This window comes from Mesorhizobium sp. WSM4819 (assembly GCF_055811215.1).
In genome coordinates, this window is sequence record NZ_JBVVQO010000049.1 from 1 (window position 1) to 45,803 (window position 45,803).

A 45,803-nucleotide genomic window follows, 5' to 3' on the forward strand; every position below is an offset into this window, starting at 1 on the left:
GCTGGGCGGGGGCTGGTTGGGCGGGCGCGGTGTCCTGCGCCATCGCTGGCGACAGCGACAGCGCCGTCAGCCCGAATGCCAGGCCAAGGCTGGCGAGCGACGCGCGGCGGAACAATAAGGACATACAATTAACTCCAATGGGGGATAGCTAGGGCGGGATGGCTTCCAGACCAGCCGGATTGTGGCGGAATTTGGCACGGTCGTCAGGGCCAGCGCGCCGTTGACATCGATTGAGCCCCCTCTTATCTGTCCAACGACTTTGCGTCCAGAACCGTTTTCCGGGCGCTTTTTGCGTTTGTCCGCGTTTCACGTGGATTTGATGGGGCCGGCCGGCACCCGTCGCAACGACTTGGAATGCTATCGAAAGGACCATTGAATGGTCAGTTTTGGCGGTCTCGCCCGTAAGGTTTTCGGCTCCTCCAACGATCGCCGGGTCAAGTCGACCCGACCGCGCGTCGAAGCGATCAACGCCATGGAAAACGAGATGCGGGCGCTCTCCGACGCCGAACTGACGGCCCGCACGGAAAAATTCCGCCAGGACGTCGCCAACGGCGCCAGTCTCGACGATCTCCTGGTGCCGGCCTTCGCCACCGTGCGCGAGGCGGCGCGTCGCGTGCTCGGCATGCGCCCGTTCGACGTGCAGCTGATCGGCGGCATGGTGCTGCATAATGGCGGCATCGCCGAGATGCGCACCGGCGAGGGCAAGACGCTGGTCGCCACGCTGCCCGTCTATCTCAACGCGCTCGCCGGCAAAGGCGTCCATGTCGTCACCGTCAACGACTATCTTGCCACACGCGACTCCGAATGGATGGGCCGCGTCTACAAATTCCTCGGCCTTACGGTCGGCGTCATCGTCCATGGCCTGTCCGACGAGGAACGCCACGCCGCCTATGCCGCCGACGTCACCTACGCCACCAACAACGAGCTCGGCTTCGACTATCTGCGCGACAACATGAAATACGAGCGCGCCCAGATGGTGCAGCGCGGCCATAGCTACGCGATAGTCGACGAGGTCGATTCCATCCTGGTCGACGAGGCGCGCACGCCGCTGATCATTTCCGGTCCGCTCGAGGACCGCTCGGAAATGTACAATACCATCGACGCCTTCATGCTGAAGCTCGAGCCGGCCGACTATGAGATCGACGAGAAGCAGAAGACCTCGATCTTCACCGAGGAGGGCACCGAGAAGCTGGAAAACCTTTTGCGCGACGCCGGCCTGCTCAAGGGTGAGTCGCTCTACGACGTCGAGAACGTCGCCATCGTCCACCACGTCAACAATGCGCTCAAAGCGCACCAGCTGTTCCAGAAGGACAAGGACTACATCGTGCGCAACGGCGAGATCGTCATCATCGACGAATTCACCGGCCGCATGATGCCGGGCCGCCGCTATTCGGAAGGCCTGCACCAGGCGCTCGAGGCCAAGGAGCATGTGGCGATCCAGCCGGAGAACCAGACGCTCGCCTCCGTCACCTTCCAGAACTATTTCCGCCTCTACAAGAAGCTCGCCGGCATGACCGGCACGGCGCTGACCGAGGCCGAGGAATTCGCCAACATCTACAATCTCGACGTCACCGAGATCCCGACCAATCTGCCGGTCATCCGTATTGACGAGGACGACGAGGTCTACCGGACCGTCGAGGAGAAGTACAAGGCGATCGTCAGGGAGATCAAGGAAGCCCGCGAAAAAGGCCAGCCTACCTTGGTCGGCACCACCTCGATCGAGAAATCCGAGCTGCTGGCCGCACGCCTGCGCAAGGAAGGTTTTGCCGATTTCGAGGTGCTGAACGCCCGCCACCATGAGCGTGAGGCGGCGATCGTCGCCCAGGCGGGTAAACCCGGCGCCATTACCATTGCCACCAACATGGCCGGCCGCGGCACCGACATCCAGCTCGGCGGCAATGCCGACATGCGCATCGCCGAGGAGCTTGGCGACATGCCGGCCGGCCCCGAGCGCGACGCCAGGGAAAAGGCAATCCGCGACGACGTCGCCCGGCTGAAGGAGAAGGCGCTCGCCGCCGGCGGCCTCTACGTGCTCGCCACCGAACGCCATGAATCGCGCCGCATCGACAACCAGTTGCGCGGCCGCTCAGGCCGCCAGGGCGATCCCGGGCGCTCAAAATTCTTCCTGTCGCTGCAGGACGATCTGATGCGCATCTTCGGCTCCGAGCGCATGGACGGCATGCTGCAGAAGCTTGGCCTCAAGGAAGACGAGGCGATCATCCACCCCTGGATCAACAAGGCGCTGGAAAAGGCGCAGAAGAAGGTCGAGGCGCGCAACTTCGACATCCGCAAGAACCTGCTGAAATATGACGACGTCTCGAACGACCAGCGCAAGGTGGTGTTCGAGCAGCGCCTCGAGCTGATGGACGGTGAAGGCCTGTCCGAGACCATCGCCGAAATGCGCGAGGGCGTCATCGAGGAGGTCGTCGCCAAGGCTATTCCCGAAAACGCCTATGCCGAGCAGTGGAACGTCGCCGGCCTCAAGGCCGAGGTCGCCGAATTCCTCAATCTCGACCTGCCCATCGAGGACTGGGTCAAGGAAGAGGGCATTGCCGAGGACGACATCCGCGAGCGCATCAGCCAGGCCGCCGAGACCGCTGCCAAGGAGCGTGCAGAGCGCTTCGGCCCCGACGTGATGGCCTATGTCGAGCGCTCCGTGGTGCTGCAGACGCTCGACCATCTGTGGCGCGAGCACATCGTCAACCTCGACCACCTGCGCTCGGTCGTCGGCTTCCGCGGCTACGCCCAGCGCGATCCGCTGCAGGAATACAAGGGCGAGGCGTTCGAGCTGTTCCAGGCGATGCTGGGCAATCTGCGCCAGGCCGTCACGGCGCAATTGATGCGCGTCGAGCTGGTCCGCCAAGCGGCCGAAGCGCCGCCGCCCGAAGCGCCTGACATGTTCGGCAGTCATCTCGACGGCACCACCGGCGAGGACGATTTTGATGGCGGCGAGACCGGCCTTCTGGTTCGCCAGGAGACCCACGCCACCGTCGCCCCCGAGAACCGCGACCCGCAAAACCCCGCCACCTGGGGCAAGGTCGGCCGCAACGAGGCCTGCCCGTGCGGGTCAGGGAAAAAGTACAAGCATTGCCACGGGGCGTTCGCGTAAGCACCCACTTCCCTTCTCCCCGTTCACGGGGGTGAGAAGTGGTCCGCGAAGCGGACGGAAAGCCAATTGCTTGGCTTTCCGAACGACGAACGCCCGTAGCGACAGCGAAGGGCCTGGGTGCCCGAAGGGCGGATGAGGGGCGACGCCAACGCCCACGCCCACGATTAGCCAATCTCCCCACCCGTGGGGGGATGGTCGGCTGGCGAGAGGGGGGCGCTGTCCCGCCGACACCGGAAATGGGCCTTCCGCTTATTTCTTTCCATCAGCTGGCCTGTCGTTTCGTCGCGTTCTGCCGCGAACGGTGAACATGGCACAAAGCCGGCGCCGCCCCTCATCCGCCTGCCGGCACATTCTCCCCGTGAACGGGGAGAAGGGAGCACTCCCACCTCCCATCCAACCGTTTCTTAATGTGTTTTGACTACACCGAGACCCGAAAAGAAGCCGAAAACGGAGTGTGATCAGGGTGCGCTTTTCCGCGGCGACGACAGCCGGGCGGTTCCTGCCGCAGCGCCTTGCGCTGCGCGCAAAGCCGCTGCTTGGCCGCATCGATGCCGTGCTGTTCACCGCCGACGAGCGCGGCGAAGCCAGCCGCATGTCGCTGATCGCCTTTTCCATCCGCATCGTCAGCGCCGTCATCGCTTTCGTCAGTCAGGTGCTGATGGCGCGCTGGATGGGCTCGTTCGAGTACGGCATTTTTGTCCTTGTCTGGGTGACGATGGTCATCGTCGGCAATCTCGCCTGCCTCGGCTTCCACACCTCGATCATCCGCTTCATTCCCGAATATCGCGAGCGCAACATGCTGGCCGAACTGCGCGGCATCGTGCTGACCAGCCGCCTGTTCGTGCTGGTCGCCTCGACGGCGATCGCCGGGCTGGGCGCGCTCGGCGTCTGGCTGCTCTCGCCCTTTATCGAGAACTACTATGTCATGCCATTCATTCTCGGCCTCATCTGCATGCCGATGATCGCCATGTCCGACCTGTTGCAGGGGCTGGCGCGGGCCAACTCGTGGGCGCTGTTTGCGCTGGCGCCGACTTATCTGGTGCGGCCGGTGCTGATCCTGGCGCTGATGGTGCTGATGCTTCTGGTCGGCTTTGCGCCCGATGCCAGGACGGCGATTTTCGCATCGATCGCCGCTGCCTATGCCACCACGCTCGGCCAGCTCATCGGCATCACTGCGCGCATCGGCAAAACAATCCCGGCCGGGCCGATGAAGCTGCATTTCGCGCAATGGTTCCTCGTGTCGCTGCCGATCTTCCTGGTCGAAGGCTTCTTCTTCCTGCTCACCAATGCCGACGTGCTGATGGTCGGCGCCTATATGAGCCCCAACGACGTCGCCGTCTATTTCGCCACGGTCAAGACGCTGGCGCTGGTGCATTTCGTCTATTTCGCGGTCAAGGCGGGCGTTGCCCAGCGCTACGCGCAATTCACCCATGGCGAGCCGGAAAAGCTCGCCGCCTTCGCCCGCGAAACGGTGTCGTGGACGTTCTGGCCATCGCTGTTGATGGCGCTGCTGGTGCTGGTGCTGGGTGAGCCGATGCTGAGCTTGTTCGGGCCTGAATTCGTTGCCGGCTATCCCCTGTTGTTCCTGCTGGTCTTCGGCGTCGTCGCCCGCGCCGCCGTCGGCCCCTGCGAAAGCCTGCTCACCATGAGCGGCAACCAGAATATCTGCGCCGTCGTCTACGCCATGACGCTGGCCTTCAACATCGGCCTCAATCTGGTGCTGATCCCGCTTTTCGGCCTGTGGGGCGCGGCGATGGCCACCGCCTTCGCGATGATCTTCGAGGCCGGCGCGCTGTCCTTCACGGTCTGGCGCAGGCTCGGCATCGTCATGGTCATCTTCGTAGCCGCCAAAGGAACCGCGTGATGGCTGCCATCCCGTTGCTCGAGGAAACCAGCGGCGGCCCGGCCGGCACCCTGGTGTCGGGCCTCGCCGGGCTCGCCCGCGAAGCCGATCCCGCCCATATCGAATTGTTGGCCAACGGCCGGCCCCAGCGCAAACTGGCAATTTACGCCGCCTCCGCCGGCTTCGACCTGGTCGAGGAACTCGACTATCTCTGCGCCCGCACGATCGAGCCCAACGTGTTCTTCAACCCGCGCTTCCTGGCACCCGCCATGCCGCGACTGGAAGACCGCGAGGTGCGGCTGGCGGTCATCCGCGACGGCGACGAATACCGCAACCGGCTGCGCTTGCTGGTGCCGTTCTCGGTGGAGCGGCCGGCGACGCCGCTCGGCGTGCGGGTGATGCGCACATGGTCGAGCCCGTTCGGGCCGATCGGCACGCCGCTGGTCGACCGTGACGATCCCGTCGGCGTCATCGAGGATTTCTTCGCGATGCTGTCGCGGCCGCATCTCAAACTGCCAAAAGTCTTCGTGCTGCCCGACATCCGGCTCGACGGTCCGGTGGCCAGCCTGCTGGCCACCGTCGCCGAGACGCGTGGCCTGACGCTGGTCACCACCGGCAAGGCCGAACGCCCGATGCTCGAAAGCGAGATCGACGGCGATGAGTATCTGAAGGCCTCGCTGCGCTCGCACCATTATCGCGAGTTCCGCCGCCTAAAACGCCGCCTCGCCGACCTGGGCAGGCTGGAGCATCAGGTGGCGCGCGGACCGGAAAACATCCGCCATGCCATCGAGCGTTTTTTGACGCTCGAGGCCGCCGGCTGGAAAGGCCGCGAGCGCACCGCCATGGCCATCGACCGCTACCGCGCCGCCTTTGCCCGCGAGGCCGTGCACCGGCTGGCCGAACGGGACCTGTGCCGCATCCATTCACTGACGCTCGATGACCGCACCGTCGCTTGCCTGGTCGTCTTCGTCGAGGCCGGCGTCGCCTACACCTGGAAGACGGCCTATGATGAGACGCTCGCCGCCTATTCGCCGGGCACGCTGCTGATGATCGAGGTGACGAGGCAGCATCTCGACGATCCCAACATCATGATGACCGATTCCTGCGCCGTGCCCGACCATCCGGTGATGAGCCGGCTATGGACGGAGCGCCGGCCGATCGGCACGCTGGTCCTCGGCCTGACGCCGGACGCCGACCGCCTCGCCCGCCAGGCGGCGTCGCAGATCCACCTCTACCGCGAAACCCGCAACATGGCGCGCCTGCTGCGCAACCGGGTGAAGAGCTTGCTGGGACGGCGGTAGGGCATAGTGCGGCTCCCCTTCTCCCCTTGTTGTGGGAGAAAGTGGCCTCGCGAAGCGAGGTCGGATGAGGGAGTGCTCCAGTGGCACCCAACAGCGCTCCGTCCAGTAACCGTCTTGGCGCCGCGCGCCAATCCGCCGCCCGGGGCGAGTCACGGGCCTCGCCCGCCCTTCGGGCCCCACAAGGGGAGAAGGCAGAGAGGGGCAGCGCCGGCTGGTGGTCGCGGCGCATCATCCAGGACCATCGCCTGGTCTACCGCGCCGCCGCGTCGCTTCGCTCCTTGCTCCGGCCTGGGAATGACGAAGGCGCAGGGGCTTACGCTAATCACCAGCGCTGGAAATTGGCAGCTGCAGGCCGGACGGCAGCGACCGTCCACAGTCCCTTTCAGACTCAGTCGAAGAACTGTGTCGAAGGCCTAGGTCATCAGGGTTAATTCTCCCAACCAGCGGAAAGGATTAGCATCGGCGACAATCTCGGCCGCGCAACCAGCATCATTGCCGCCTCGGTCCTGCACGGCCAGAACAAAAATCTGGGAGGAATGCATGGCGAAAACAATTCACTTCAGGCGTCGCAGTATTCTCGCTTTGACTGGCCTCATCGGCGCCTGCCTGACTGCGGCCGCAGGTCAGGCCGCCGAGCCCGGCAAGGTCGAGATCGATGCCCTGAAACAATCGCTTTCGAAGTACGAAGACTACAAGGCCGCCATTCGCGACCTCTACCTGTCGACGGTCGGATGCGTTTATTACAGCGGCGAAAAAGTGGCTGGAGCTATGGATTACCCGAAGGGCGCGATGGGCATTCATTTCGTCAACGTCGCGAGCGTCAGCCCGACACCAGATCCGACGCGCCCCAATGTCCTTATCTATGAGCCGGTCGACGGCGGCTTGCGCCTGGTGGCCGTGGAATGGCTTGTTCCGCTGACGCCCGACACCAAGGAGCCGCCGAAACTGTTTGGACAGACGTTCCAGGGGCCGATGGAGGGGCATTATCCGCTTATTCCGGTGGAGTTCTACCATTACGATCTTCACGTCTGGCTGTTCAAAGACAACCCGCTTGGAATGTTCAGCCCGACGAACCCCGACGTGAAATGCGACAATTACGCGTTTCCGATGCCGGAGCAGCCGACCAAGATGGTGCCGGGACCGATGTAATGGCGACTTAGTCTACGCAATGGCCCGGCCTCAATTGGAGTTATCCCAGGTGCGCCTGGGATAACCTCCCACCGAGCTTTCAAGGAGTCTCGGGTAGAAAATGGTGCCCCTAGCCGGGATCGAACCAGCACTCCTTGCGGAACTCGATTTTGAGTCGAGCGCGTCTACCAATTCCGCCATAGGGGCTCAGGCCGGGCGGCCTGGATGGGCGCGGACTATACGGTTGGAGGCCTGTTCGTCAACTGGCCAATTCCAGGTGGCCAATTCCGGGCATGTGGCCTTCGCTCGGCCGCGGCCTTTTGATTTCGTGAAGCTCCGGCCATTGTGCGGCGCGAAAAATCTTTATAGACAGGCAGCGCATTGAAGCGCGCCGCGTCTGGAGAGATTCATCTGGCGCGCTTCTGGTCTTGGTTTTTATGCATTGTTGTCCCAAAGGCGCTGCGCATTTTGGGCGACGTGCATCAGGAGTGCCGATGCTTCGCGGACTTTACGACTGGACCTTGTCGCTGGCGGCGAAGAAATCCGCCGAATGGTGGCTGGCCTTCATCGCTTTCGTCGAAAGCTCGGTGTTCCTGGTGCCGGCCGATGTGCTCTATCTGCCTATGGCGCTGTCGCGGCCGGATCGCGCCTATCGCTACGCGCTGGTCGCCACGCTGGCCTCCGTTCTGGGTGGCATAGCCGGCTGGTACATCGGCCACTACGCCTATGACTCGGTGGCGCGGCCGATCCTTGAATTCTACGGCAAGTATGACGACTTCGAGACACTGCGCGTCTCGGCGGGCACCGGATTCATCGTCCTGATGCTGATCACCTCCGGCCTCGCCCATCTGCCGCCGATCAAGGTGGTGACGATCCTGTCCGGCGTCATCGGCACGCCTTTGCTGCTGTTCATCGTGCTGGCGATCGTGGCGCGCGGCGCCCGCTTCCTGTTCCTCGCCTGGCTGCTGCGCCGCTATGGCGAACCGATCCGCGAGTTCATCGAAAAGCGCCTCGGCATGATCGCCGGCGCTGGCGCCGCTGCCCTGATTTCGCTCTATATCGTCGTCAAATACGCGTTTTAGAGCATGATCCCGAACCGAAGGTCAGCGTAGCAAAAAGTGGGCGCCGGCTTTCGGAAAAGATCATGCTCAACAACAAGGCGAACGGCAGATCGATGACAGCGACCGTGAATGCCGACCCTGGACGCCAGCGCATGCGGACGGCGTTGTTCCTCGCCGCCGCCATGGCCGCCACCGTCGGCTCAGCGCTGGCCTTCCAGCATCTCGGCGGCTACATCCCCTGCAAGCTCTGCCTGGAGCAACGCACCCCCTATTACATCGGCGTGCCGCTGATGCTGCTGGCGGCGGCTGCGTCGACATTGCGCGCCCCCGCGTGGCTGACACGCGGCCTGCTGGCCGTCGGCGGCCTGCTGATGGTCTACGGCGTCTATCTCGGCGTCTATCACTCCGGCGTCGAATGGGCGTGGTGGCCGGGGCCGACCGACTGTGCAGCGGCTGCCGGTCCGGTCGATACCGGCGGCAAGGGCGTGCTCGATGCGCTCGACAGATTCGTCCCGCCCTCCTGCGACAAGGCGGCCGTGCGCATCCTCGGCCTGTCGCTGGCCGGCTGGAACGCCATCGCCAGCTTGGTCCTGGCCGTCATCGCCTTCCGCGGCGCCTTTGCCCGCGACTGAGCTGCACAGCGCAGAGTTCGTCCAGAAATTCGTCAGGCCGGAGCGCATGACGTGGGTTTCGAGAACCGAAGCGGAGCGTACTTACAGTATGTGAGCACCGGAAGCGCAGAAAGCTGCGTCAGGCGACCGGCATGGCGGATTTCTGCCGAACTCTATGGCTCCAGTTCGACATCCCAGTAGAGATAATCCATCCAGCTTTCATGCAGATGGTTGGGCGGGAACAAGCGGCCATTGTTGTGCAGGTCGTGCACCGTCGGCTGAAAAGGTTTCTGCAGCGGCCACATCTTGGCGTGCGCCGGCATCATGCCGCCCTTCCTCAGATTGCAGGGCGAGCAGGCGGCGACGACATTCTCCCACGTCGTTGCGCCGCCGCGATGGCGGGGAACGACATGGTCGAAGGTCAGATCCTCCGGCGTACCGCAATACTGGCACTGGAAACGGTCGCGCAGGAAGACGTTGAAGCGGGTGAAGGCCGGATGCCGCGATGGCTTCACATAAGCTTTCAGGCTGACGACGCTCGGCAGCTTCATCGAGAAGGTCGGCGACGACACCGCGTGCTCGTATTCGGCGACGATGTTGACCCGCTCGAGGAACACCGCCTTGATGGCGTCCTGCCACGACCAGAGCGACAGGGGGTAATAGCTGAGCGGACGGTAATCCGCGTTCAGCACCAGTGCTGGAAGCCCATCCGGAGATACGGCAACCGTCACGTCATTGACCTCCTTGGTTCAGCGCATGACCCCGAAATCGGTTCGATTTTCGGAAGGGATCATGCGCAGCTTCAAAAAGTCCTACAGCGTCCTTTGCGCACCCAACTGGATGCGCGGCGCTGTAGCCTGTCGGCGCGGATACTGTAAGCCCGACATGACCGGGATGTGAAGCGGCTTGTCGATCAATCGCAGCGCTAAAAATGCATGATTTTCATGCTTTTTTACGGATTCAGCCAGGCGGCGCGGCGTCCCTGCCCCGGGTTTCACGATAATACGCCCAAAAAAGCCGTGATGCGACACCGCGCCACGGGCTCCATGATTCGGCGAGCTTGATCAGCGTTTTCTCGGGCGGGCGCGGGTCGATGCCGAGCGCGTGGCCGACCGCGCTCTGTAGAGCAACGTCGCGTGCCGGGAAGACGTCGGGGTGGCCGGCGGCGAACAGAAGATAGACTTCCGCCGTCCACGGACCGATGCCTGACACCTTGGTCATCGCCGCGATCGCCTCCGCGGCGTCGAGCAAACAGAGATGATCGAGGTCGAGCCCATCGACCACCGCCTGGGCGGCGGCGATCAGCCCGCGCTGTTTCGGCCGCGACAGTCCGGCTTCGCGAAAGATGGCTTCGTCAGCGGCAAGGATGGCTTGCGGCGTCAGCGGATCGACGAGTTTTGTCAGCCGCCCGAAGATCGCGTCGGCGCTGGCGCGGGATACCTGCTGCGAGACGATGATCGAGGCAAGGCTTCTGAACCCCGGCTCGGACAGCCGAAGCGGCACCTCGCCGGCCATGCCGCGCACCTTTTCCAGGCGCGGGTCGAGCAGGCAGAGCGCGTCGAGCCCTTGCGAGACGTCGTCGAGCGTGGCGATGCGTTGCATGTCTGCTTGTTCCCAGCGCAAAGTGGCAGATGTAATCAGGCGCAAAATAGCAACTGGCGAAAGCGCCGCACAACCAGATTGCCGCCGAAGGATGACACTCCTGACATTCCGCTTCGCGCCGAGCCCGAATGGCGAACTGCATCTCGGCCATGCCTATTCGGCGCTGCTCAATCAAAAGTTGGCCAGCGCAACCGGCGGGCGGCTGTTGCTGCGCATCGAGGACATCGATACGACGCGCTGCACACCGGAATTCGAGGCCGGTATTTTTCGCGACCTGGATTGGCTCGGGCTTGGCTGGGAACAACCGGTGCGCCGTCAGTCCGAGCATTTTTCGGACTATCAGGCGGTGCTCGATCGGCTGATCAGCGAGGAACTCGTCTACCCGGCCTTCATGAGCCGTGGCGAAATCCGCGCCTTCATTGCAGACCGCGAAAGGCGCGGCCGCGACTGGCCGCGCGACCCGGACGGGGTGCCGCTCTATCCCGCCGTCGACAAGGCGCTGACTATGAAGAAACGCCAGCAACGGATGGCGGAGAATGTGCCCTTCGCCTGGCGGCTCGACGTCGATGCTGCGGTGGCGCGCGTCGGCACGGGTCTGTCATGGCTGGAATTTTCCGATGAAAGCCTTTCCGCGACACGCACGATAGAAGCCCGGCCGCAGGACTGGGGCGACGTGATCGTGGCGCGCCGTGAAATCCCGACAAGCTATCATCTCGCCGTCGTCGTCGACGACGCGCTGCAAGGCGTCAGCCATGTGGTGCGCGGCCAGGACCTCTATTCCGCCACCGGCGTGCAGCGCCTGCTCCAGGAACTCCTCGGCCTGCCGCAATCAGGCTACTTCCACCATCGTCTGGTCCTAGGCCCGGACGGACGAAAGCTGTCGAAGAGTTTTGCCGATACCGGCCTTGCCGCCTTGCGCGAGGCCGGCGCATCACCGGAAGACGTCCGGCGGTTGGTTGGGATTTAGTCCCAGACACGGTCGTTTTTGACAGGGCAGCGACCGGCAGCGAACGGCTCAAAATAAAAGCGCTCTGTAGCGATCCTTCGCGCCCCCCTCTGTCCTGCCGGACTTCTCCCCCACTTGGGGGGAGATCGGACTTCATCACTGATTTCGCCAACCACCAACCGTGCAAAAAAGGACGCTGTCCGCGAAGCTGCCGATCTCCCCCCTTGTGGGGGAGATGTCCGGCAGGACAGAGGGGGGCGCTGTCCCTCCGCTATCAAAGGTTCTGCACCGCAGCAGCGTTTTTGATCCTCCCTGACCCAGAGCGCATCCTTCATTCGAGCCTATGGATCAACCGTTTGGTTTTGCTAGCCGGGTTGAACCGCATTACATCAGTCCCGTACAAAACCCCTCACCGAGCACGCGGCAGCCTTTCAAAAATGCACAGCATCAAGCGGTTCATCCCCGCCTCCTTTGTCGTCCTGTGGGCGACCGGCTTCATCGGCGCGCGTTATGCCATGCCGTGGGCCGAGCCTTTCACCTTCCTGGCCGCTCGTTTCGTGCTGGCCGCCGTGCTGTTGGCCGCCTTGATGGCAGCACTCGGCTCCCGGCGAGCGACGCGCAAGGAGGCGTTTCACGCGACCGGCGCCGGCATCCTGATGCATGGCGTCTATCTCGGCGGCGTGTTCTGGGCCATCCACAGGGGCATGCCGGCCGGGTTATCGGCCTTGATCGTCGGGCTGCAGCCGCTGATTACCGCAGTGATGGCCGGCCGATTTCTCGGCGAGGCGATCCTGCCGCGCCATTGGGTCGGCCTCACTGTCGGACTTGCCGGCGTGGTCATCGTGCTTTGGCCGAAGCTCGGAACGCTCGGCGGCGGCGTGACGGCCGAGACGCTGGCCGCCTCGCTTGTCTCGGTGCTTGGCATGAGCGCCGGCACGATCTGGCAGAAGCGCTTCGCCTCCGGCGGCGATCTCGTGGCGGCCACCACTTGGCAATATGTCGGCGGTGCATCGGTGATGGCTTTGGCCTCGCTCGCTTTCGAGACGCGAACCGTCATCGTCAATGGCGAGTTGATCTTCGCCATGGCATGGCTGGTGCTGGTGCTGTCGATCGGCGCCATCTTCCTGTTGATGGTAATGATCCGCGACGGCGAGATGTCGAAAGTCGCTTCGCTGTTCTATCTGGTCCCGGCCGTCACCGCGGTCATCGCCTGGCTTTTGTTCGGCGAACAGTTGAACCTGGTCCAGATCGTCGGCATGGCGATCGCGACGTTCGGCGTCGGGCTGGCAACCGCTCAGCCAACCAAAGCATGATCCCAAAAAGTGGGAACCGGTTTCGGAAAAGATCATTCTCAAAATAAGAATCAGCCAACGCGCGCGCGTGCCTCCAGATAGCGGCTGATCGCGGCATTGAGTTCACCGCCGAGAATGAAGATCGCCGAGACCATATAGAGGAAGACGACCGCGACCATGATCGAGGCAAGGCCGGCATAGGTCGTCACATAGGACGAGAAACGGTCGAGATAGGCGGCGAAGATGGTCGACCCGATAAGCCAGGCAATCAGCGTGAAGATGATGCCCGGTATGATCGAGACGAAGCGGCGCTTGCCCGCAGGCAGCCAGTAATGCACCGCGAACAGCCCGCCGACGATGACGACCGAGGCGATGATGTAACGCCACAGCGTGATCGTTCCCATATAGGGTTTTACCCATTCGAAATTGGCCTCGGCCAGCCGCGCCAGCAACGGCGCAAACACCAGAAGCACGCTGATCGCCAGAAAACCTGCCGTGGCGATCAGCACGAAGGCGATGCTCTGTACCCGGCGGTAGATGATGCCGCGCGTTTCGGAAACGCGGTAGGCGCGGTTGAGCGAGGTGCGCAGCGCCTCGATGCCGTTCGAGGCGAAGAATGCGGCAAGCAGCACGCCATAGGTCAACAGGTCGGTGCGCTGCACGGTGAGCACGTTGAGCACCTCGCGCGCGATCGGCTCGGCGATCTGCTCGGGCCAGGTGTCGAAGACGATATGCACGGCGGTGTCGGCAAAAGCCTGTGCGCCGAGGAAGCTGGCCAGCGTCGTGGCGAAAATCAGAAAAGGGAATAGCGCCATCAGCGCCGTGATCGCCAGATGACTGGCCATTGCCCAGCCATCGTCTGCATCGAAATGGCCGAACGCGTCATAGAGCACGCGCTTGAGAGCTACGATTTTCCGCAACAAGAACCGCGTTCCCTTCGATTGTCTCGACGCCGCGAATATGGGAAGGGATTGCGGCAAATGGCAAGCCTAGGTCAAAGCACGCTTCCTCCTGGAGAAGAGTTGCGCACCATCATCGTCACCGGAGCTTCTTCCGGGATAGGCGCCTATTGCACCCGGGCGCTGAAGGCGGAAGGCTGGCGGGTGTTCGCGACGGCACGCAAGCCGGAGGACATCGCCGCCCTCGAGGCCGACGGCATCGAGGCTTTCTATCTGGATTATTGCGAACCGGGATCCATCGAGACGCTGGTGGCGTCGGTGCTGGAGCGGACCGGCGGCCGGCTCGATGCCCTGTTCAACAACGGCGCCTACGCCCAGCCCGGCGCCGTCGAGGACCTGCCGGTGGCAGCGCTCAGGGAGCAATTCGAGGCGAATGTCTTCGGCTGGCATGACCTCACCCGCCGTATCGTGCCGGTGATGCGTCGCCAGGGCCATGGCCGTCTTGTCCACTGCTCCTCGATCCTCGGCCTGGCGCCGCTGCCCTTTCGCGGCGCCTATTCGGCGTCGAAGCACGCGATCGAAGGGCTGATGCTGTGCATGCATCAGGAACTCCAGGGCAGCGGCATCCATGTCTCGCTGATCGAGCCGGGGCCGGTGACATCGAAGATCGCCAGCAACGGCCTTGTGTGGTTTCTCAGGAATATCGACCGTGAGAATTCCGTGCACCGCCTCGCTTACGAGGCGCAGCTGCAACGGCTGCAGGCCGGCGGCAGCACGTCACGGCTGAAGCCCGGGCCGGAGGTGGTTCATGCGGCCTTGCGCCATGCGCTTCTGTCGCGGCGCCCGCGTCCGCATTATGTGGTAACGGTGCCGGCCAGGATCGGCGTCGTCCTCAAACGCATCCTGCCGGCATCAATGCTCTACCGCCTGCTTGCCAAACGCGCCTGAACGCAATCGACTGGAAAACACACTATGGCAACCGTCTTCAACATCCTCGCTGTTCTCGTCATGGTCGCCGTGGTGATCGTGCTGATCCGCGGCCTCGTCAACATGATGCGCGGCGGCTCCGGCATGACCTCCAACAAGCTGATGCAGACGCGCGTGCTGCTGCAGTTCGTGGCATTGGTGCTGATCATGCTGGCGGTGTATTTCACCCGCAAGTGACGAGGGTGGCGATTTCGGGAGGCAGAGCGTGGTCAAGCTCAACAAGATCTACACCCGCACCGGCGACGACGGCACCACCGGCCTCGGCACCGGTGAGCGGCGGCTGAAATCCGATCTGCGCATCGACGCCTATGGCACGATCGACGAAGCCAATGCCTGCATCGGCATGGCCCGCATCCACACCGCGGCAACACACCCCGCGATTGACGCGATGCTCGGCCGCATCCAGAACGATCTTTTCGACCTCGGCGCCGATCTGGCGGTGCCGGACGACGGCAAGCCGCTCGGTTATGAGCCGCTGCGCATCACCGCTGTGCAAACCGACCGCGTCGAAAAGGACATCGACCTGCTCAACAAGGATTTGCAGCCGCTCAAATCCTTCGTGCTCAACGGCGGCACGCCGGCGGCGGCGGCCCTTCACCTTGCCCGCACGGTGGCGCGGCGGGCCGAGCGCATCATGGTGGCTTTGACGCAAAACCCAGGCGAGCATGTCAACCGCGAGGCGATAAGATACATCAACCGCGTATCGGACTTTCTGTTCGTCGCCGCACGCGCGGTCAATGACAATGGAAACGCCGACGTGCTATGGATTCCCGGCAAGAACCGCTGAATCTGCCAAGGCGGGAGGGGGTCCGATGTTCATCCCGCTTTATGACACCAACCGGCTGCGCCACATCAAGCAGCAATATGTCACGATCGGCCTGATCGCGTTCAATACGCTCATCTACTTCGCCACCGCGCTTGGCGGCGAGCAGTTCACCAATGCCGCTGTTCTGGGCCTCGGCTTCATCCCGTCGGTCGTCCACGACAGCGCCGAACTGGCTCCGCAGTTTGTCGTCATCCCGGAGAGCCTGAGCTACGTCACCTATTCCTTCCTGCATGCCGATATTTTCCACCTCGGCGGCAACATGCTGTTCCTGTGGGTGTTCGGCGACAATGTCGAGGACGCGCTCGGTCATATCCGCTTTCTCGCCTTCTACCTGCTGTGCGCCATCGCCGGCGCCTTCTTCCAGGGCATGATCGCGTGGGACTCGCAGGTTCCGCTGATCGGCGCCTCAGGCGCCATTGCCGGCGTGGTCGCTGCCTATCTGATCCTCTATCCCAGGGTGAAGGTATGGTTGCTGGCCTTCGCCCGCATTCCGCTGCGCATCCCCGCCTTCATCCCGCTCATCCTGTGGATCCTGTTCCAGATCGTGATGTTCGCCGCCGGTGGCGAGGATCAGATTTCCTGGGCCTGCCATGTCGGCGGCATCATCGCCGGGGCCGTTCTGGTGCTCATCTTGCGCAACCGCGCCGTACCGCTGCTTGCCGGTGCGGACGAAGCGGCAGTGGTGGTCGCCGGCCAAATGCCTGTTGCCGCAGAGCCGGCGCCAGGCGAGCCGCTGCCGGCGCAGCCGGCGCCGCGCTGGGGACGGGCAAGCGCCTCCAGTCCGGACTGACCCGATTTTCCGGACTGAACCGATTTGAGTGCGGCGCGGATGATTTGGGCGCGCCCCGGATATTGACGTGCGGGGTCGCCGCAACTACGGAAGCGTTCCCACACCAATGCATGTCGCGCAAACTGTGCAGCGGTTTTGCGATAACGGCATGCATGGAACACACAACCTGAAGCGCGTCGCGTGAGGTCGGCCAAATGCGACGCGCTTTAGACGGTCGGAGACCAGAATTCCGTCCGGAATGTCGGCTTTCGACAACTCTGAAGAGGCGCACACTGCTATAGCGCGCCCGACTATCTTGAAAGAGGTGGCTATCGTGAAAGAGGTGACAGGCAAATGAAGATCCTTGTGCCCGTGAAGCGGGTTGTGGATGCGAATGTGAAGGTTCGTGTGAAGGCTGACGGTTCGGCGGTGGAACTCGCCAACGTCAAGATGGCGATGAACCCGTTCGACGAGATCGCGGTCGAAGAGGCGATCCGGCTGAAGGAGGCCGGCAAAGCGGAGGAGATCATCGTTGTCTCGATCGGGCCGCAGCAGGCGCAGGAGACCTTACGCACCGCGCTCGCCATGGGCGCCGACCGCGCCATCCTGGTCAAGACCGACGAGCAGACCGAGCCGCTGGGTGTCGCCAAGGTGCTGAAGGGCGTGGTCGAGGCGGAAAAGCCCGGTCTCGTCATTCTCGGCAAGCAGGCGATCGACGACGATGCGAACCAGACCGGCCAGATGCTGGCCGCACTTCTGGGCTGGGCGCAAGGCACTTTTGCCTCCAAGGTCGTTATCGATGGCGACAAGGCCAAGGTAACGCGCGAGGTCGATGGCGGCCTGCAGACGGTGGAGCTGAAGATGCCGGCGATTGTCACCGCGGATCTTCGCCTCAACCAGCCGCGCTATGCCTCGCTGCCCAACATCATGAAGGCCAAGAAGAAGCCGCTCGACGAGAAATCTCCCGCCGATTACGGCGCCGACGTCAAGCCGCGGCTGAAGGTGATCAAGACCGAGGAGCCGGGCGGCCGCAAGGCGGGCGTCAAGGTCAAGAGCGTCGCCGAACTGGTCGACAAGCTGAAGAACGAAGCCGGCGTGCTGTAGGGCTGGGAAGGGACAAAAAGATGACAATTCTTCTGATTGCCGAACACGACAATGCGACGCTTTCCGACCAGACCGCCAAGGCGCTTTCGGCGGCACTGCAGATCGGCTCCGACGTGCATGTGCTGGTCGCCGGCAACGGCGCCAAGCCGGCAGCGGACGCCGCCGCCAAGCTCAAGGGCGTGAGCAAGGTGCTGCTTGCCGAAGCCGACGAGCTCACCGAGCGTCTCGCCGAACCGCTGGCGGCGCTCGTCGTCGGCATGGCCGATGCCTATGACACGATCGTCGCGCCGGCGACCTCCTCGGGCAAGAATGTCGCGCCGCGCGTGGCAGCCCTGCTCGATGTCGCGCAGGTGTCGGAGATCATCGAGATTGTCTCGCCCGACACCTTCAAGCGGCCGATCTATGCCGGCAACGCCATCCAGACGGTGCAGTCGAGCGACGCCAAGAAGGTGATCACCGTGCGCACCGCCTCCTTCCAGGCTGCACCCGAGGGCGGTTCAGCCCCGGTCGAGACGGTTCAGGCAGCAGTCAATCCCGGCCTGTCGAGCTTTGTCGAGAACAGGCTTTCCGAGACCGACCGTCCGGAATTGACTTCGGCCAAGATCATCATCTCGGGCGGCCGCGCGCTGGGCTCCTCGGAGAAGTTCCAGGAAGTCATCCTGCCGATCGCCGACAAGCTCGGCGCCGCCGTCGGCGCCTCTCGTGCCGCAGTCGATGCCGGCTATGCGCCGAACGACTGGCAGGTCGGCCAGACCGGCAAGGTGGTCGCACCCGATCTCTACATCGCGGTCGGCATCTCCGGCGCCATCCAGCATCTTGCCGGCATGAAGGATTCGAAGGTCATCGTCGCCATCAACAAGGACGAGGAGGCGCCGATCTTCCAGGTCGCCGACTACGGCCTCGTCGGCGACCTTTTCGTCATTCTGCCGGAACTGCAAAAGGCGCTTTGACGCCTTCTGCCAAAGCGTATTAAATTGTGAAGGGCGGGGTAGACGAAGTCGCCCCGCCCTTTTAGTTTGCACCGCACAAAAAGCAGGCCGCAAAGGCCATTTGACGGGATCGGTGTAATGAACAAGATCGAGACGATCGGCATCATCGGGGCGGGCCAGATGGGCGGCGGCATCGCCCATGTGTCCGCGCTGGCGGGCTACAAGGTGCTGGTTTACGACATCTCGCCCGAGCGCATCGAAAAGGGCCTCGCCACGATCAGCGGCAACATGGCCCGCCAGGTCGGCTCCGGAAAGCTCGAGGAAAAGCTGCGCAACGAGGCGATGGCACGCATTTCGTCAGCACCGACCATGGCCGACCTTGCCGGCGCCGATCTGGTGATCGAGGCAGCGACCGAGGACGAGACGGTCAAGCGCAAGATCTACGCCCAGCTCTGCCCGCAGCTCAATCCGGAAGCCATCCTGGCGACGAACACCTCGTCGATCTCGATCACGCGCCTGGCCGCGCAGACCGACAGGCCGGAGCGTTTCATCGGCATCCATTTCATGAATCCGGTTCCAGTGATGAAGCTGGTCGAACTGGTGCGCGGCATTGCCACCGAGGACCAGACCTTCGAAGCGGCAAAGGCCTATGTGAACCATCTCGAGAAGACGATCACCGTCTCGGAGGATTTTCCGGCCTTCATCGTCAACCGCATCCTGCTGCCGATGATCAACGAGGCGATCTACACGCTCTATGAAGGGGTCGGCTCGGTCGACGCGATCGACACCGCCATGCGGCTCGGCGCCAACCATCCGATGGGACCGCTGCAGCTTGCCGATTTCATCGGCCTCGACACCTGCCTGTCGATCATGCAGGTGCTGCATGACGGCCTGTCGGATTCGAAATACCGCCCCTGCCCGCTACTGGTGAAATATGTCGAGGCCGGCTGGCTCGGCCGCAAGACCGGACGCGGCTTCTACGACTATCGCGGCGAGCATCCCGTTCCGACGCGCTGACCGGCGATACAAGCCAACGGACATCGCGCGCGGCCGCGCTGGGTGACGACCATGTGGCTGTTCCGTCGACAGCTTCGTGGCCGCGGTCCGAAGACCGCATCGGGGCCGATCCTTTGCCCGTTTGCTCGCCGACCGCCGAAGCTCGATGGATTTGGCTCAAACCAGTCCGGCAGAGCGTTTCACGTAGAGCATTCTGCACCCAAGTGGACCACTTGGCGTCGCACAGATGGGGCTAAAACAAAGAGATGGAGTCCGGTTCAATCCAAACGCATTCCGCTTTAGGTCAAATTCAATCAGCGGGATGCCGCCAATGGCGAGATGGGTGGAACGTTGCCGTTTGAGCCGTATGCCGGAACAGGTTGTTCGCTGCCAGGAGCGGACGCTTGGCAGCGATGTGCCAAACGTTTTGATTTGGGCCGGCCGCGGACCGTCCGCAATCAGCGCGGAACTGTCAGAAAGCCGAAGTAGCGACAGCAGCAGGTCGCTCACCTGTCCCAACAAACAACGCGCGGTGAGACGGGCGGCACGCCAAACGACGCAGTCAGTCAGGGCTGGGCGGAACGCCGCAGAGCGGCGTCCCGTGGCTTCGTCCACAAGTCTAGTTCTTGACCACGTCTTCCAGAAAGAACCGGCCGAGCGGATTCTGGTAGAAATTCTCGATGTTATTACGCGAGACGTTGATGAACGGGCTGTAGTACAGATCGATCCAGTTGACGTCCTCTTTGGCCATCTTCTGCAGATCGGTGTACATTTGCTCGCGCTTGGCCGGATCCATCTCGATGCGCGCCGCCGCGACCAGCTCCTTGACCTTCTCGTTGTTGTAGCGGGTCATGTAATTCATGTTCGCGTCGTGGCCGAGAACGAAGGTGGTCTTCTGGTCTGGGTCGAGGATGTCGTTGGTCCAGTAGTTGACACCGACGTCATAGTCGCCGGCCACCAGCATGTCCCATTCCTGGCTCGGGTCGACCTTCTGGATGTTGACGGTGACTCCGGCTTTGGCGAGCTGCTGCTGCAGCAGCACGGCCGTCTGCTCGACGATCTCGTCGCCGGCCCGCACGACGTAGTTGAGCGTCAGGTCCGAGGCCCCGGCGTCGGCCAGCATCTGCTTAGCCTTTTCCGGATCGTAGGGCCGCTTCAAATTGTCGGCGTAGTAATAGAGCGCGCCCTTCGGGACATAGGAGTTTGCGACCTCGCCGTAGCCGAATGTCACCGTGTCGACCACAGCCTGCTCGTCGATGGCCATGTCGAGGGCCTGCCGCACCTCCTTCTTCGCCAGCGCGCCATGCTCGTGGTTAATCAGCAGGTGATCCTCGCGGGTCGACGGGTCGAGATGTACGGTGAGGTTGGAATCCTTCTGCAGTTCGGCGACGCGTGAGAACGGCACAAAGATCGCGGTGTCGAGCTGGCCGGCCTGCACGTTCAGCATGCGGGTGTTGTCGTCCGGCACGGAGATCCACTCGACACCGTCGAGGCTGACACGATCGGCCTCCCAGAAATGCGGGTTTTTCGCCAGGACGACACGGTCGCCGCGCCTCCATTCCGTGATCGTAAAGGCGCCAGAGCCGATGGGTGTTTCGGCATATTTCTCCGGACCGAGCGTCTCGAAGCCTTTCTTGGATAGAACCGAGGCGATCGGGAAGGCCAGCGTCGCTAGGAACGGCGCGGTCGCCTGCTTGAGTTTGATCGTGACGGTCTTTGGATCGGTTGCCTCGACCGTATCCATCACCTTGAAAGGATCCGCCCATAGCGAGCCCTCGTCATCCCTGATGCGGGTGAGGCTGAACACCACGTCGTCGGCCGTCAGGTCGGAGCCGTCCGAGAACTTCGCGTCGCGCAGCTTGAGCGTATAGGTGAGGCCGTCCGGGCTGACCTCCCAACCCTCGGCGAGACCGGGCTCCAGCTTGGTGCCCGTCTTGTCGACGCGGATCAGCACGTCATAGACGTTGGCGAACACCCACAGGTCGATGTTCTGGGCGGTCTTGATCGGATCGAACGTGGTCGAGTCTTCGCGCCGGCCAATCGTGAGTACGCCGGCGGCTTCTGCGAGCGTCGCCCCCAGGGACAGGCCGGTCATAAAAGTGACCAAGCCGATGCGCATCCATTTGCTTCTTAACATCGTTATTCCCCTTCTGGTTTGCCTTTGGTTTTAGTTTGCGACCCCGTCGGCCTGCGGGGTCGCCATCTTCGAGGGAGCAAGCAGCGGCTTGTCCGGATCGATATGCGGAACGGCGGCAATCAGCGCGGCGGTGTAGGCATGCTTCGGCCGGGTGAACACTTCCTCCGACCGACCTTCCTCGACGATCACGCCGCGGTGCATCACCACAACACGCTGGCAGAGATTGCGAACGATTGCGAGATCGTGGGCGATAAATATCAGCGTGAGCGACATACGTTCCACCAGTTCGCGGAACAACTCCAAGATCTGCGCCTGGATGGTCACGTCGAGGGCGGCCACGCACTCGTCCGCAATGATAAGTTTCGGGTCGACGGCGAGCGCGCGAGCTATGCCGGCCCGCTGGCACTGGCCGCCGCTCATCGAGCGCGGCTTGCGGTCGAGGAACGCGCGCCCCAAGCCGACCAGGTCGAGCAGTTCGCCGCAGCGTGCCGGAATTTGCGCGGTCTCGATCTTGCCCTGTACCCGCAGGACCTCCGCCAGCATCTTGCCAACGGTAAGATGAGGATTGAGGGCATTGTAGGGGTCCTGGAAAACCATGGCGGTTTGACGTCGCAGCATGCCGAGGACTGCGCGACCCGATGCGATGTCCGTACCATCGAACCGTATCGTGCCTGACGAGACCGGCGTAAGTCCAAGGACGGCGCGCGCCAGAGTGCTCTTGCCGCTTCCGGATTCGCCGACAATGCCGACCGTTTCGCCCGGCATGACACGGAGTGTGACCCCATTGACGGCATCGACCGCGCCTCGCCGGAACAGGCCGCCAGTTGCGAAGCGCACGTGCAGCTTCTCGATGTCGACCACCGGCACCGCTCCGGGTGCCCGGAGCTTCTCAGCCTTTGCCGGCATGTCCTCCTCCGGCAGCGAGGGATGGCTGGCGATCAGCGAACGGGTGTAGGCATGCGCCGGCGCCGCAAGCAGACCGCGCTTCTCTCCAATTTCCACCAGTCGACCTTGCCTCATCACCGCGATGCGGTCGCAGACTTGGGCGACGATGCCGAGATCGTGGGTGACCAGGATCACCGAGAGTCCATGCCTGGCGCGGATGTCCATCAGAAGCCGCAGGATCTGCGCCTGTATCGTCACGTCGAGTGCCGTTGTCGGCTCGTCGGCGATCAGGATCCTGGGATTGCTCGATAGCGCCGCGCCGATCATGGCGCGCTGGCGCATGCCGCCGGAGAATTCGTGCGGGTAGCTATCGTATTGCCGAGCCGGATCCGGAAACCCGACCTGGGCGAGGATATCCACCGCCGCGGCGCGCGCCGCCTTGGCGTCCAAGCGCTGGTGAAAGCGGATGCCCTCGGTGATCTGGTCGCCGATCCTCATGACCGGGTCGAGATGGCTGCTCGGATTCTGAAAGATCATGCCGATTTCACCGCCGCGCACCGCGAGCATCTCGGCTTCCGGCGCGGTCGTCAGCTCACGCCCGGAAAGTGTGATCGAGCCACCGCTGATCCTGAGCCGGCTCGATGGCAGCAGCCTAACGAGTGAGCGGCAGAGCAGGCTCTTGCCCGACCCGCTCTCGCCGACCAGCCCGAGCACTTCTCCCGGGGCGAGATCGAGCGACACGGCATCAAGCAGGGTACGCTCCCCGCCGTCGCCGTCATGGACGACCGTCAGGTCGGTGACCTTGAGCAGCGCCGCGATCACTCGTGAACCCCGAACAAATCGGCCAGCCCGTCGCCGACCATGCTGAAGGCGAAGGCGAGCGTCACGATCGCAAGCCCCGGGAACAGTGTAATCCACCACGCGGTGCTGACGAAGGCTTGGCCTTCCGCCACCATCACGCCCCACTCCGCCACTGGCGGCTGCACGCCCAGCCCGAGATAGCTAATGGCCGCGCCATTCAGCAGGACGAGGATTGCGTCGGACATCGCGAAGACGACCGAGCCGGCAGCGGCATTGGGCAGGAGGTGACGGAACATGACGCGCATGCGGCTGAAGCCGAGGCTGACCGCCGCAACCGCGTAGTCGTGGTTCTTGAGCACGAGCATCTGGGCGCGGATGAGCCGCGCGTAGGAAACCCAGCCGACGAGGGCGATGGCGATGTAAAAACTGGCTAGGCCAGGCCCCAGGATCGCAATGATCGACAGCATCAATACTAGGAACGGGAAGGCCAAGATGATGTCGACCAGCCGCATGAAGATGGCGTCGACTATCCCGCCGAAGAAGCCGGCTACCGTGCCCAGCGTGGTGCCGATGAGAAAGGGGAAGATAACGCCGATGACGGCGATCATGAGGTCGATGCGCGTGCCCCAGATGACGCGCGAGAGGATGTCGCGGCCGAAATTGTCGGTCCCGAACGGGTGCAGCCAGGACGGCCCCTGGAGTCGAGCTGTCGCGTCCTGGGCGATCGGATCGTAGGGCGCGATCAGCGGCGCGCCGAACGCGAGGACGACGAACGCGCCAAGCAGGAAGACGCCGGCCGCCAGCGTACCGCGGCGGCGAAAGCGGCCCTTCCTGCCGAGCGCGGGCGCGGCCAAGGGCTCGCTCACAGCTTCACCCTCGGGTCGAGAGCCACCGTGACGATGTCAGCCAGGAAGTTGATCAGCACGGTGGCGCAGGCGAAGACCATCGCCACGCCCTGCACGACAATGTAGTCGCGCGAGAAGATGGCGCGCACCAGCAGCTGGCCCATGCCGGGCAGCGCGAAGACGGTCTCCACCACGACGGTGCCGCCTAGCAGCCAACCTATGTTTACGGCGAGAAGGTTTACGGTCGGCACCAACGAATTTGGCAGCACGTGGCGCCAGAACACGATGCTCTCCGGCATGCCGCGCGCGCGCGCGGCAGTCGCCACGTCGGACTTCAAACCTTCGACCATCGCCGCACGCAAGCTGCGCGCCAGAACGGTCGACAGCGACAGCGAGACAGTGAGGCTCGGCAGCACGAGATGTGCAAGCTTTTCAGAAAGCGTGCTGCCGTAACCGGACACCGGGAGAATGGCGAGTTCGACGCTGAACAGGATGATCAGCATCAGGCCGAGCCAGAAGGGCGGGAAGCCGATGCCGAAGGTGGAAACGATGCGGATAACTTGGTCGGCCAGCCTGCCCTGATTGCGCGCCGCGATCGCCGCCACCGGCACGGCGATCAATACTGACAGCACAACGCTGCAAAGCACCAGCGTCAGAGTGGGCTCGATGCGCGTGGCGATTAGCTTCAGCACATCGATCTTGTAGAGGATCGAGCGCCCCATCTCGCCGTCCGCGAGGTTGCGCAGGAAGTAGAAATACTGGGCGAGCATGGGCTCATCGAGGCCGTACTGCGCGCGGATGCGGGCGATCGCTTCGGGGGTGGCGCGGGCGCCGAGCAGAACGCGAGCGGGGTCGCCGGGGATCAGCCGGACAAGGATGAACGTGATCACGCTGATGCCGAACAGCACCGGCAGGAACTGAAGCGGACGGTATAGAACGAACTTATAGCGGTGCATGGCCCTGAGGTGTTTCCCCGTCCGCTCCCTTTCCCCTGCATTCCGCCTGCATCAGCCTGCCTTGTTGCGCGAGAGGAACCCTGAAAGGATCGGATAGTATGCAGCTGGGTTCTCGTAGAAGGGCATGTGACTCGCATTCGGGATGATGTGCAACTCCGACTGCGGCAGGCCAAGCTTCATGCGTAGACCACAGGCTGGTGTCAGTTCGTCGTGCTCGCCATGCGTGATCAGCACCGGCACCTTGATCCTGGGCAGGTCGGGCACCCGGTTCCAGTCCTTGAGATTGCCGATGTAGAGAAACTCGTTCGGGCCTTGCATGGTCGCGTAGGGTCCCATGTTCCAGTCGTCGAGCGAGCGGCGCACCGGCGCCGGCCATTCGGGCAGGCGGCAGACATGGCGGTAGTTGAGGATCGTCACCGCCGCCATGTATTCCGGATGATCGTAGGTTCCCTGCGCCTCGTGCTTCTGCATCATCGATACGGTCTCGGGTCCCAGCGAGGCGCGCAGGCGTTCCAGTTCCAGAACAAGATGCGGCATGTCGGCGACGGTATCCTCGAGGATCAACGTCTGCAGGTTCTCCTGGTAGGCAAGCGCATATTCGATCGCCAGCCAGCCGCCCCAGGAATGACCCAGCATGTGTACATTGCCGAGTCCCAGCGTCCTGCGAACCGTCTCGGTCTCCTCGACGTAGCGCGCGATAGTCCAGAGCGAGGTGTCCGTCGGCCGGTCGGAGGCGCCGGTGCCAAGCTGGTCGAACGCCACGACCCTGTATCCCTGGTCTACCAGGCAGGAGTGCGATTCACGAAGGTAGTCGCAGGCCAGGCCAGGCCCGCCGTTGAGGCAAAACACCGTCTCGGTGCTGGAGCCGAAGCTGTAGGCGACGACCTTAACGCCGTCGACATTTACCTCGATGCGATCGTCGGCCGCCATCTCACGCCACATGATACGCTCCGAATGCACAGATTTTAGGCATGCTCATATATTAAGCGAAACGTTGGGAGTGCGTCAGCTATAAGAAGTGATAGGGTGGTCCGGGAGGATGTCGGCGGAAGAGCTCATGCTGGACGAAATCACAACGATCAGGGGGCGTTTCACTCGCCATGGCACCTTGGACGAATGCATCGACGAGGCGTTCGCCGCCCTGTCCGGCCTAGGCTACGACGCGCTGGTCTACGACTACACGCCCATCCCGTACGATCTCGACGGCGCTATCATGATCCCGTCGATGCTCAAGCTGCGTAACATCGATGACGACATGCGCGACTATTGGTGCGATCGAGGTTATTTCCGCATCGATCCGGTGCAGATCGTGGCGGCGCGCAGCTCCATTCCCTTCGCCTGGAGCTACAACAAGGCGATCGACACCGAGATAGGCGCGCTCCTCGACGAGACTACGGAACCCGTTGCGCGCTATCTGCGCGAGCGCGACCTCACTAGCGGCGTCACGATCCCTATCCACATGCCGCGCGGCGGCTATGCCACGGTTACCGGCATCCGCCTCGGCGCGGACGAGATGGTAGATCGGGATGCGGGAACCATCGCGCGCTTTAGCTTGCTGGCGCATGTCTTCCACGACACGGCCTACGCCCTCTACGACCGATCGGCTCTCAGTCCGCTCCTGCCGTCCTTGACTGAGCGCGAGCGCGAGTGTCTCCGCCATTCGGCACATGGCCTCTCTGCCAAGGAGATCTCGCGCGTCATCGGGCGCTCGATTCCCACGGTCGTCATGCACCTCACCGCCGCCGCCAGGAAGCTGGGCGCCAGGAACCGCACGCAGGCCGTCGTTCGCGCCGCGCATTTCCGCCTGCTCGACAACTGACGAAAAGACCCTATCACCCCAGCAGGCCCGGTGGTTATTCCTAATAATGCGGATCGCGTTCTGCGGACGGACCGCTCGGCAAGTTTGCAGCCGGTTCTTCCACCTATGAGGGAGAAGCCAACGCAGATAGCCTAAAAGGTATCTTTGGAGGAAGTGCGGGAGTTTTGACAGGCGAGGAAACCGCTTTGTTCTTGTTGAGAAGCGGCTGTATCGTGAAAGCAGCACCCATGACAATCCGCAACTGATCAGCGGCGTGGGGAGGCTAAGACACGGAGTCGTGCCATGTCATCGGACAACCATCTCCGGCCGAACCCGAAGCGGAGGCCTAAGGTGGCTTCCTCGGCTCCAGCTAAGCCGGCAGCGCCGGACGCGCGGCAGCCCGGGCCGGACGCCCGCAAGACGGTCACCATCCTCTTCGCCGACATCGTCGATTCCTCGCGGCTTAGCCTCTCCCTCGATCCCGAAGCGCTCCGGAACCTGCTCTCCCGGTACTTCGGCGAGTTGAGCGCCGTCGTTCAACGGCACGGCGGAATCGTGAACAACTATATCGGGGACGCGATCATGGCTGTGTTCGGCATGCCGTTCGTCCACGAAGACGATGCGTTGCGCGCGGTGCGGGCAGCGGTGGAGATGCGCGAAACGCTTGCCATCCTTAACCACGAACTCGAAGCCGGTTGGGGCGTCCGCCTTATGAACCGCATCGGCATCAACACCGGCGAGGTGATCGCCGGCGACCAAACGCAGGGATACTTGTCAGTCGCCGGAGAGGCCGTCATTGTCGCGAAGCGCCTTGAGGAGGCAGCGACGGCGAATGAAATCCTGATAGGGGAGCCGACGCACAAGCTCGTGCGCGATGCGGTAATCGTCGAGCCGAGCGGGCCGCGCGCACTCAAGCGCGGCGCGACCATCCGCGCCCTCGTCGTGTTAGATGTCCTCGCCCACGCCCCCGGCGTTGCGCGCCGCTTCGACTCGCCTTTCGTCGGGCGCGAACGTCAACGAGCCTTGCTTGAGACCGTCTTCCGCAACGCGGTCGGCGACAGAACCTGCCACCTGGTCACCATTCTCGCCGACGCGGGTGTGGGAAAGTCGCGGCTCGTACGGGAGTTCACGAGCGGCCTCGCCGAGGATGTCACAGTCTTGCACGGCCGCTGTCTGCCCTATGGCGAGGGCATAACCTATTGGCCGCTGGCCGAGATCGTCCGGGAGCTTACCCGCGCGGAGGGACCGGATTCCGGCAAGCAGCTCGCAGCGGTGATCGAGGCGCGGCTCGCAGGCGACGAGAAGGCCGGGCTGATTGCCGAGCGTGTGACCGGGGCGCTTGGGCTTGGCGGCGCGGGACAAGGGACGACCGAGGAGACCGCCTGGGCCGTCCGGAGGCTTTTTGAGGCGCTCGCGCGAGCGGGGCCGCTTGTCGTTGTGGTGGACGACGTCCATTGGGCCGAGTCGACATTCCTCGACTTAGTCGAGCACGTCGCCGACTTCTCACGCGATTTCCCGATCGTGCTCATCTGCATCGCGCGGCCGGAGCTCTTCGACGCGCGTCCTGGCTGGGGGGCCGGCAAACGCAACGCGACGTCGATCGTCCTCGAGCGGCTCAGCGACGCGGAATGCCGCGAGCTGATCTCCAACCTGCTTGGCCCCGCGCCGCTGCCGCCCGCTGCCGAGTCGAGGATCGCGAGCGCGGCCGAGGGCAATGCGCTCTTCGCTGAGGAACTCGTGGCGATGCTCGTCGACGACGCGTTGCTCAGGCCCGACAGCGTCGTCGCGTCGGACCTCGTTGAGCTGCCCGTCCCCTCGACTATCAACGCGCTTCTCGCTGCCCGCCTCGAGGGCCTCCCAACCGTCGAGCGCGCCATCCTGACGGCCGCAGCGGTCGAGGGCTCAGTATTCCATCGGAGCGCCGTCAGCGAGCTCGCCTGCCCGGTGCTCGACACATTCGAAGACGGCTTGCTCGCGCTCGTCCGCCGGGACCTGATCCGCCCGGAGGCGCCGTTGTTCGCCGGCGAGAAGGCCTATCGCTTCCGTCACGTCCTGATCCGCGACGCCGCGTATCGCTCCCTGCCGAAGAATGCGCGCGCCGACCTGCACGAGCGCTTCGCCGCCTGGCTCGAGCTAGCGGCCGCGGACCGGCTACGCGAGTTTGAGGAGATTGTCGGCTATCACCTCGAACAGGCCTTTCAGTACCGTGTCGCGCTCGGTCCGCGCGACGTGCGCGCGGCCTCGCTTGCCGCCCGGGCGTGCGAACGCCTCGAGGCAGCCGGGCGGCGGGCGCTTGTCCGCAGCGACCTGCCGGCGGCGATCAGCCTGCTTGAGAGGGTTTCCCGGCTGCTTCCCGCCGATGACACACGGCGGATCGTGCTGCTCGCCGAGTTGAGCGGCGCGCTGATCGAAAGCGGCCGGCTGGACGACGCCGGGCGCGCTCTGGATGAGGCGGAGCGCTTGGCCGCTGCCGCTGACGACCAGCGCTTGGAAGCGCATGTGCTCGTTCAGCGGCAGTTCCTCCGGATCTTCCACGGCGAAGAGGGCGGGCTGGAGCAGGCGGCACGCGCGGCAGCTGCGGTGATCCCGGTCTTCGAGCGCCTCGGGGACGACCTCGGCCTCTGCCGCGCACGGCGGCTCGAGGCCTGGCTATCCTTCACCGCGGCCCGTGGCGAGGCCGCCATTGCAGCTTGGGAGCAAGCTGCTGATCACGCGCGACGTGCGGGGGATTGGCATGAGTACTACGAAATCCTCACGTGGATCGCTTCCTCCTTGTGGTTCGGGCCTACACCGGCAGCCGAGGGCATCCGCCGTTGCGAGGCGATGCGCGTTCAGGTGGGCGAAAGCCCCGAGTCCGAGGCAGCGATCCTCCGCCAACTCGCGTGCCTCAACGCGATTGTCGGCCGCTTCGCGATTGCCCGCGAGCTGATTGCGACGAGCAACGCCACCTACGCCGACCTTGGCCTTACGCTCTACGTGGCGTCCTCAGAGCACGAGGCCGTCATCGAGCTGCTCGCCGGGGACCCCGCTGCGGCCGAGAGGAGCGCGCGCGCGGCGTATCACTCGCTTGAGGAGATGGGCGAGCGCGCGTTCCGTTCGACAATGGCCGCGTCCCTCGCCGTGGTGATCCTCGAACAGGGCCGCGACGAGGAGGCCGAGGACTTTGCTAAACTCAGCGCCCGGCTGGCTGCGAGCGGAGACCTGGTGACGCAGGTCCGTTGGCGCCGCGTGCGCGCACGCGTGCATGCGCGGCGGGCAGAGCTGCCGGCGGCGGAGACGCTCGCGCGCGAAGCAGTGACGATCGCCGAAGCGACCGACTTCGTAAACGACCGGGCGGATGCACTGGTCGACCTGTCGCACGTGCTCGAAGCCGCCCGCCGAGGCGACGAGGCGGTCGCCGCTGTGTCCGGTGCGCTGCATCTCTACGAGCTGAAGGGAAACGTGGTCGCCGCCGCCACGACCCAGCTCCGCCTAGGCAAACTCGTCAAAATGTGACACCGTCGGAAGGCGGCAAGGGGCACCGCCCGCACCTCCTTGTGAACCGCTCTGGATCGGAGGTGATGTGATGCCACCGAACTTCGATGCAATCGATGAGCATAATATGTCTCACCACTGGCTCCTAGAGCCAGACCGGGCGAGACAGTGCTGAGGCTCGACACTCGGGTCCCTCCGGCCGGGTGGCGCCTGCATGGGCCTTTTAATCACAGCTTGTTGAAGGCCCCCTTCCCCATTGGGTGAGGGTGGTACTTCCTGAAATCATTTTCGAAGAGGGTCAGGCATGGTCACGAAAAAAAAGCCGCAGCGAAACAGACACCCAAGCGCCTCGGTGCGACGAAGCCTACGAAGCGAAAAGCTGAGACAGCGAACCCAGCCGCAACTTCCCAATTTGCCGAGCCAGTCCGCGAATTTCTCAAGAAGACATCGATCCCTAAAGGATTCGTTAACCCAAAGCCGATCGTGCTGTCGGAGTTGCGAAAGCGCGTGACTGAAACGAATCTGAGGCCCACCGTTTCGCTGGAGCAACTGTTGGCCAGCGCGAATCGCATCAAGCCGGCGGACCTTCCCGCGGAGAAGTTAACGGACGACGTCAAAGAGTCTATCCTCGCACTAAAGCCAGGGATTCGACGTTTTCACGGCGCTAAAATTCCGCTCTACTGGTTCCCGTTTCCCTGGCTAAGTTCTGCCTGTGCAGATCGCTTCGGATACATGTCGTCCGCGGGCACCCGTGCGGCAACGAAGTTGCCATTTAATTACGTGACGCAAAAACTCGTCGGCGAACTCGGTAACATGATGGGAGACCCTGGCCGTGATCCTAATCCTGCGTCTCACAATCCCGCTGATGCGGGCGTGTCTTCGATACCAGCAGGCTTCACTTATTTTGGTCAGTTTGTGGACCATGACATCACGTTCGACGTCTCGTCGACTCTCGACGCCGCTACCGATGCGAATACAATCAGTAACATGCGAAGCCCGGCGCTCGATCTGGAGTCCGTTTACGGCCGCGGGCCTGGCTTAGATCCGTTTCTCTACGTTTTTCCTACATCTGGTCCAGTTACCGCAATCAAGCTGCACAGGGGCTCGAACACTCCTATTGGCCCGGGCGGCCCCAGCAACAACGGTGACAAATCGGGCATGGTCCAGCAGACGAACTGGGATGTGCCCCGCATGCAGGATACGAATACTGCTGCGATCGGTGATCCGCGCAACGACGAAAATCTGATCATCGTACAGTTGCAGCACGCTATGCTGCGTTTCCATAACGCCGTCGTTGATCTGCTGGTGGCAGTCGCGTTTGCGGGCGACATCTTCGCAGAGGCCAAACGAATCGTGACCCATCATTACCAATGGGCCGTGGTGCACGATTTTTTGACAAGAATCTGCGGAGTGGCTGCCGTGAACAACGCGATGGCGAGCGTATCTGCTCCCATCGGCAGCTCGTTCCGAATGCCCGTCGAGTTCGCCGTGGCAGCGTACCGGTTCGGCCACAGTATGATCCGCGATACGTACTGGGTGAATTTCAACTTCAAGGAAGCCACACTTGGACAGGTCTTTGAGTTCAATCGCGATCCACGGCTGCCGGTCTTTTCCACCTGGGTCGTTGACTTCAACGCGTTCTTTGACACCGGAGTGCCGGTACCGGTTCACAACAAGGCCCGGAAAATCGATAGCTTCCTGGCCAACGGATTGGAATCGTTGCCCGGATTCTCTGGAATGATGGCGATTCTGGCAACGCGTAACCTCCGGCGCGCTCTAGCTCTCGGTCTGCCGAGTGGACAGGGCATGGCCAACCCATTCGGCATTGCGCCGATGACCGCGGCGCAGTTGACATCCGGGCTGCCGGCGGCCGAAATGGCCGTGCTCAATTCCAGCGGCGGTTTACTGCTGAACAAGACCCCACTGTGGTATTACGTCCTTCGCGAGGCTGCGGTCCTCGCCGGCGGAAATCAGTTGGGTCCGGTCGGCGGCCGGATCGTGGCGGAGACGTTTGTCAGGATTTTGAAGCGGGATGCGTCATCCTATCTGAACGTCGCCGGCGGGTTCACACCTATTCTTCCTTCGTCCATGCCTGGAGACTTCACGGTGGCGGATCTGGTGGCCTTCGCCGGGGTAACGCAACCATAGAGATCGCGTTGCGAACGCCGATGACGGACCTTCAGCCGCGCTGACTTCATCTGCGATGCGATCTGGTCCAGGTCCAGTTCACCGGTCCCCCTGGCAAGCCACTCATGCAGTATCGTCGCAACTTGACGGTCCCGCGAATTTTTCCGCTCGCCTCTGTTCGATGAATAGCCGCTTTTTGACCCGTGTTGGTTGGTCATTCCGAACCAACACCGACTGCCTTGAGCCGCCGGACCTTTACTTTTTTTTAAAGACGTCCTCTATAGCTTCCTTAGTAGATTTCCCCTCGTTAACTTGCTGCTCAACTTCCGCGAGCCGTTGTTGGGCCCTGCCGATCGCAGCCTCAATCCCCCTCTTCATGTTCTCAAGGACCTGGACCTGATTTTGGAAACTCTTCATATAAACATCGTCGATGGGCATTTCATTCCTCCATCTATGCCGGGCTCGATAGTTAGCGGCCGTTATGCAAGCCAGACTATTTCATACCACCATTCGAATTCAGGAGTATCGGGATTTGTGGCGGTATCCCGATAAGCCATGAGCGCGATCCCCAGTGCGAATCCGCTCGTGAATTTTCCGTATGCCCACCCCGGGTCGTCTGCCGTCCACATAGTAAACGGCGCCGCCCCCCAACCTGACCAATGTGGAGTGTGGCCTGAGCTTTGACTGGGGCCCATATATTTAATCCCGTCCAACGGTAACACGTCAGCCTGCACAACCCAGGCGTCGACCCACCTGGGTTCTTCGGAGGGGTTGAGGCCTGTGATCGGACCCGTCGGCCACTCGACCCGACCATTGTTAAGTGTCTGCGTAACGTCCCAATTGGCTGCCATGACGTACCCCCAATCGCTGCCGGGCGACTCGCCCGGATTCATGAACAAGAGATCATATGCTCCTCAACTATGTCCCATTTCTTCGAAATCGGCTAGGTAATATTAGGTCTAGATAATGTGTCATAGGCACTCGCGCACGAACTTCTGGAACGGGTTCGACTGCGACCGTTCATCGGGGATGCCTCGAACTTCCGCAGATGGCGCAACCGCGGCCTCCAGAAGTCGCCAACAATATCTGCTTTCAGGCAGTGGCAACGGTCACCTCAGCGGCCGACATCGACGCAGAACTGCCATTCAGAATCTGACGTGTGGGTGTCGCCTTCGGGTCACGGGCGTGAATTCCGGACGAGCGAACGAACTTCCGCAACGGGTCGAACCGGTCGTTCAGAAATGAATGCGTTTTGACGTTAGAGCACCACGCTCTCCCATCGCAGGCCGTCGCTACCAGCGCACGAAAAGCCGCCCGCCGAGCGCTCCGAGCGCGGCGAGGATGGCAATCGCGATCGTATACCAGGTGGCGACGAAAAGCGGCGAATCGTCGAAGCAGTGTGCGGCATAGAAGGTTGCCGCCAGCCCGCCGGCGAGCAGGCCCGCCACGGCTCCGGCAAGCACCGGCCGCGTCGGGGCGCCATAGCGCAGCACCGCCAGGAAGACGGCGAGCGGACCGATGCCGATCAGCGGAATGAAGCTCAGGCAAATAACCATGTTGCTGCCGACCAGCCGCCTGCCCCAGTCGGCCGCAGGCACCAAAAGGAGTTCCAGACCGACCGCCACGGCCACCAGCAGTGGTGCGGCAATCATCCAGGCCGCCGCCCTGCCCGTCGCTGCACCGGGTGTCGACAGGGCGCGGCTCAAGGCGAAGGCGCTGGCCGCCAGAGCCATCGTGAACACAAACTTGGCAACGAAACGCGTCGTATACATGGCGGTGGCGATGTCGGTGCGTGGGCCGACCGCCAGCCAGAACATGACCGCCGCGATCAGCGTAGCCGCACCTGCGCCTATCCACCAGGCCGAGCCAAGCGGCATCGCCGTGCTGCGGACATCGGCGTCGAGCGCCTTGATGAGATCGTCGGTCCTCATGTCATTCCCGCCCGAATTGTTTGGCCCCGAACCGTTTGGCAATGGCGGCGAGACCGCGATGCAGCGACACGCGCACCGCCGTCTCGCTGATACCGAACTTCGCTGCCGTTTCACCAATGGAACGGCCTTCGACCGACACCGACGAAACCACCGAACGCTGCGCCGGCGGCAGGCCGTCCAACGCCCGGTTGATGTCACGCCCGCTGACCGTTTCGGCCTCCGGTTCGGCGAAGGTCTCGGCGATCTCGTCGATCTCGATCTCGATGCGCCGCCCGCGCCGTCGAAAGGCGTCGATCAGCTTGAAGCGCGCTATGGCGTAGACCCAGGGCAGCACAGGCAAATCCTGGCGCCAGGTATGCCGCTTCACATGAATGGCCAGCAAGGTTTCCTGCACGACATCCTCGGGATCGACCCCGCCCTGAACGATCTTGCGCCTGATGAAGCCGCGAACCAGAGCAGCCGTCCGGCGCAGAAAGTCGGCGTAAGCCCTTTCATCTCCCGCGATCGCGGCCCGCATCAGCCGGGAAAGCTCGGCCTCGTCCTTGCCGGTCACAAGAGTTCACTCCCCGATAATTCGCGCCTCGGCGCTGTTTTGTTACGTGGCCGGCGAAATAATGTCCAAGCCAAAGTAAGGAATATCACGAAGGTTTCACCTCCGGCGCCGATTACGCAGCTCACCAATGTTGACTACACCGATCAGGAATTGATAGTGCAGCCATGCTAAGCCAAAACCATCGCGATCGAGCGGGATGACGTCCATGAAACATGCTCTTTCCGTCCTTGCCGGAGCCACAGCACTTGCAATCAGCCTGGTCGCCAGCCCGGTTATGGCCCAGGACAGCGGCATCGTCGTCTACAATGCCCAGCATGAGAGCCTGACCAATGCCTGGGTGGAAGGTTTCACCAAGGAAACCGGCATCAAGGTCACCGTTCGCCACGGCGGCGACAGCGATTTTTCCAACCAGATCGTTGCCGAAGGCGCCGCCTCGCCGGCCGACGTGTTCCTGACGGAAAACTCACCGGCCATGGTGCTGGTCGAGTCATCAGGCCTGTTCGCGCCGGTCGACGCCGACACACTGGCGCAGATTCCCAAGGAGTACCAGCCGGCCAGCGGCAAGTGGGTGGGCATCGCCGCGCGCAGCACCGTCTTTGCTTACAACAAGACCAAACTGACCGCCGAGCAGTTGCCCAAGTCGCTGCTTGAACTCGCCGATCCGAGCTGGAAGGGACGCTGGGCCGCTTCGCCGTCCGGCGCCGATTTCCAGGCGATCGTCAGCGCGCTTTTGCAGCTTAGGGGTGAGGCCGCAACGGCCGACTGGCTGAAGGCGATGAAGGAAAACTTCACCGCCTACAAAGGCAACAGCACGGTGATGAAGGCGGTCAATGCCGGCGAGGTCGATGGCGGCGTGATCTATCACTATTATTACTACGGCGACCAGGCCAAGACCGGCGAGAACAGCAACAATGTCGGGCTGCACTATTTCAAGAACCAAGATCCGGGCGCCTTCGTCTCGGTTTCCGGCGGGGGCGTGCTGGCCTCCAGCAAGCACCCGAAGGAAGCCCAGGCCTTCCTGAAATGGGTGACCGGCAAGGGTGGTCAGGACGTGCTGAAGACCGGCAATTCCTTCGAATACGCGGTCGGCAAGGGCGCGGAGTCCAATCCGGCGCTGGTGCCGCTGGCCGATCTGCAGGCGCCGAAGGTCGACGCGACGACGCTGAACTCCAGGAAGGTGACCGACCTGATGACGGCAGCCGGCTTGCTTTAGTTCGCGTTCGTCCTAAAACGGCAGCCGACTGCGCTCCTGCGGGAATTCGCTTCCGCAGGAGCGCTCTGTTTTCGAGGTGGCATTCGTCCATGACGACAAGCTGCGTTTTTGGCCGTGTTTGCGGCTCTGCGATCGTTTCAACGGTTCGGCGTCTGAGCTGATGCTGCCTGCGGCCGACCTTGCACGTTCAGGCTTGCCGACCGGCATGGTGGCTGTGCATTGGAGGCGCCGGCGGCCGATATCCTGGATTTCGCTCGCCGCCATCCTGGTCTCACTTTTCTCGCTGCTGCCGCTCGCCTTCATCATCTGGATTGCCGTGCAGACCGGCTGGGACACCGTATCGGCACTGGTCTTCCGGCCACGTGTCGGCGAGCTGCTGGTCAACACCCTGCTTTTGGTGGTGCTGGCGGTGCCGATCTGCATCGTGCTCTCGGTGGCGCTGGCCTGGCTGACCGAACGCAGCAGCCTTCCCGGTGCCCGGCTGTGGGCCTGGCTGTCGGTGGCGCCGCTCGCCATCCCCGCCTTCGTCCACAGCTACGCCTGGATTACCCTGGTGCCGGGACTGCACGGGCTGTGGGCCGGCGTCCTGGTTTCCGTCGTCGCCTATTTCCCGTTCCTCTATCTGCCGGTGGCGGCAGCCTTGCGCCGGCTCGATCCTGCTCTCGAAGATGCCGCGGCAGCCGTCGGCCTCGGGCCATGGCGCGTGTTCCGGCGGGTCGTGCTGCCGCAACTCAGGCTCGCCATCTGCGGCGGCTCACTGCTGGTCGGCCTGCATCTCCTGGCCGAGTACGGCCTCTACGTGTTCATCCGCTTCGATACCTTCACCACGGCGATCGTCGACCAGTTCCAGTCGACCTTCAACGGCCCCGCCGCCAACATGCTGGCTGCGGTGCTGGTGACATGCTGTTTCGTGCTGCTCGGGATCGAAGTGCTGGTGCGCGGCGAGGAGCGCTATGCCCGCGTCGGCTCGGGCGCCGCGCGGCAGCAGCAACGCACAAGGCTCGGCCGCGCCACCATCCCGTGCTTGGCTCTGCCCGTCGTCACCGCGCTGCTGGCGCTCGGCGTGCCGTTCGTCACCATCGGCCGCTGGCTTGTGGCCGGCGGCGCCGATGTCTGGCGCCTCGATGAGATCGGCCTGGCGCTCGGCCAGACCCTTTTCCTGGCGCTCGCCGGCGCCCTGCTCGCCACAATCGCCGCCATGCCGATGGCCTGGATCTCGATCCGCGCGCCGGGGCCGCTGCAGCGCCTTCTGGAGGGCTGCAACTACATCGTCGGCTCGCTGCCAGGCGTCGTCGTGGCGCTGGCGCTGGTCACCATCACGGTGCGCATCGCCCTGCCGCTCTATCAGACCCTGTTCACGATCCTCGTAGCCTATGCGCTGATGTTCCTGCCGCGCGCCCTGATCAGCCTGCGGGCGTCGATCGCGCAGGCGCCGGTCGAGCTCGAACGCGCCGCCGCCAGTCTCGGCCGGCCACCGCTCAGGGCGCTGTGGTCGACGACGATCCGCCTGTCGGCGCCGGGTGCCGCGGCGGGCATGGCGCTGGTGGCGCTCGGCATCATGAACGAATTGACCGCCACGCAGATGCTGGCGCCTAACGGCACCCGCACGCTGGCGATGGCGTTCTGGGCCCACAGCGGCGAGATTGACTATGCGTCCGCCGCACCTTACGCGCTCATCATGGTGGCGATGTCGCTGCCGCTGACCTGGCTGCTCTACGTCCAGTCGAAGCGGATGGCCGGGCGATGAGCTTCCTCGAACTCACCGATGTGCACAAGCACTACGGCCCGGTGGCCGCACTGGCCGGCGTCGACCTCAGCGTGGCCAGCGGCAGCCGCACGGCGATCGTCGGGCCGTCCGGCTGCGGCAAGACGACCTTGCTGCGGTTGATCGCCGGCTTCGAAGTGCCGGACCAGGGTCGCATCGTGCTCGACGGCGAGGTGCTGGCCAATGGCGGCGCCGCGGTGCCGGCATATCGGCGCGGCATCGGCGTGGTGGCGCAGGACGGCGCCCTGTTCCCGCATCTGAGCATCGCCGCCAATATCGGTTTCGGCATGCGGCATCACCAGGACAAGCGCAGCGAGCGTATCACCGAGCTCGCCTATATCGTCGGGCTCGACAAGGCGATCCTGAAACGGCGGCCGCACGAGCTCTCAGGCGGTCAGCAGCAGCGTGTGGCGCTGGCCCGGGCCATGGCCATGAAGCCGCGGCTGATGCTGCTCGACGAGCCGTTCTCGGCGCTTGACACCGGCCTGCGCGCATCGATGCGCAAGGCGGTGGCCGAGCTTCTGGAGGCCGCCGGCATCACCACGATCCTGGTCACGCACGACCAGGCCGAGGCGCTGTCCTTTGCCAGCCAGGTCGCGGTGATGCGCGAAGGCAAATTCTCGCAGGTCGGCACGCCGCGCGAGCTTTATCTCAAGCCGAAGGACCGGATGGTCGCCGAATTCCTCGGCGACGCCATCATCCTGCCGGCCAAGATCGCGGACGGCTTCGCCAGCTCGCCGCTCGGCCGCATCGCCGTCGACAGCACCGAGCGGCGCGATCTCGCCCGCATCATGCTGCGGCCGGAACAGGTGCTGTTGAAACGAACATCGCGCGAAGGCATGTCGGGCACGCCGGACATGCTGTTCGGCGAAGTGACGGAATCCGAATTCGCCGGCTCGACGTGCACCATCGCGGTGCGGCTCTTGAACAGTCCCGATCCGCCGGACGCAGCCGCGATCGGCAACACGCCACTGGTCCTGCGCAAGCCAGGCATGGACACACCGGTGGTTGGCGAGATCGTCCGACTGACGGTGTCGGGCAAGGCGCATGTGTTTGCCTGAACGCTCGGGTAGCGCGCCGATCAGGCCGACAGGCCGGCTTCAATCGACCCGCTTGCCGGCCTGATCGAACCAGTGCAGCTTTTCGGCAATGGCCACGACACGCAACTGCTCGCCGGGCGCTGCGGTGGCGCGCCCTGAGACGCGCACGATGATACGGCTGCCGGCTGCGGCGCAGTGAAGAAAGCTTTCGGCCCCGACCGGCTCGACCGCTTCGACTGTCGCCGGCAGGACGAGCGCACCGGGCAGCGCCTCCGCATCGAAGGTGACGTCGGCATCTTCAGGGCGAAACCCCAGCGTCACGGCTTGTGTTCCGGGAGCCGCAAAGCCGATCGCGGTGCCGTCAGCCAGCATCGGGCCTGAGGAACTTCCGGTCAGCGCCAGAAGATTCATCGGCGGCGCGCCGATGAAGGAAGCGACGAAGATCGACGCCGGCTTTTCGTAGATGTCGAGCGGCGCGCCCGTTTGCTCGACCAGCCCGGCGTTCATGACAACAAGGATGTCGGCCAGCGTCATCGCCTCGAGCTGGTCGTGAGTGACATAGACCGAGGTGACGCCGAGCGTGCGCTGCAAGTTCTTGATCTCGACCCGCATCTGCCCGCGCAATTTGGCATCGAGATTGCTGAGCGGCTCGTCGAACAGGAAGACCTTCGGATTGCGCACGATGGCGCGGCCCATGGCGACACGCTGGCGTTGACCGCCGGAAAGCTCGCGCGGCCGCCGGTCGAGCAGCGCCGAAAGCTCCAGCACCTTGGCGGTCGAACGCACCCTGCTGTCGATCTCGTCCTTCGGCGTGCCGCGATTGCGCAGGCCATAGGCCATGTTGTCATAAACTTTCATATGCGGGTAAAGCGCGTAGTTCTGGAACACCATGGCGATGTCGCGCTCGGTCGGGCCGATGGCGTTGACCACCTTGCCGTCGATGGCGACTGTGCCGGCGGAAATGGTCTCCAAACCGGCGATCATCCTCAGCAGCGTCGACTTGCCGCAACCGGAGGGACCGACCAGCACGCAAAGCTCCTTGTCGGGAATGGCGATGGAGACCCCCTTCACGGCTTCGACGCCGCTGGGATAGACCTTCTTCACGTCCTTCAGATCGACGGTCGCCATCAGCTTCTCACTTTTCGGATTCGACCAGGCCGCGCACGAACCAGCGTTGCATCAGCACCACCACCAGGATCGGCGGCACGATGGCCAGCATCGCCGTGACCATGACCAGGTGCCATTCGGTATCGGCATCGGCGAAGGAAACCATCTTTCTCAACGCGATGACGATGGTGTTCATGTCGTTGCTGTTGGTGACCAGCAGCGGCCAAAGATACTGCGTCCAGCCGTAGATGAAGAGGATCACGAACAGCGCCGCGATGTTGGTGCGCGACAATGGCAACAGAATATCGAAGAAGAAGCGCCATGGCCCGGCGCCGTCGACGCGCGCCGCCTCGACCAATTCGCCCGGTATGGTCATGAAGAACTGGCGGAACAGCAGCGTCGCGGTGGCCGAGGCGATCAGCGGGATGATCAGGCCGGCATAGGTGTCGATCATGCCGAGATCGACCATCACCTTGTAGGTCGGCAGGATGCGCACCTCGACGGGAAGCATCAAGGTGATGAAGATCAGCCAGAAGAAGGTCATGCGCAGGGGAAAGCGGAAGAACACGATCGCATAGGCCGACAGGATCGAGATGCAGATCTTTCCCACCGCAACACCGAGCGCCATGATCGTGGTGTTGAGGAGCAGTTGGCCGACGCTGACACCGCCGATGCGGCCAATGCCGCCGAACAGCGCCTCGCTGTAGTTGTTCCAGAGCTGGCCGCCGGGCAAAAGCGGCAGCGGCGGCCTGAGGATGGTTTGCAGCGTGTGTGTCGAGGCGACGAACGTGTAGTAGATCGGGAAAGCCACGATCAATATACCGAGGATCAGCACGGCATGGGCGATGAAGGTGCGGAGCGGGGACTGGCCGATCATCGCTGCCCTCAGCCGTAGTGGACTTTGCGTTCCACGTAGCGGAACTGGATGGCGGTGAGCGCAATGACGATCGCCATCAGGATGACCGACTGCGCCGCCGAGTCGCCCAGGATCAGATTGACGAAACCATCATTGTAGACCTTGTAGACCAGGGTCTCGGTCGCCTTGCCCGGCCCGCCGCCGGTGACGGCATGAACGATGCCGAACGTGTCGAACAGGGCATAGACGGTGTTGACGACCAGCAGGAAAAAGGTGGTCGGCGCGAGCAGCGGGAAGACGATGGTCCAGAAGCGCTTAGTCTCGCCGGCGCCGTCCATGGCCGCCGCCTCGATCAGCGTTTTCGGCACTGCCTGCAGACCGGCTACGAAGAACAGGAAATTGTAGCTGATCTGCTTCCAGGCAGCCGCCGACACCAGCAGGATCATGGCGTGGGTTCCGTTGAGCAGCGGATCCCATGCGATGCCGAGGCTTCTCAGCAAATACGCCAACGAGCCGATCGAAGGATTGAACAGAAACAGCCACAGCATGCCGGCAATCGCCGGCGCCACGGCATAAGGCCATATCAACAGCGTGCGGTAGAGGCCTTTGCCGCGCACCGCCTTCTCGGCCATGACCGCAAGCAAAAGCGCCACGCACATCGCGACGATCGCGGTCGCAAGCGAGAACACCACGGTGACCTTGATCGAATTGAGGTAGGCCGGATCGGCCAGCACCTTGCGGAAATTGGCAAACCAGACGAACCTGGTCCTCAGCCCGAACGGATCCTGCCTGAGCATCGACTGGTAAAGCGCCTGACCAGCCGGCCAGTAGAAGAAAACCAGTGTTATGGCGAGTTGCGGCGCCACCAGCAGGTAGGGCAGGATCTTGTTGGGAAAGACGACGCGGGGAGACAGGCTGATTTCCTTCGCTATCTCGGGGACGCCCACGCGAACTCGCGTGGGCGATATTCAAACAGACACCAACCGAGATAATCCCGTCAGTTCTCCAGCGCTTCCTTGATTGCGGCGTTGCCGCGCGTGACCGCGTTGTCAAGCGCCTGCTGAGCGGTTTGCTGGCCGGCCAGCATCTTCTCGAACTCCTCGTTCTGGATATCGCGCACTTGCGGCAGGTTCGGCAGGCGCACGCCCTTCGAGTTGTCGGTCGGCGCCTTGCCCGTCATTTGCAGGATGGGTGTCTCACGGCCGGGGTTCTTGTCATAGAAGCCCGATTTCTTGGTCGCCTCGTAGGCAGCGAGCGTCACCGGCAGGTATCCCGACTTCTGGTGCAGATAGTCCTGCACATCGGTCTTGGACAAATAGGCGAAGAACGCCGCAACGCCCTTGTATTGCTCGTCCGACTTGGCGCCGAACACCCACAGGCTGGCGCCGCCCGGCGTGGTGTTCTGCGGCGCGCCCTTGGCGTCGCTGTCGTAGGGAAGCTGGCCGATGCCATAGTTCATGCCGGACTTGACGATGTCGCCGAGGCCGCCCGACGATTCGGTGAAGATGCCGCATTCGCCGGCAAGGAAGATCTGCTTGGCTTCGGAGGTGCGCCCGCCATATTTGAAGGTGCCGTCCTTGGCGAGGTCTGCGAGCGCCTGGAAGTGGTTGACGAAAATCGGCGCGTTGATCTTGAGTTCGACATCACCGCCGGCCAGACCGTTCTGCTGGGTCGCCCACGACACATCATTCCACGCCGCGAAATTCTCCAGATGGATCCAGGTCAGCCAGGTCGAGGTATAGCCACAAGGGGCGGCGCCGCTCGTCTTGATCTTCTTGGCGGCTTCCCACACCTCATTCCAGGTCTTGGGCGGATTGTTCACGTCGAGGCCGGCCTTCTGGAAGATATCCTTGTTGTAGTAGAGGATCGGCGAGGAGGAGTTGTAGGGGAAGGACAGCATGGTGCCGTCCGGCTTCGAATAATAGCCGACGATACCGGGCAGATACTGGCTCTTGTCGAAGGTCATACCGGCACCGGTCATCACCTCGGCAACCGGCTTGATCGCACCCTCGGCCGCCATCATCACGCCGGTGCCGACGTCGAACACCTGGAGGATGTCGGGCGCCTGTCCGGCGCGGAAAGCGGCGATGCCGGCGTTCAGCGTCTCCGGATAGGTGCCCTTGAACACCGGAACCAGTTCATAGTCGCTCTGGCTGGCGTTGAAATCCTTGGAGATCTTGCCGACGACCTCGGCGTTGGCGCCGGTCATGGCGTGCCACCAGCTGATCTGCGTGACGGCGAAGGCGGAGGTGGTGGAAAGCAGGGTCAAGGTGGCGGCGACACCGGCCGCGAAGCCGAAGAACTTCATGTTTCATCTCCCGTTTGTCATTGGCGAAAGGGGCACTCTCGCAAAGCCAATATGTGCCGCCCATGACAATTGGACAACGGTTTTGTTGCAGGCCGATGAACTTGATTTCCACTTAAAGTGGCGTGCGCTTCCGAATAGGAGCCGATGGAAAGGAATTGCCAAGCCGGCTCACCAATCGAACAACGACGACGGCCGGCAATCGCCGGCGCCTCCTAAGGGCGCTCTATTGCGCGACATGCATTAGTCAGACTTGCCGAGCGCCGTCTCGACCAGCCGCTTGGCGTCCGGGCTCGACCATTCTGCCGGGCCGTTCATGTGGGCAATCAGGCAGCCTTCACCGTCGATCAGCATGGTGACCGGCAGGCCGAGCGCCAGGCCGCGTGTCTTGAGATCGTTGAACAGCGCCATCGTCGAATCGCGGTAGTAGCCGAGCGCCTTGACGCCGGTCTCCTCGAGGAACTTCTTCGGCTTGCTGTCGTCGCCGGCATCGACATTGACCGCGACGACCTCGAAGGCATCGCTGCCCATTTCGTTCTGCAGCGCGTCGAGTGCCGGCATTTCGGCGCGGCAGGGCGCGCACCATGTCGCCCACAGATTGAGCAGCACCGTCTTGCCGGCATGGTCGGCGAGCGTCATCGGCTTGCCGTCGGGGCTGTTGAAGGCAAGGCCCTTCAGCGATTGCGGCGGATCGGCCGGCAAAAGTGCGGCAACCTGACCGGTGGCAGCCGCCGCGACCGCCTTGGCGCGGTCGGCCTTGGCGGCGCAGGCGACATCGTCCTTGCTGTCGCCAACCGCGACTTGAGCGGGGGCGTTGTTGCCAGAACCGCTTTCGCTGACATATACCGCGACCGCGCCGGCAAGCACGCCTGCCACCAAAGCGGCGAGGATGAGGCGCGGGGCCGGGAAAAATCGATTGCCGTCTGCCATTTTTTAAAACTGCTCCGGAGCACGGGTTATAGCGATGAGCGACAAGAAGGCCAGCAACCAGATGTGGGGCGGACGTTTTGCCTCGGGTCCGGCCGCGATCATGGAAGCGATCAACGCGTCGATCTCGTTCGACCGCAAACTCTACGCGCAGGATATCAGAGGCTCGATCGCCCACAGCGAGATGCTGGCGCAAACCGGCATTATTTCGACGGCCGACCAAGAAAAAATCGCTCACGGGCTGAACACGATCCTGGCAGAGATCGAAGCCGGCACGTTCGAGTTCTCGACCAGGCTGGAAGACATCCACATGAATGTCGAGGCCCGCCTTGCCGAGCTGATCGGCCCGGCTGCCGGCCGCCTGCATACCGCCCGTTCGCGCAACGACCAGGTGGCGGTCGATCTCAGGCTATGGGTCAAGGACGAGTGCTTTCGCGTCGCCGAGGCGCTGAAGGGCCTGATCACTGCGTTCCTGGAGCGAGCCGAGGAGCATGCGGCAACGGTGATGCCGGGCTTCACCCACATGCAGGCGGCTCAGCCGGTAACCTTCGGCCATCACTGCATGGCCTATGTCGAGATGTTCTCGCGCGACCTGTCGCGTGTTCGCGACGCTATCGAACGGATGGACGAAAGCCCGCTCGGTGCGGCCGCGCTTGCCGGCACCAGCTTTCCGATCGACCGGCACCAGACGGCCAGGGCGCTCGGCTTCCGTGAGCCGATGCGCAATTCCCTCGACAGCGTTTCGGACCGCGATTTCGCGCTCGAGTTTTTGGGGCTGGCGGCGATCTGCGCGACGCATCTGTCGCGGCTAGCCGAAGAAATCATCATCTGGTCGACGCCGCAATTCGGCTTCGTCAGGCTGTCGGACTCATTCTCCACCGGCTCCTCGATCATGCCGCAGAAAAAGAACCCCGACGCCGCCGAGCTGGTGCGCGGCAAGACCGGCCGCGTCACCGGCCATCTGGTCGGCCTGCTGACTGTCATGAAGGGCATGCCGCTGACCTACGGCAAGGACATGCAGGAAGACAAGGAATCCGTGTTCGACGCCGCCGAGACGCTCGACCTGATGCTGGCGGCGATGACCGGCATGGTGCGCGACATGACGGTGAATGCCGCCGCCATGAGGAAGGCCGCCGGGTCAGGCTATGCGACCGCGACCGATCTCGCCGACTGGCTGGTGCGCAGCCTCGGCCTGCCGTTCCGCGAGGCGCATCATGTCACCGGCCGCGCGGTAGCGCTGGCCGAAGAGAAGAAGATCGGGCTCGACAGGCTGCCGCTGGAAGACTTGCAATCCATTCACCCCGGCATCACGGCGGACGTGTTTTCCGTGCTTGCCGTGCAGAACTCGGTGAAGAGCCGCACGAGCTTCGGCGGCACCGCGCCATCGGAAGTGAGGAAGCAGATCCGCTACTGGAAAAAGCGCATTGCGAGGGCGTGATGCTCGTGCGGTGAATCCGAAATTCGCATCACGTTGGAGCAGCGCGGCGAGCGAATTTCGGATTCAAAAGCCGCACGAGTAATTCAATGAATTCTAGTGTGGTTTTTGGATTTGAAGTTCCTCAACGCGAATGCCGTCAATGCCGGGAACTTCAAATCCACCACACTAGAGCGTTTCACGTTTTGACGGAAGCGTATCCAGCGTTTTTGAAGTAGTTGTTGCATTCGGCTGCCCCGATGGTT

The 45,803-nt window shown here is 63.1% G+C and carries 38 protein-coding genes and 1 tRNA gene; 22 read left to right on the plus strand and 17 right to left on the minus strand.

What is annotated here, in order from left to right:
- Positions 1-376 precede the first annotated feature (376 nt).
- From secA to AC0L18_RS29325, 4 genes are all read left to right on the plus strand, one after another.
- A complete protein-coding gene (secA, locus tag AC0L18_RS29310; RefSeq protein ID WP_473495282.1) occupies positions 377-3,109 on the plus strand; it encodes a preprotein translocase subunit SecA in 2,733 nt (910 codons plus the stop codon).
- 463 nt (positions 3,110-3,572) lie between these two features.
- Positions 3,573-4,973 (plus strand): lipopolysaccharide biosynthesis protein, encoded by a 1,401-nt coding sequence (locus AC0L18_RS29315; RefSeq protein WP_473495311.1) that lies wholly within the window; start codon positions 3,573-3,575, stop codon positions 4,971-4,973.
- On the plus strand, positions 4,973-6,253 hold the full coding sequence (locus AC0L18_RS29320; RefSeq protein ID WP_473495283.1) for a GNAT family N-acetyltransferase: 1,281 nt from the start codon (positions 4,973-4,975) through the stop codon (positions 6,251-6,253). The genes AC0L18_RS29315 and AC0L18_RS29320 overlap by 1 nt, the downstream gene beginning before the upstream one ends.
- 540 nt (positions 6,254-6,793) lie before the next feature.
- Entirely contained in the window at positions 6,794-7,402 is a 609-nt protein-coding gene (locus tag AC0L18_RS29325) for a hypothetical protein (protein ID WP_473495284.1), read from the plus strand.
- Between the two features lie 101 nt (positions 7,403-7,503).
- Here AC0L18_RS29325 and AC0L18_RS29330 read toward each other — a convergent pair.
- A tRNA-Leu gene (locus AC0L18_RS29330) sits at positions 7,504-7,588 on the minus strand.
- Positions 7,589-7,875: 287 nt separating this feature from the next.
- Between AC0L18_RS29330 and AC0L18_RS29335 the strand changes: the two genes are divergently transcribed.
- Positions 7,876-8,463 (plus strand): YqaA family protein, encoded by a 588-nt coding sequence (locus AC0L18_RS29335; protein ID WP_091600122.1) that lies wholly within the window; start codon positions 7,876-7,878, stop codon positions 8,461-8,463.
- Positions 8,464-8,555: 92 nt separating this feature from the next.
- Positions 8,556-9,074 (plus strand): disulfide bond formation protein B, encoded by a 519-nt coding sequence (locus AC0L18_RS29340; RefSeq protein ID WP_287218909.1) that lies wholly within the window; start codon positions 8,556-8,558, stop codon positions 9,072-9,074.
- A 152-nt stretch (positions 9,075-9,226) separates the two neighbouring features.
- Here AC0L18_RS29340 and AC0L18_RS29345 read toward each other — a convergent pair whose 3' ends face one another.
- Together AC0L18_RS29345 and AC0L18_RS29350 are read right to left on the minus strand one after the other, a co-directional pair.
- Entirely contained in the window at positions 9,227-9,784 is a 558-nt protein-coding gene (locus AC0L18_RS29345; protein ID WP_023797250.1) for an HNH endonuclease, read from the minus strand.
- Between the two features lie 229 nt (positions 9,785-10,013).
- Positions 10,014-10,655: a DNA-3-methyladenine glycosylase family protein gene (locus AC0L18_RS29350; protein ID WP_473495285.1), complete on the minus strand. Its 642-nt coding sequence runs from the start codon at positions 10,653-10,655 to the stop codon at positions 10,014-10,016.
- A gap of 91 nt (positions 10,656-10,746) precedes the next feature.
- On the opposite strand from AC0L18_RS29350, the gene gluQRS reads away from it, so the two are divergent.
- Together gluQRS and AC0L18_RS29360 are read left to right on the plus strand one after the other, a co-directional pair.
- The gene (gluQRS, locus tag AC0L18_RS29355; protein ID WP_473495286.1) at positions 10,747-11,622 is read left to right on the plus strand and encodes a tRNA glutamyl-Q(34) synthetase GluQRS; all 876 of its coding nucleotides are present in this window, start codon (positions 10,747-10,749) and stop codon (positions 11,620-11,622) included.
- A 416-nt stretch (positions 11,623-12,038) separates the two neighbouring features.
- Positions 12,039-12,914 (plus strand): DMT family transporter, encoded by an 876-nt coding sequence (locus AC0L18_RS29360; protein WP_473495287.1) that lies wholly within the window; start codon positions 12,039-12,041, stop codon positions 12,912-12,914.
- 50 nt (positions 12,915-12,964) lie between these two features.
- Here the strand turns inward: AC0L18_RS29360 and AC0L18_RS29365 are convergent, their stop codons facing one another.
- Positions 12,965-13,816 carry a YihY/virulence factor BrkB family protein gene (locus AC0L18_RS29365; protein ID WP_031254136.1) on the minus strand — a complete coding sequence of 284 codons (852 nt, stop codon included), beginning with the start codon at positions 13,814-13,816 and terminating at the stop codon, positions 12,965-12,967.
- Positions 13,817-13,873: 57 nt separating this feature from the next.
- Here AC0L18_RS29365 and AC0L18_RS29370 point away from each other — a divergent pair, with 57 nt between their 5' ends.
- From AC0L18_RS29370 to AC0L18_RS29400, 7 genes are all read left to right on the plus strand, one after another.
- Positions 13,874-14,740, plus strand: coding sequence for an SDR family oxidoreductase (locus AC0L18_RS29370; protein WP_473495288.1), 867 nt, complete (start codon positions 13,874-13,876; stop codon positions 14,738-14,740).
- 24 nt (positions 14,741-14,764) lie between these two features.
- Entirely contained in the window at positions 14,765-14,956 is a 192-nt protein-coding gene (locus AC0L18_RS29375; protein WP_123149186.1) for a twin transmembrane helix small protein, read from the plus strand.
- 28 nt (positions 14,957-14,984) lie between these two features.
- Positions 14,985-15,566, plus strand: a complete 582-nt coding sequence (locus AC0L18_RS29380; RefSeq protein ID WP_473495289.1) for a cob(I)yrinic acid a,c-diamide adenosyltransferase — start codon at positions 14,985-14,987, stop codon at positions 15,564-15,566.
- 25 nt (positions 15,567-15,591) lie between these two features.
- Positions 15,592-16,395: a rhomboid family intramembrane serine protease gene (locus tag AC0L18_RS29385; RefSeq protein WP_473495290.1), complete on the plus strand. Its 804-nt coding sequence runs from the start codon at positions 15,592-15,594 to the stop codon at positions 16,393-16,395.
- A gap of 333 nt (positions 16,396-16,728) precedes the next feature.
- Positions 16,729-17,478 carry an electron transfer flavoprotein subunit beta/FixA family protein gene (locus AC0L18_RS29390; protein ID WP_473495291.1) on the plus strand — a complete coding sequence of 250 codons (750 nt, stop codon included), beginning with the start codon at positions 16,729-16,731 and terminating at the stop codon, positions 17,476-17,478.
- Between the two features lie 20 nt (positions 17,479-17,498).
- A complete protein-coding gene (locus AC0L18_RS29395; RefSeq protein ID WP_473495292.1) occupies positions 17,499-18,428 on the plus strand; it encodes an electron transfer flavoprotein subunit alpha/FixB family protein in 930 nt (309 codons plus the stop codon).
- Positions 18,429-18,545: 117 nt separating this feature from the next.
- Positions 18,546-19,424, plus strand: coding sequence for a 3-hydroxybutyryl-CoA dehydrogenase (locus AC0L18_RS29400; RefSeq protein ID WP_473495293.1), 879 nt, complete (start codon positions 18,546-18,548; stop codon positions 19,422-19,424).
- A 598-nt stretch (positions 19,425-20,022) separates the two neighbouring features.
- Here AC0L18_RS29400 and AC0L18_RS29405 read toward each other — a convergent pair.
- Genes AC0L18_RS29405 through AC0L18_RS29425 form a run of 5 tightly spaced genes read right to left on the minus strand, consistent with a single transcriptional unit; the run spans position 20,023 to position 25,969 of the window.
- Positions 20,023-21,540, minus strand: a complete 1,518-nt coding sequence (locus AC0L18_RS29405; protein ID WP_473495294.1) for an ABC transporter substrate-binding protein — start codon at positions 21,538-21,540, stop codon at positions 20,023-20,025.
- A 30-nt stretch (positions 21,541-21,570) separates the two neighbouring features.
- The gene (locus AC0L18_RS29410) at positions 21,571-23,247 is read right to left on the minus strand and encodes a dipeptide ABC transporter ATP-binding protein (RefSeq protein ID WP_473495295.1); all 1,677 of its coding nucleotides are present in this window, start codon (positions 23,245-23,247) and stop codon (positions 21,571-21,573) included.
- Entirely contained in the window at positions 23,244-24,092 is an 849-nt protein-coding gene (locus AC0L18_RS29415) for an ABC transporter permease (RefSeq protein ID WP_473495296.1), read from the minus strand. The genes AC0L18_RS29410 and AC0L18_RS29415 overlap by 4 nt, the downstream gene beginning before the upstream one ends.
- Positions 24,089-25,027, minus strand: coding sequence for an ABC transporter permease (locus AC0L18_RS29420; protein ID WP_473495297.1), 939 nt, complete (start codon positions 25,025-25,027; stop codon positions 24,089-24,091). The genes AC0L18_RS29415 and AC0L18_RS29420 overlap by 4 nt, the downstream gene beginning before the upstream one ends.
- Before the next feature lie 51 nt (positions 25,028-25,078).
- Complete coding sequence (locus AC0L18_RS29425) at positions 25,079-25,969, minus strand: proline iminopeptidase-family hydrolase (RefSeq protein ID WP_473495298.1); 891 nt, start codon at positions 25,967-25,969, stop codon at positions 25,079-25,081.
- A gap of 115 nt (positions 25,970-26,084) precedes the next feature.
- Between AC0L18_RS29425 and AC0L18_RS29430 the strand changes: the two genes are divergently transcribed.
- The 3 genes from AC0L18_RS29430 (at position 26,085) to AC0L18_RS29440 (ending at position 32,447) form a co-directional block, all read left to right on the plus strand.
- A complete protein-coding gene (locus AC0L18_RS29430) occupies positions 26,085-26,846 on the plus strand; it encodes a LuxR family transcriptional regulator (RefSeq protein WP_473495299.1) in 762 nt (253 codons plus the stop codon).
- Positions 26,847-27,128: 282 nt separating this feature from the next.
- Positions 27,129-30,320 (plus strand): ATP-binding protein, encoded by a 3,192-nt coding sequence (locus tag AC0L18_RS29435; protein WP_473495300.1) that lies wholly within the window; start codon positions 27,129-27,131, stop codon positions 30,318-30,320.
- 486 nt (positions 30,321-30,806) lie between these two features.
- On the plus strand, positions 30,807-32,447 hold the full coding sequence (locus tag AC0L18_RS29440) for a peroxidase family protein (protein ID WP_473495301.1): 1,641 nt from the start codon (positions 30,807-30,809) through the stop codon (positions 32,445-32,447).
- Positions 32,448-32,681: 234 nt separating this feature from the next.
- On the opposite strand, the gene AC0L18_RS29445 is transcribed toward AC0L18_RS29440, so the two are convergent.
- From AC0L18_RS29445 to AC0L18_RS29455, 3 genes are all read right to left on the minus strand, one after another.
- Complete coding sequence (locus AC0L18_RS29445) at positions 32,682-32,864, minus strand: hypothetical protein (RefSeq protein WP_473495302.1); 183 nt, start codon at positions 32,862-32,864, stop codon at positions 32,682-32,684.
- An 854-nt stretch (positions 32,865-33,718) separates the two neighbouring features.
- Positions 33,719-34,357, minus strand: coding sequence for an NrsF family protein (locus tag AC0L18_RS29450; protein WP_473495303.1), 639 nt, complete (start codon positions 34,355-34,357; stop codon positions 33,719-33,721).
- 1 nt (position 34,358) lies between these two features.
- Positions 34,359-34,910: a sigma-70 family RNA polymerase sigma factor gene (locus AC0L18_RS29455; protein WP_473495304.1), complete on the minus strand. Its 552-nt coding sequence runs from the start codon at positions 34,908-34,910 to the stop codon at positions 34,359-34,361.
- Positions 34,911-35,115: 205 nt separating this feature from the next.
- On the opposite strand from AC0L18_RS29455, the gene AC0L18_RS29460 reads away from it, so the two are divergent.
- The 3 genes from AC0L18_RS29460 (at position 35,116) to AC0L18_RS29470 (ending at position 38,949) form a co-directional block, all read left to right on the plus strand.
- On the plus strand, positions 35,116-36,123 hold the full coding sequence (locus AC0L18_RS29460; protein WP_473495305.1) for an iron ABC transporter substrate-binding protein: 1,008 nt from the start codon (positions 35,116-35,118) through the stop codon (positions 36,121-36,123).
- 160 nt (positions 36,124-36,283) lie between these two features.
- Positions 36,284-37,870 carry an ABC transporter permease gene (locus AC0L18_RS29465; protein WP_473495306.1) on the plus strand — a complete coding sequence of 529 codons (1,587 nt, stop codon included), beginning with the start codon at positions 36,284-36,286 and terminating at the stop codon, positions 37,868-37,870.
- Positions 37,867-38,949, plus strand: a complete 1,083-nt coding sequence (locus AC0L18_RS29470; protein ID WP_473495307.1) for an ABC transporter ATP-binding protein — start codon at positions 37,867-37,869, stop codon at positions 38,947-38,949. The genes AC0L18_RS29465 and AC0L18_RS29470 overlap by 4 nt, the downstream gene beginning before the upstream one ends.
- Positions 38,950-38,988: 39 nt before the next feature.
- Here the strand turns inward: AC0L18_RS29470 and AC0L18_RS29475 are convergent, their stop codons facing one another.
- The 5 genes from AC0L18_RS29475 to tlpA form a co-directional block, all read right to left on the minus strand.
- Positions 38,989-40,056, minus strand: a complete 1,068-nt coding sequence (locus AC0L18_RS29475) for a sn-glycerol-3-phosphate import ATP-binding protein UgpC (protein WP_473495308.1) — start codon at positions 40,054-40,056, stop codon at positions 38,989-38,991.
- Positions 40,057-40,063: 7 nt separating this feature from the next.
- Positions 40,064-40,912 (minus strand): sn-glycerol-3-phosphate ABC transporter permease UgpE, encoded by an 849-nt coding sequence (gene ugpE, locus AC0L18_RS29480; protein ID WP_023797226.1) that lies wholly within the window; start codon positions 40,910-40,912, stop codon positions 40,064-40,066.
- An 8-nt stretch (positions 40,913-40,920) separates the two neighbouring features.
- Positions 40,921-41,805, minus strand: coding sequence for a sn-glycerol-3-phosphate ABC transporter permease UgpA (ugpA, locus tag AC0L18_RS29485; RefSeq protein ID WP_128176137.1), 885 nt, complete (start codon positions 41,803-41,805; stop codon positions 40,921-40,923).
- Between the two features lie 83 nt (positions 41,806-41,888).
- Entirely contained in the window at positions 41,889-43,199 is a 1,311-nt protein-coding gene (gene ugpB, locus AC0L18_RS29490) for a sn-glycerol-3-phosphate ABC transporter substrate-binding protein UgpB (protein ID WP_473495309.1), read from the minus strand.
- A gap of 240 nt (positions 43,200-43,439) precedes the next feature.
- Positions 43,440-44,126 carry a thiol:disulfide interchange protein TlpA gene (gene tlpA, locus AC0L18_RS29495; protein ID WP_287346722.1) on the minus strand — a complete coding sequence of 229 codons (687 nt, stop codon included), beginning with the start codon at positions 44,124-44,126 and terminating at the stop codon, positions 43,440-43,442.
- 34 nt (positions 44,127-44,160) lie between these two features.
- Here tlpA and argH point away from each other — a divergent pair, with 34 nt between their 5' ends.
- Positions 44,161-45,561 (plus strand): argininosuccinate lyase, encoded by a 1,401-nt coding sequence (argH, locus tag AC0L18_RS29500; protein ID WP_473495310.1) that lies wholly within the window; start codon positions 44,161-44,163, stop codon positions 45,559-45,561.
- Positions 45,562-45,803 lie beyond the last annotated feature (242 nt).

What these genes read in the sequence shown, in the direction of transcription:
- AC0L18_RS29405 (WP_473495294.1), bottom strand. Translation starts at nt 21,540, where the DNA reads ATGTTAAGAAGCAAATGGATGCGCATCGGCTTGGTCACTTTTATGACC.
- AC0L18_RS29465 (WP_473495306.1), top strand. Translation starts at nt 36,284, where the DNA reads ATGCTGCCTGCGGCCGACCTTGCACGTTCAGGCTTGCCGACCGGCATG.
- AC0L18_RS29425 (WP_473495298.1), bottom strand. Translation starts at nt 25,969, where the DNA reads ATGTGGCGTGAGATGGCGGCCGACGATCGCATCGAGGTAAATGTCGAC.
- AC0L18_RS29375 (WP_123149186.1), top strand. Translation starts at nt 14,765, where the DNA reads ATGGCAACCGTCTTCAACATCCTCGCTGTTCTCGTCATGGTCGCCGTG.
- gluQRS (WP_473495286.1), top strand. Translation starts at nt 10,747, where the DNA reads ATGACACTCCTGACATTCCGCTTCGCGCCGAGCCCGAATGGCGAACTG.
- AC0L18_RS29385 (WP_473495290.1), top strand. Translation starts at nt 15,592, where the DNA reads ATGTTCATCCCGCTTTATGACACCAACCGGCTGCGCCACATCAAGCAG.
- AC0L18_RS29350 (WP_473495285.1), bottom strand. Translation starts at nt 10,655, where the DNA reads ATGCAACGCATCGCCACGCTCGACGACGTCTCGCAAGGGCTCGACGCG.
- AC0L18_RS29460 (WP_473495305.1), top strand. Translation starts at nt 35,116, where the DNA reads ATGAAACATGCTCTTTCCGTCCTTGCCGGAGCCACAGCACTTGCAATC.
- AC0L18_RS29420 (WP_473495297.1), bottom strand. Translation starts at nt 25,027, where the DNA reads ATGCACCGCTATAAGTTCGTTCTATACCGTCCGCTTCAGTTCCTGCCG.
- AC0L18_RS29360 (WP_473495287.1), top strand. Translation starts at nt 12,039, where the DNA reads ATGCACAGCATCAAGCGGTTCATCCCCGCCTCCTTTGTCGTCCTGTGG.
- secA (WP_473495282.1), top strand. Translation starts at nt 377, where the DNA reads ATGGTCAGTTTTGGCGGTCTCGCCCGTAAGGTTTTCGGCTCCTCCAAC.
- AC0L18_RS29475 (WP_473495308.1), bottom strand. Translation starts at nt 40,056, where the DNA reads ATGGCGACCGTCGATCTGAAGGACGTGAAGAAGGTCTATCCCAGCGGC.
- ugpE (WP_023797226.1), bottom strand. Translation starts at nt 40,912, where the DNA reads ATGATCGGCCAGTCCCCGCTCCGCACCTTCATCGCCCATGCCGTGCTG.
- AC0L18_RS29340 (WP_287218909.1), top strand. Translation starts at nt 8,556, where the DNA reads ATGACAGCGACCGTGAATGCCGACCCTGGACGCCAGCGCATGCGGACG.
- AC0L18_RS29390 (WP_473495291.1), top strand. Translation starts at nt 16,729, where the DNA reads ATGAAGATCCTTGTGCCCGTGAAGCGGGTTGTGGATGCGAATGTGAAG.
- AC0L18_RS29435 (WP_473495300.1), top strand. Translation starts at nt 27,129, where the DNA reads ATGTCATCGGACAACCATCTCCGGCCGAACCCGAAGCGGAGGCCTAAG.
- tlpA (WP_287346722.1), bottom strand. Translation starts at nt 44,126, where the DNA reads ATGGCAGACGGCAATCGATTTTTCCCGGCCCCGCGCCTCATCCTCGCC.
- AC0L18_RS29320 (WP_473495283.1), top strand. Translation starts at nt 4,973, where the DNA reads ATGGCTGCCATCCCGTTGCTCGAGGAAACCAGCGGCGGCCCGGCCGGC.
- AC0L18_RS29445 (WP_473495302.1), bottom strand. Translation starts at nt 32,864, where the DNA reads ATGCCCATCGACGATGTTTATATGAAGAGTTTCCAAAATCAGGTCCAG.
- AC0L18_RS29470 (WP_473495307.1), top strand. Translation starts at nt 37,867, where the DNA reads ATGAGCTTCCTCGAACTCACCGATGTGCACAAGCACTACGGCCCGGTG.
- AC0L18_RS29335 (WP_091600122.1), top strand. Translation starts at nt 7,876, where the DNA reads ATGCTTCGCGGACTTTACGACTGGACCTTGTCGCTGGCGGCGAAGAAA.
- argH (WP_473495310.1), top strand. Translation starts at nt 44,161, where the DNA reads ATGAGCGACAAGAAGGCCAGCAACCAGATGTGGGGCGGACGTTTTGCC.
- ugpB (WP_473495309.1), bottom strand. Translation starts at nt 43,199, where the DNA reads ATGAAGTTCTTCGGCTTCGCGGCCGGTGTCGCCGCCACCTTGACCCTG.
- AC0L18_RS29400 (WP_473495293.1), top strand. Translation starts at nt 18,546, where the DNA reads ATGAACAAGATCGAGACGATCGGCATCATCGGGGCGGGCCAGATGGGC.
- AC0L18_RS29395 (WP_473495292.1), top strand. Translation starts at nt 17,499, where the DNA reads ATGACAATTCTTCTGATTGCCGAACACGACAATGCGACGCTTTCCGAC.
- AC0L18_RS29450 (WP_473495303.1), bottom strand. Translation starts at nt 34,357, where the DNA reads ATGAGGACCGACGATCTCATCAAGGCGCTCGACGCCGATGTCCGCAGC.
- AC0L18_RS29325 (WP_473495284.1), top strand. Translation starts at nt 6,794, where the DNA reads ATGGCGAAAACAATTCACTTCAGGCGTCGCAGTATTCTCGCTTTGACT.
- AC0L18_RS29370 (WP_473495288.1), top strand. Translation starts at nt 13,874, where the DNA reads ATGGCAAGCCTAGGTCAAAGCACGCTTCCTCCTGGAGAAGAGTTGCGC.
- AC0L18_RS29430 (WP_473495299.1), top strand. Translation starts at nt 26,085, where the DNA reads ATGCTGGACGAAATCACAACGATCAGGGGGCGTTTCACTCGCCATGGC.